Origin of the sequence: Prescottella equi, from assembly GCF_002094305.1 — a bacterium.
Classification (GTDB): Bacteria; Actinomycetota; Actinomycetes; order Mycobacteriales; family Mycobacteriaceae; genus Prescottella; species Prescottella equi.
On the sequence record NZ_LWTX01000012.1, the window covers coordinates 1 to 56,938 of the forward strand.

General features: G+C 68.4%; 54 protein-coding genes and 1 pseudogene. 25 read left to right on the plus strand and 30 right to left on the minus strand.

What is annotated here, in order from left to right; all coding sequences use genetic code 11:
* The 3 genes from A6I89_RS21895 to hutG form a co-directional block, all read left to right on the plus strand.
* Positions 1-450: cytosine permease (locus A6I89_RS21895; RefSeq protein WP_175278993.1), on the plus strand; the 450-nt coding region annotated here is incomplete at its 5' end.
* Positions 451-507: 57 nt separating this feature from the next.
* On the plus strand, positions 508-1,701 hold the full coding sequence (gene hutI / locus A6I89_RS21900; protein WP_022598098.1) for an imidazolonepropionase: 1,194 nt from the start codon (positions 508-510) through the stop codon (positions 1,699-1,701).
* Between the two features lie 21 nt (positions 1,702-1,722).
* Positions 1,723-2,688, plus strand: a complete 966-nt coding sequence (hutG, locus tag A6I89_RS21905) for a formimidoylglutamase (RefSeq protein ID WP_005517400.1) — start codon at positions 1,723-1,725, stop codon at positions 2,686-2,688.
* A gap of 109 nt (positions 2,689-2,797) precedes the next feature.
* On the opposite strand, the gene A6I89_RS21910 is transcribed toward hutG, so the two are convergent.
* From A6I89_RS21910 to A6I89_RS21925, 4 genes are all read right to left on the minus strand, one after another.
* The gene (locus A6I89_RS21910) at positions 2,798-4,099 is read right to left on the minus strand and encodes an HNH endonuclease signature motif containing protein (protein ID WP_022598099.1); all 1,302 of its coding nucleotides are present in this window, start codon (positions 4,097-4,099) and stop codon (positions 2,798-2,800) included.
* A gap of 89 nt (positions 4,100-4,188) precedes the next feature.
* Positions 4,189-4,905 (minus strand): maleylpyruvate isomerase family mycothiol-dependent enzyme, encoded by a 717-nt coding sequence (locus A6I89_RS21915; RefSeq protein ID WP_022598100.1) that lies wholly within the window; start codon positions 4,903-4,905, stop codon positions 4,189-4,191.
* Between the two features lie 8 nt (positions 4,906-4,913).
* On the minus strand, positions 4,914-5,735 hold the full coding sequence (locus A6I89_RS21920) for a fumarylacetoacetate hydrolase family protein (protein WP_022598101.1): 822 nt from the start codon (positions 5,733-5,735) through the stop codon (positions 4,914-4,916).
* 4 nt (positions 5,736-5,739) lie between these two features.
* Complete coding sequence (locus A6I89_RS21925) at positions 5,740-6,810, minus strand: cupin domain-containing protein (RefSeq protein WP_022598102.1); 1,071 nt, start codon at positions 6,808-6,810, stop codon at positions 5,740-5,742.
* 240 nt (positions 6,811-7,050) lie between these two features.
* On the opposite strand from A6I89_RS21925, the gene A6I89_RS21930 reads away from it, so the two are divergent.
* The 3 genes from A6I89_RS21930 to A6I89_RS21940 are packed head-to-tail and all read left to right on the plus strand — an operon-like array spanning position 7,051 to position 10,256.
* Positions 7,051-8,184 (plus strand): LLM class flavin-dependent oxidoreductase, encoded by a 1,134-nt coding sequence (locus A6I89_RS21930; RefSeq protein ID WP_022598103.1) that lies wholly within the window; start codon positions 7,051-7,053, stop codon positions 8,182-8,184.
* Between the two features lie 18 nt (positions 8,185-8,202).
* Positions 8,203-8,799 carry an NADPH-dependent FMN reductase gene (locus tag A6I89_RS21935; RefSeq protein WP_022598104.1) on the plus strand — a complete coding sequence of 199 codons (597 nt, stop codon included), beginning with the start codon at positions 8,203-8,205 and terminating at the stop codon, positions 8,797-8,799.
* On the plus strand, positions 8,796-10,256 hold the full coding sequence (locus tag A6I89_RS21940; protein WP_022598105.1) for an aldehyde dehydrogenase family protein: 1,461 nt from the start codon (positions 8,796-8,798) through the stop codon (positions 10,254-10,256). The genes A6I89_RS21935 and A6I89_RS21940 overlap by 4 nt, the downstream gene beginning before the upstream one ends.
* Before the next feature lie 78 nt (positions 10,257-10,334).
* Here the strand turns inward: A6I89_RS21940 and A6I89_RS21945 are convergent, their stop codons facing one another.
* The gene (locus A6I89_RS21945) at positions 10,335-11,336 is read right to left on the minus strand and encodes an AraC family transcriptional regulator (protein WP_084967893.1); all 1,002 of its coding nucleotides are present in this window, start codon (positions 11,334-11,336) and stop codon (positions 10,335-10,337) included.
* A 135-nt stretch (positions 11,337-11,471) separates the two neighbouring features.
* Complete coding sequence (locus A6I89_RS21950) at positions 11,472-12,305, minus strand: IclR family transcriptional regulator (protein WP_022598107.1); 834 nt, start codon at positions 12,303-12,305, stop codon at positions 11,472-11,474.
* An 89-nt stretch (positions 12,306-12,394) separates the two neighbouring features.
* On the opposite strand from A6I89_RS21950, the gene A6I89_RS21955 reads away from it, so the two are divergent.
* The gene (locus A6I89_RS21955) at positions 12,395-13,606 is read left to right on the plus strand and encodes an FAD-dependent monooxygenase (protein ID WP_022598108.1); all 1,212 of its coding nucleotides are present in this window, start codon (positions 12,395-12,397) and stop codon (positions 13,604-13,606) included.
* Here A6I89_RS21955 and A6I89_RS21960 read toward each other — a convergent pair.
* Positions 13,567-14,973: an FAD-dependent oxidoreductase gene (locus A6I89_RS21960; RefSeq protein ID WP_022598109.1), complete on the minus strand. Its 1,407-nt coding sequence runs from the start codon at positions 14,971-14,973 to the stop codon at positions 13,567-13,569. The genes A6I89_RS21955 and A6I89_RS21960 overlap by 40 nt on opposite strands.
* 101 nt (positions 14,974-15,074) lie before the next feature.
* Between A6I89_RS21960 and A6I89_RS21965 the strand changes: the two are divergent.
* Positions 15,075-16,474 (plus strand): annotated as a pseudogene (locus tag A6I89_RS21965) (FAD-binding oxidoreductase).
* A 169-nt stretch (positions 16,475-16,643) separates the two neighbouring features.
* On the opposite strand, the gene dmpG reads toward A6I89_RS21965, so the two are convergent.
* Genes dmpG through A6I89_RS21980 form a run of 3 tightly spaced genes read right to left on the minus strand, consistent with a single transcriptional unit; the run spans position 16,644 to position 19,437 of the window.
* The gene (dmpG, locus tag A6I89_RS21970; protein WP_005517397.1) at positions 16,644-17,675 is read right to left on the minus strand and encodes a 4-hydroxy-2-oxovalerate aldolase; all 1,032 of its coding nucleotides are present in this window, start codon (positions 17,673-17,675) and stop codon (positions 16,644-16,646) included.
* Positions 17,672-18,616, minus strand: a complete 945-nt coding sequence (locus A6I89_RS21975; protein WP_005517396.1) for an acetaldehyde dehydrogenase (acetylating) — start codon at positions 18,614-18,616, stop codon at positions 17,672-17,674. The genes dmpG and A6I89_RS21975 overlap by 4 nt, the downstream gene beginning before the upstream one ends.
* Entirely contained in the window at positions 18,613-19,437 is an 825-nt protein-coding gene (locus tag A6I89_RS21980; RefSeq protein WP_005517395.1) for a 2-keto-4-pentenoate hydratase, read from the minus strand. Before A6I89_RS21980 ends, A6I89_RS21975 begins: the two co-directional genes overlap by 4 nt.
* Before the next feature lie 69 nt (positions 19,438-19,506).
* Here A6I89_RS21980 and A6I89_RS21985 point away from each other — a divergent pair, with 69 nt between their 5' ends.
* The gene (locus tag A6I89_RS21985; RefSeq protein WP_022598114.1) at positions 19,507-20,268 is read left to right on the plus strand and encodes an IclR family transcriptional regulator; all 762 of its coding nucleotides are present in this window, start codon (positions 19,507-19,509) and stop codon (positions 20,266-20,268) included.
* On the opposite strand, the gene A6I89_RS21990 is transcribed toward A6I89_RS21985, so the two are convergent.
* Positions 20,269-21,315: an Lrp/AsnC family transcriptional regulator gene (locus tag A6I89_RS21990; RefSeq protein ID WP_022598116.1), complete on the minus strand. Its 1,047-nt coding sequence runs from the start codon at positions 21,313-21,315 to the stop codon at positions 20,269-20,271.
* A 95-nt stretch (positions 21,316-21,410) separates the two neighbouring features.
* Between A6I89_RS21990 and A6I89_RS21995 the strand changes: the two genes are divergently transcribed.
* A complete protein-coding gene (locus tag A6I89_RS21995) occupies positions 21,411-22,616 on the plus strand; it encodes a M20 metallopeptidase family protein (RefSeq protein ID WP_022598117.1) in 1,206 nt (401 codons plus the stop codon).
* 46 nt (positions 22,617-22,662) lie between these two features.
* Here the strand turns inward: A6I89_RS21995 and A6I89_RS22000 are convergent, their stop codons facing one another.
* Positions 22,663-23,907: an acyl-CoA dehydrogenase family protein gene (locus A6I89_RS22000; protein WP_013417311.1), complete on the minus strand. Its 1,245-nt coding sequence runs from the start codon at positions 23,905-23,907 to the stop codon at positions 22,663-22,665.
* A gap of 156 nt (positions 23,908-24,063) precedes the next feature.
* On the opposite strand from A6I89_RS22000, the gene A6I89_RS22005 reads away from it, so the two are divergent.
* Together A6I89_RS22005 and A6I89_RS22010 are read left to right on the plus strand one after the other, a co-directional pair.
* A complete protein-coding gene (locus tag A6I89_RS22005; RefSeq protein ID WP_013417312.1) occupies positions 24,064-24,549 on the plus strand; it encodes a MarR family winged helix-turn-helix transcriptional regulator in 486 nt (161 codons plus the stop codon).
* Between the two features lie 35 nt (positions 24,550-24,584).
* Positions 24,585-24,977 (plus strand): DUF5313 family protein, encoded by a 393-nt coding sequence (locus A6I89_RS22010; RefSeq protein ID WP_005517388.1) that lies wholly within the window; start codon positions 24,585-24,587, stop codon positions 24,975-24,977.
* Positions 24,978-24,984: 7 nt separating this feature from the next.
* On the opposite strand, the gene A6I89_RS22015 is transcribed toward A6I89_RS22010, so the two are convergent.
* From A6I89_RS22015 to A6I89_RS22040, 6 genes are all read right to left on the minus strand, one after another.
* On the minus strand, positions 24,985-26,025 hold the full coding sequence (locus A6I89_RS22015) for an MBL fold metallo-hydrolase (protein ID WP_232244803.1): 1,041 nt from the start codon (positions 26,023-26,025) through the stop codon (positions 24,985-24,987).
* 72 nt (positions 26,026-26,097) lie between these two features.
* A complete protein-coding gene (locus A6I89_RS22020) occupies positions 26,098-27,309 on the minus strand; it encodes a PucR family transcriptional regulator (RefSeq protein WP_022598121.1) in 1,212 nt (403 codons plus the stop codon).
* A gap of 165 nt (positions 27,310-27,474) precedes the next feature.
* Complete coding sequence (locus tag A6I89_RS22025) at positions 27,475-28,746, minus strand: RNA polymerase sigma factor (protein ID WP_022598123.1); 1,272 nt, start codon at positions 28,744-28,746, stop codon at positions 27,475-27,477.
* Positions 28,747-28,752: 6 nt separating this feature from the next.
* Positions 28,753-29,097 carry a YciI family protein gene (locus A6I89_RS22030; protein ID WP_005517383.1) on the minus strand — a complete coding sequence of 115 codons (345 nt, stop codon included), beginning with the start codon at positions 29,095-29,097 and terminating at the stop codon, positions 28,753-28,755.
* Between the two features lie 100 nt (positions 29,098-29,197).
* On the minus strand, positions 29,198-30,175 hold the full coding sequence (locus A6I89_RS22035) for an alpha/beta fold hydrolase (RefSeq protein WP_022598125.1): 978 nt from the start codon (positions 30,173-30,175) through the stop codon (positions 29,198-29,200).
* 14 nt (positions 30,176-30,189) lie between these two features.
* Complete coding sequence (locus tag A6I89_RS22040; protein WP_005517381.1) at positions 30,190-31,026, minus strand: alpha/beta hydrolase; 837 nt, start codon at positions 31,024-31,026, stop codon at positions 30,190-30,192.
* A gap of 105 nt (positions 31,027-31,131) precedes the next feature.
* Between A6I89_RS22040 and A6I89_RS22045 the strand changes: the two genes are divergently transcribed.
* Positions 31,132-31,752 carry an FHA domain-containing protein gene (locus A6I89_RS22045; protein ID WP_005517380.1) on the plus strand — a complete coding sequence of 207 codons (621 nt, stop codon included), beginning with the start codon at positions 31,132-31,134 and terminating at the stop codon, positions 31,750-31,752.
* 4 nt (positions 31,753-31,756) lie between these two features.
* Here the strand turns inward: A6I89_RS22045 and shbA are convergent, their stop codons facing one another.
* Complete coding sequence (gene shbA, locus A6I89_RS22050) at positions 31,757-32,374, minus strand: RNA polymerase sigma factor ShbA (RefSeq protein WP_022598127.1); 618 nt, start codon at positions 32,372-32,374, stop codon at positions 31,757-31,759.
* 143 nt (positions 32,375-32,517) lie between these two features.
* Here shbA and A6I89_RS22055 point away from each other — a divergent pair, with 143 nt between their 5' ends.
* The gene (locus A6I89_RS22055; protein WP_022598128.1) at positions 32,518-33,507 is read left to right on the plus strand and encodes a sigma-70 family RNA polymerase sigma factor; all 990 of its coding nucleotides are present in this window, start codon (positions 32,518-32,520) and stop codon (positions 33,505-33,507) included.
* A 21-nt stretch (positions 33,508-33,528) separates the two neighbouring features.
* Here the strand turns inward: A6I89_RS22055 and A6I89_RS22060 are convergent, their stop codons facing one another.
* Positions 33,529-33,933 carry a VOC family protein gene (locus A6I89_RS22060; RefSeq protein WP_005517376.1) on the minus strand — a complete coding sequence of 135 codons (405 nt, stop codon included), beginning with the start codon at positions 33,931-33,933 and terminating at the stop codon, positions 33,529-33,531.
* A gap of 173 nt (positions 33,934-34,106) precedes the next feature.
* Between A6I89_RS22060 and A6I89_RS22065 the strand changes: the two genes are divergently transcribed.
* Together A6I89_RS22065 and A6I89_RS22070 are read left to right on the plus strand one after the other, a co-directional pair.
* Complete coding sequence (locus A6I89_RS22065; protein WP_022598130.1) at positions 34,107-34,352, plus strand: hypothetical protein; 246 nt, start codon at positions 34,107-34,109, stop codon at positions 34,350-34,352.
* 213 nt (positions 34,353-34,565) lie between these two features.
* Positions 34,566-35,450: an alpha/beta fold hydrolase gene (locus A6I89_RS22070; protein WP_022598132.1), complete on the plus strand. Its 885-nt coding sequence runs from the start codon at positions 34,566-34,568 to the stop codon at positions 35,448-35,450.
* Here A6I89_RS22070 and A6I89_RS22075 read toward each other — a convergent pair.
* Positions 35,405-35,851 carry a hypothetical protein gene (locus tag A6I89_RS22075; RefSeq protein WP_022598134.1) on the minus strand — a complete coding sequence of 149 codons (447 nt, stop codon included), beginning with the start codon at positions 35,849-35,851 and terminating at the stop codon, positions 35,405-35,407. The genes A6I89_RS22070 and A6I89_RS22075 overlap by 46 nt on opposite strands.
* Positions 35,848-37,506, minus strand: coding sequence for a class I adenylate-forming enzyme family protein (locus tag A6I89_RS22080; RefSeq protein ID WP_022598135.1), 1,659 nt, complete (start codon positions 37,504-37,506; stop codon positions 35,848-35,850). Before A6I89_RS22080 ends, A6I89_RS22075 begins: the two co-directional genes overlap by 4 nt.
* Before the next feature lie 116 nt (positions 37,507-37,622).
* On the opposite strand from A6I89_RS22080, the gene A6I89_RS22085 reads away from it, so the two are divergent.
* The gene (locus A6I89_RS22085; RefSeq protein ID WP_022598137.1) at positions 37,623-38,441 is read left to right on the plus strand and encodes a FadR/GntR family transcriptional regulator; all 819 of its coding nucleotides are present in this window, start codon (positions 37,623-37,625) and stop codon (positions 38,439-38,441) included.
* Between the two features lie 10 nt (positions 38,442-38,451).
* Here A6I89_RS22085 and A6I89_RS22090 read toward each other — a convergent pair whose 3' ends face one another.
* The 5 genes from A6I89_RS22090 to A6I89_RS22110 form a co-directional block, all read right to left on the minus strand.
* Positions 38,452-39,702 carry an amidohydrolase family protein gene (locus A6I89_RS22090; protein ID WP_013417326.1) on the minus strand — a complete coding sequence of 417 codons (1,251 nt, stop codon included), beginning with the start codon at positions 39,700-39,702 and terminating at the stop codon, positions 38,452-38,454.
* 85 nt (positions 39,703-39,787) lie between these two features.
* A complete protein-coding gene (locus A6I89_RS22095; protein WP_013417327.1) occupies positions 39,788-40,531 on the minus strand; it encodes a class II aldolase/adducin family protein in 744 nt (247 codons plus the stop codon).
* 240 nt (positions 40,532-40,771) lie between these two features.
* Entirely contained in the window at positions 40,772-41,359 is a 588-nt protein-coding gene (locus A6I89_RS22100; protein WP_013417328.1) for an HD domain-containing protein, read from the minus strand.
* Positions 41,360-41,492: 133 nt separating this feature from the next.
* Positions 41,493-42,230, minus strand: coding sequence for a TetR/AcrR family transcriptional regulator (locus A6I89_RS22105; protein WP_044991432.1), 738 nt, complete (start codon positions 42,228-42,230; stop codon positions 41,493-41,495).
* A complete protein-coding gene (locus A6I89_RS22110) occupies positions 42,227-42,790 on the minus strand; it encodes an HD domain-containing protein (protein ID WP_005517364.1) in 564 nt (187 codons plus the stop codon). Before A6I89_RS22110 ends, A6I89_RS22105 begins: the two co-directional genes overlap by 4 nt.
* A gap of 275 nt (positions 42,791-43,065) precedes the next feature.
* On the opposite strand from A6I89_RS22110, the gene A6I89_RS22115 reads away from it, so the two are divergent.
* The 8 genes from A6I89_RS22115 (at position 43,066) to A6I89_RS22150 (ending at position 54,271) form a co-directional block, all read left to right on the plus strand.
* Positions 43,066-44,415, plus strand: coding sequence for an MFS transporter (locus A6I89_RS22115; RefSeq protein ID WP_044991433.1), 1,350 nt, complete (start codon positions 43,066-43,068; stop codon positions 44,413-44,415).
* A gap of 159 nt (positions 44,416-44,574) precedes the next feature.
* Positions 44,575-47,136 (plus strand): LuxR C-terminal-related transcriptional regulator, encoded by a 2,562-nt coding sequence (locus A6I89_RS22120; protein ID WP_022598143.1) that lies wholly within the window; start codon positions 44,575-44,577, stop codon positions 47,134-47,136.
* A 94-nt stretch (positions 47,137-47,230) separates the two neighbouring features.
* On the plus strand, positions 47,231-48,196 hold the full coding sequence (locus A6I89_RS22125; RefSeq protein WP_005517358.1) for a pirin family protein: 966 nt from the start codon (positions 47,231-47,233) through the stop codon (positions 48,194-48,196).
* A gap of 205 nt (positions 48,197-48,401) precedes the next feature.
* Positions 48,402-49,166 carry a pirin family protein gene (locus A6I89_RS22130; protein WP_022598145.1) on the plus strand — a complete coding sequence of 255 codons (765 nt, stop codon included), beginning with the start codon at positions 48,402-48,404 and terminating at the stop codon, positions 49,164-49,166.
* Between the two features lie 148 nt (positions 49,167-49,314).
* Positions 49,315-50,238, plus strand: coding sequence for a PaaI family thioesterase (locus tag A6I89_RS22135; RefSeq protein ID WP_013417334.1), 924 nt, complete (start codon positions 49,315-49,317; stop codon positions 50,236-50,238).
* An 11-nt stretch (positions 50,239-50,249) separates the two neighbouring features.
* Positions 50,250-51,107: an intradiol ring-cleavage dioxygenase gene (locus A6I89_RS22140; protein WP_022598147.1), complete on the plus strand. Its 858-nt coding sequence runs from the start codon at positions 50,250-50,252 to the stop codon at positions 51,105-51,107.
* A gap of 100 nt (positions 51,108-51,207) precedes the next feature.
* On the plus strand, positions 51,208-52,230 hold the full coding sequence (locus tag A6I89_RS22145; RefSeq protein WP_022598149.1) for a peptidase associated/transthyretin-like domain-containing protein: 1,023 nt from the start codon (positions 51,208-51,210) through the stop codon (positions 52,228-52,230).
* Between the two features lie 82 nt (positions 52,231-52,312).
* Positions 52,313-54,271 (plus strand): M13 family metallopeptidase, encoded by a 1,959-nt coding sequence (locus tag A6I89_RS22150; protein WP_044991434.1) that lies wholly within the window; start codon positions 52,313-52,315, stop codon positions 54,269-54,271.
* A gap of 36 nt (positions 54,272-54,307) precedes the next feature.
* On the opposite strand, the gene A6I89_RS22155 is transcribed toward A6I89_RS22150, so the two are convergent.
* The 3 genes from A6I89_RS22155 to A6I89_RS22165 all read right to left on the minus strand — a co-directional run bounded on the left by A6I89_RS22155 (position 54,308) and on the right by A6I89_RS22165 (position 56,856).
* A complete protein-coding gene (locus tag A6I89_RS22155) occupies positions 54,308-55,342 on the minus strand; it encodes a type IV toxin-antitoxin system AbiEi family antitoxin domain-containing protein (RefSeq protein ID WP_231849531.1) in 1,035 nt (344 codons plus the stop codon).
* A 120-nt stretch (positions 55,343-55,462) separates the two neighbouring features.
* Entirely contained in the window at positions 55,463-55,789 is a 327-nt protein-coding gene (locus A6I89_RS22160) for a YnfA family protein (RefSeq protein ID WP_022598152.1), read from the minus strand.
* A gap of 71 nt (positions 55,790-55,860) precedes the next feature.
* Complete coding sequence (locus A6I89_RS22165) at positions 55,861-56,856, minus strand: L,D-transpeptidase (RefSeq protein WP_005517339.1); 996 nt, start codon at positions 56,854-56,856, stop codon at positions 55,861-55,863.
* Positions 56,857-56,938: the final 82 nt, after the last annotated feature.

The window sequence follows — 56,938 nt, forward strand, 5'->3', positions numbered from 1 at the left end:
TACATCCTCGGCTTCACCGTCATCTCGATGTTCATCGCGATCGCCGCGAGCGCCGCGAGCGCCGACTTCCTGGACAACTTCAAGAACTTCGTCCTGGTGCTGCTGATGGTGTTCACCCCGTGGAGTGCGATCAACCTGATCGACTACTACCTGATCTCGAAGGAACGCATCGACATCCCGGCGCTGTACGACCCCAAGGGCCGCTACGGAGCCTGGAACGTCCCGGCCCTGATCGTCTACGCGATCGGCGTGCTCGCCCAGATCCCGTTCCTCGCGCAGAAGATGTACACGGGCCCGATCACCGACATGCTCGGCGGCGCGGACATCTCGTGGATCGTCGGCATCGTGCTCACCGGTGCGATCTACTACCCGGTCGCCAAGCGGACCAACAACCCGCCGGCCGAGATGATCTACCCCTCCCACACCTCGATGGTCGACAGCCGGGTCTGACCCCGGCCACCCGATCACCGATCCACCCCTCGAAGAAAAGTCACCTAGGAGCCTCACGTGACCACGACCGGTCCCCGGACCACCGCACTGACGAACATCGGCACCCTCGTCACCAACGACCCCTCGCTGGGCGACGGGCCGCTGGGTGTCCGAGAGAACGCAGCGGTGGTGTTCGAGGACGGCGTGGTCGCGTGGGTCGGTGACTCCGCGGACGCCCCGGCCGCCGACACCGGTTTCGATCTCGGTGGCCGGGCCGTGCTGCCCGGCTTCGTCGAGAGCCACTCGCACCTGGTGTTCGCCGGGGAGCGGGCCGAGGAGTTCGCGGCGCGCATGTCGGGCGAGAAGTACGCGGCCGGCGGCATCCGCACCACGATCGAGGCAACGCGGGCCGCGAGCGACGACCAACTCGCCGCGAACGTGCGACGCCTGCTCGACGAGTCGCTACGCTCGGGCAGCACGACCGTCGAGATCAAGAGCGGCTACGGCCAGAGCACCCGGGACGAGCTGCGCAGCGTGCAGGTCGCGGGCCGGTTCACCGACGAGGTCACGCTGCTGGCCGCGCACGTCCCGCCGCCGGAGTACGCGGGCCGCGGCGACGAGTACGTCACCATGGCCGTCGACGAGATGATTCCGGCATGCGCCCCGTACGCGAAGTGGATCGACGTGTTCTGTGAGCGCGGCGCGTTCACTCTCGAGCAGTCCCGCGCGGTCCTCGCCGCCGGTGTCGCGCACGGTCTGATCCCCCGCGTGCACGGCAACCAGCTGGGTGAGGGCCCCGGCGTGCAGCTGGCCGTCGAGATGGGTGCCGCCTCGGTGGACCACGTCACCTACGTGACCGACGCCGACATCGACTCCCTCGCCGGCAGCTCGACGGTGGCGACCCTGCTGCCGGGGGCCGACTTCTCCACCCGCAACCAGTACCCCGGGGCCCGCGCGCTGATCGACGCGGGCGTCACCGTCGCGCTGGGTGCGGACTGCAATCCCGGTACCTGCTACACCACCAGCCTGCCGTTCTGCATTGCCATCGCTGTCCGGGACATGCACATGACCCCGGCCGAGGCCGTGTGGGCGGCCACCGCGGGCGGCGCGAAGGCGCTGCGCCGCGACGACGTCGGCAGCCTGCGGATCGGCGCCCGCGCCGACGCCATCGCGCTCGATGCCCCGTCGTACCTGCATCTCGCCTACCGTCCCGGTGTGCCGCTGGTTCGTGAAGTGTTCAAGGACGGCGTCCTCGCGGCGACCACGAACTGATCGAGGGAGCAGGTAGCTGACATGACGAACAACATCGACGTCGACATCGCTCCCCGGCCGTGGTCGGGCCGCACCGACGGTCTCGGGCCCGAGCATCTTCGCTGGCATCAGGCCGTCACCCCCTACCGTCCCGGCGCGGGCCCCGGCACGGTCCTCATCGGCTTCGCCAGCGACGAGGGCGTGCGCCGCAACAAGGGACGCCAGGGCGCCGCTGCCGGACCCGATGCGCTCCGCAAGGCGCTGTCCTCGATGGCCTTGGAGAAGGAGACGGCGCTCTCGGACGCGGGCACCGTCGCCGTGACGGGCGACCGGCTCGAAGAAGGCCAGGACGCGCTGGGCCGCGCCGTGACGACGGCACTCGACTCCGGACGGCTCGCGGTGGTCCTCGGCGGCGGCCACGAGGTCGCGTACGGCACCTACCTGGGTGTCGCCGGATCTGCGCTGCGGCAGCAGCATCCGCGTCTGGGCATCCTCAACCTCGACGCCCACTTCGATCTGCGCAGCGACCCGATCCCGAGCTCCGGGACGCCGTTCCGCCAGATCGCCGAGGCCGAGGAGGCTGCGGGTACCAGCCACCGGTACGACGTCATCGGCATCAGCCAGCCCAGCAACACCAACGTGCTGTTCGACACTGCGCACCGCCTCGGGGTCCGGTACCTCCTGGACGATCACTGCGGTGTCGCCGATCGCGCCCGGGTCGACGAGTTCCTCACCGATTTCTTGGGCGACGTCGACATCGTCTACCTGACGATCGATCTCGATGTCCTGCCCGCCGGTGTCGCACCGGGTGTCAGCGCGCCCGCCGCTTACGGCGTTCCGCTCGAGATCATCCAGCACGTGTGTGATCGGGTGAGCGCGAGCGGCAAGCTCGCTGTCGTCGATGTCGCCGAACTCAACCCGTGCCTGGACGTCGACAACCGCACCGCCCGGACTGCGGCGCGGCTGATCCACCGCATCGTCACCGGGCACGTTCCGCCGACAGCCTGAAACGGGCCTGTCGCCGCTCAGCCGCTCTTCCCCCTCCCCTGTAGCCGGCACCCTCTTGCAGGGTGCCGGCTTCAGTGGTTTCGGGCGGCAGTGCGTGCCGTTGTCGCGGTCAGGCCGCGTGTGGTCCCGCGCGGTTGTGGGCGGGGACGGGTTTCTTGTAGGGGTCGACGGTGCTCGGTGGTGTGAACCACGGCTTTCTGTCGACGCCGATTTTCACGTCCCAGTGGGAGTGGTGCAGCAAGGTGTGGTGGTAGCGGCAGAGTAGGACGAGGTTGTCGAGGTCGGTGGGTCCACCGTCTGCCCAATGCTTTACGTGGTGGCCTTCGCAGTGGGCGGGTGCTGTGCCGCAGCCGGGGAAGGCGCAGCCGTGGTCACGGGCGATCAACGCCCGGCGCTGCTTCTTCGACACGGTGCGGCTCGTTCGCCCCAGATTCAAGGGGACGCCGTCGTCCATGACGATGGCGGTGAGGTGACAGTCGCAGGCGAGCCTGCGGGCGGTGGCGATGGACAGTGGCCCGGTGTGGGGCAGGCGTGCGATGTCTTTGTCGCCGAACAGGTCCGGATCGCCGTCCGAGCCAACCCATTCGTGATCCGCCTCGCTGCGTGCGAGATCGGCGGCGTCCACATGCAGGGACAGGTGGGGTCGTTCCCCGCCTTCGATGGGCGCCTCACCCGAGTCGAGGTAGCGGCGCAAGATTTCGGCGAACGCGTCCGCGCGCTGCCGTGCCGGCGTACGGGCACCGGCCGGGTCGTCCATCGGGTTGCGCGGCTTCGTCAACGCCGACAGCGCGGTCAGCAGCATCTCGCCGGTCACCGCATCGAGATCACCCTTGACCGCGACGCGTCCGTTCAAGGTTTTCGAGACGTGGAATTCGTTGCGTTCGGTGTCTTCGCTGGGTGGCAGTTCGTCGGATTCGAAGATCCGCTCCAACCGCGAGATGCAGGTGCGAACGGTCGTAGTGGTCGCGGCGGGACCGGACGCGGCGTCCAGCAACACCTTCCGGCACGAACCAAGCGCTTCGTTCGGCATGCCGCGCGGCGGGGTCTCGCAGAACTTCCCGATCAACGCCGCATGCTCGGCCGAAATATCGCCGGCATTGAACGCGTCGGCGATCTCGGACTGCCTGGCCAGCATCCGGCCCAACGCAAGGATCCGTGCCGCGGCCGGCACTTCCAGCAACGTGTTCGCGGCCAGCCACTGCCTGACACTGCGAAATCCGAGGGTGTCGAACGAGACTGCACGCTCATCGATTTCGGCAACCGCGACAGTCCTGAGAGCCTCCAGACGTTCGATCTCGCGAGACACCTCGATCACCGACCGCACGAGGTCGGGTTCGACGAGTCGACGCACCTCGGCAGGCTGCAGCGCGGTGGCCGCGATGCCCGAATTGTTGAGTCCCCCCGGATTCATGAGACGAGCCTAGTTCGAACTCATGTTCGAGTCAATGCCCACCCGGAAGTGTCGATCGAAGTCCTGGACAGCCTGCAGGCTCGGGCGCCTCAGAGCCAGCGCGGCGGCTGCAGTTCGCTGCCGGCGGTGAGGCCGCTCGCGCCGCGGCCCGACGCCCAGCGCACCACGGCGGCAAGCGGTCCCGCGACCATGTCGGTGACCGGCGGACCGTCCTCGACCACGACGAACCGCCGATCGTCCACCTCGAGCACCAACCCCGAACCCTCGCCCTTGCGTCGCCACATGCCGACGATGTCGTCGAGAAGCGAGCCGAGCACCACGTCCGGGAAGTCCTCGAACCGTCCACCGTTGCCGAGGTCGACCGCGTGGATCCACACCTCGCGGTTGCGCATCCACGCCGTCTCCGCCGCCGGCACCGTGCGCCCCTGCGCCGTCCGCACCTGGGCGTCCCAGGCGGCGTCCGGGAGCGCGCGCCACTTCTCGTCGAGTCGAGCTGCCTTCTCGACGAACAGGTTTCGCAACGACCCGGCGCTGAGCGTTGCGCCCTCGTCGATCTCGCGTCCCCGCTGCTCCACCGACTCGTACATCGGTGTCTCCACCCCGGTGGCCGCCCAGTCGAGGAGCCGGCACAACGCGGCGGCGTTGTAGCCGACGTGCCCGACAAGGTGCTTACGCGTCCACCCGTCGAGCAGGCTCGGACCGGGCATCTCCTCGTCCGACAGCTCCGCCAGCTTCTGCGCGAAGTACGCGGTGCCCTCTCGCGCGATATCCAGGCGCTCGGCCAGATCCAGATCGTTGAAGGTCACGAACGCTCCTACCTGACGATGGTCTTGTTGCGCACCGAGCCGAGTCCCTCGATGCTCACCTCGACCGTATCCCCGTCACCGATGTAGCGGGCGGGCTTGCGGGCATGACCCACACCGCCGGTGGTGCCGGTGATGATGACGTCACCAGGCTGCAGGGTGACGATGTGCGAGATGTAGTCGACGAGCTTCGTAGGGGTGAACACCAGGTCATCGGTGGTGGCCGACTGCATGACCTCACCCTCGAGCCGGGTCTCGATGCGCGTGCCGAGCTCGTAGTCGGTGTCGAGGACCGGGCCGAAGCCGCTGGTCTTCTCGAATGTCTTGCCTTGGTCCCACTGCAGCGTGCGGTACTGGAAGTCGCGCATCGTGTAGTCGTTGATCACCGAGTAGCCGGCAATGTAGGCGTCGGCGTCCGCCTCGGACACCTGGTACGCCGGCTTGCCGATGACGACGGCCAGCTCGGCCTCCCAGTCCAGCTGCGATGCCGCGTACGCGGGCACGATCACATCGTCGTACGCGCCGGTGAGCGCCTCTTTGAACTTCGAGAACAGCGTCGGGTATTCCGGCAGCTCCCGCCCCATCTCGGTGATGTGCGTGCCGTAGTTGAGGCCCACGCAGACGATCTTCCCGGGGTTCGGGACCACCGGTGCGTAGTCGGCGTCGGCGAGGTCGACGACAGCCCCCGCCGCCCGCTCCGCGACCGCCTTCCAGTCCGGGTCGCTCAGCAGAGCCGACAGATCCGTGTAACCGTCGACGACTGTCGCGGAGGTATCGGAATCGACGCGGACGGCCGCGGTACCGCCGTCGAGGCGGAGTGTGGCGAGACGCATGGGGTCAGGCTCCTTCGGAGATTTGGGTGCGATGAAAGTGCAGGCGCTCCACGATCGGAGCGTCCGAGAAGGCGAAGAGATCGATGCCGCCGCCGGTTTCGAGGCTCCACGGCACCCACGACGGAACGACGATCATGTCGCCTTTCGCGACATCGTGAGCCTGGTCCCCGAGCCGGAAACAGCCCTCTCCCTCGAACACCTGGAAGACCGTGCCGCCGACGTCCCGACGGGTGTGGGTCGCAGCACCCGGGCGCAGACGGTGGAATTCGGCCCGGATCGTCGGCATCACGTCGCTGCCCGTGGTCGGGTTGGTGAACCGCACGGCGGCGTGGCCGGGTTCGGTCGTGGCCGGGTAACCCTCGTCCTCGAGCGCAAGTTGCTCACGCAGCGCAGCATCGGTGTGCTCCCAGCGGTAGCACGCGATGGGCGAACTGACCCTCGTGTCGACGCCGACCAGCGGACGCAGGCCCGGATGCGCCCAGAGTCGTTCCGAGCGTGAGATGTCCGGCGTCGACATGTCGGTCACGCCGTCGGCCCCGAACTCGAAGAACCCGGTGTCGGTGTAGTTCACGAACGGAATGTCGAGACCGTCGATCCATGCCATCGGATGATCGGTCTCGTTGTGGTGGCCGTGGAAGGCCCAGCCCGGCGTCAGCAGGAAGTCGCCGCGGCGCATCGCGACCGGATCGCCGTCGACGACCGTCCATACCCCCTCGCCTTCGACGACGAAGCGGAAGGCGTTCTGCGAGTGGCGATGTTCTGGAGCGGTTTCCCTCGGACCCAGATACTGGATGGCCGCCCACAGCGTCGGCGTCACGTACGGGACGCCGCCAAGACCGGGATTGGCCAGCGCGATCGCTCGACGTTCACCACCACGCCCGACGGGGACCAGGTCCCCGGCCCGCTGCGCGAGCGGGTACAACGTGGACCACTTCCACACGAACGGAACAGCTTTCGATGCGGGGGCCACGGGCATCAGGTCACCGAGCTGAGTCCACAACGGATTGAGATTCTCGGTCGCGAAATCGGCGTACAGCTGATCCAGCGCGGGATCGTGGGTTTCTGGGGCAGTCATCGACTCTCCTCGTGAGCACTCGCGTGCGGCATCCGCCTCAACGTATGTAGGACGCCACACGGAAGCCCACCTAATTCTGCTGTGCGGAACTTCGACCGCTTTCTGCGCAAAGCGGCCTGTGGGGTTGCGCTTCTCGCATAGTTCCGCAGCGTTCGCCCTGCCTACCGTGCCTGCACACCCCCCCACCGACCCGCCGGCCCACCGATCGGCCGGTGCCCCGCCCCCACAGAGGAGAACGACATGCCCACCCCGACGACGAGCTACGAAGACCTGCTCGAGGCCCGCCGCGCCAGCGGCGTTGCGATGTTCAACGACAACCGGATGAAGCTCGGCATCTTCGGCTCCAACGTCAGCCACGGGCTCATGGCGACCCATGCCGAGACCACGTACGAATTGACGTGGGAACACGGCAAGAGGATCGCGCAGCTGGCCGACCGCCTCGGCTTCGAGGCGATGCTGCCGGTGGCCCGCTACCGCGGTATGGGCGGCGAGACGAACTTCAACGGCTCCAACTACGAGACCCACGCGTGGGCGGCCGGTATCGCCGAGGCCACCGAGAACATCATGGTGTTCACCACGATTCACGTTCCGACCAAGCACCCGATCGTCGCCGCGAAGGAGTCGGTCACGGTCGACCACATCTCCGGTGGTCGGCACGGACTCAACATGACGATGGGCTGGTACAAGGCCGAGATGGAGATGTTCGGCGGCACCCAACGCGAGCACGACATCCGGTACCGCTACGGCTCCGAGTGGATCGAGGTCGTCAAGCGCATGTGGACCGAGGGCGAGGGCGTGAACTTCACCGGCGAGTTCTTCGAGATCAAGGATGCGTTCTCCTCCCCCAAGCCGATCCAGCAGCCGTACCCCGTACTGGTCAACGCAGGAAACTCTCCGGCCGGGCTCGAATTCTGCGCCCGCGAATGCGATTTCAACTTCATCGCCTTCTCCGACCCCGCCGAGGCGAAGGACACCGCGGCCCGCGTGCGCGGCATCGCCCGAGACCAGGGCAGCGACCTCGGAATCCTCAGCTACGGCAACATCATCTGCCGGGACACCGAGAAGGAGACCAAGCAACTCCTCGACCACATCCTCGACCAGGGTGACTGGGACGTCGCACGCCAGGTGTCCGGCGGACTGGGATCCGAGAGCGGATCGTTCGACAAGATCAAGGCGATGCAGGAGCGCTTCATCCTCGGTTACGGCGGCTACCCGCTCATCGGCACGCCGGAGCAGATCGTCGATCAGCTCCTCGAGCTGGAGCAGGCCGGCGTCGGCGGGATGATGGTCGGATTCCTCGACTACGTCCAGGAACTCGAATACTTCGGTGAGCGGGTGCTGCCGCTCATGCGCGAAGCCGGCCTGCGGCAGTGACCCGGAAGCGACTGTGACATGAACCTTCTCACCGTCTACGGGAGCCCGACGCCGCCGGGCAAGCTTGCTCGCGCTCTCGGCCGCGTCGAGGACGACGTCCGGGCTCGACAACCCGGCTGGGCCGTCGACCGACTGGTCCCCGAACCCACCGCCGACCCCGTGGTCGCACTCTGGGGTGACGACGCCGTCGAACGCGTGCGCGCCGCGGACGCGGTGATCCTCGCGTCGCCGGTGTTCCGCGGGTCGTTCACCGGCACCCTGAAACTGCTCGTCGACGCCCTGCCCAACGACGCCCTGCGCAACAAACCCGTCGGGATCCTCACCGTCGCAGCGGCCCCGCACCACTTCCTCTCCGCGGAGCGGCATCTGCGTGACGTCCTCGCCTGGTTCGGCGCCCTCACCGCCCCCAACGGAGCGTTCTTCGTCGACCGCACGTTCGCATCCGACGACGTCGCTCCCGACGCCCTGGCCGAACTCCGCGAACTCGTCGAACAGGTGACCGTGCTGGCCGAGCGCCTGCCCGGGCACCACTTCGGCCCCGACCCCCTCCACGTCCGATTCACCCGGCCGAAGGCTTCCGACGCCTCGGCCCCGGCGACAAGGAAAGCCACATGACGACCATCGAGTCCACACTTCGCGCCGACACCGCCCGCAACTACATCGGAGGCCGCTGGGAGCCGTCGAGCACCATCGGCACGTCGCTCTCACCCTCGACCGGGGAACCGCTCGGCACTTTCTACGACGCCGACGTCGACCAGGTGCGGGACGCCGTCCGGATCGCCCGGAACACGTTCGTCACCCACCCGTGGCGGCGGGATCGTCACCTGCGAGCCAGGGTGCTCGAGGAGATGGCGGACCGGATCGAGGCGGCGTCCGGTGAACTCGCGATGCTGCTGGCCCGCGAGAACGGAAAGATCCTTCCGGAAGCCGACTTCGAGCTCGGACTGACACCGTCCAAGCTGCGGTACTACGCGGCGCAGGCCCTCACCGATTCCGGTCGCGGCGGCCGGGTCCGCGACGGCGTCTACTCGATGCTGCTGTCCGAGCCGATCGGTGTCGCGGGCGTCATCGTGCCGTGGAACTCGCCGGTGGTGCTGTCGGTGCGGTCCTTCGCACCGGCGCTCGCGGCCGGATGCACGGTGGTGATGAAGATGGCCGCGCAGACCGCACTCGTCAACGCGCGACTGGCCGAACTGCTGGCCGAATGCCCGTCCCTGCCCGCCGGCGTCCTCAACATCTTCACGGAGTCCGGCAGCGACGGTGCGAAACTGCTGGTGTCGTCGCCGGAGGTGAACGCCGTCAGCTACACCGGCAGCACCGCGGTAGGCCGGCAGATCATGGCGGCCGGCGGCGCCACCCTCAAGCGCTTGTCACTCGAACTCGGTGGCAAGACACCGATGATCGTGTTCGACGACGCCGACCTCGAGACAGCGGTAGGCACGATTGTCGCCGGAATCACCACGTTCACGGGACAGTTCTGCATGACCGGCAGCCGGATCCTCGTCCAGCGCTCGATCGCGGACCGGGTCCGCGAAGCGCTCGTCCACGCCCTCGTGAACGTGCACGTGGGGCCGGGTGACGCCGACACCTCGCACATGGGTCCGATGATCGACATCTCCTCCCGCGACCGGCTCGAGTCGCTGCTCGCCGAGCACGCCGACGACGCCGAGATCCTGGTCCGCGGCGGGCGGCCCGACGACCCCGCCCTCGACAACGGCGCCTACTTCCGGCCCGCGCTCCTCGCCGTCCACGACGTGAAGTCCCCACTCGTCCAACGCGAACTGTTCGGCCCGGTCGCCACGTTCGAAGTCTTCGACACCGAGGACGACGCCGTCCGGATGGCCAACGCCACCGAGTACGGGCTCGCCGCTTCCGTGTGGACACAGGACGGCGCGCGCGGACTACGCATGGCCGACGCACTCGACGCCGGCACCGTGTGGACCAACGGATGGGCCGTCGTCGTCGACCAGTTCGAAGAGGGCGGCTACAAGCAGAGCGGACTCGGGCGGCTCAACGGCCATCGAGCGCTCGAAGAGTTCCAGGAATACAAGCACGTGGTCCAGGTGATCTGAGCCGCGCACCGGTGGGGGCGTCGGCACACCGGACGATGCCCCCACCACCGCAGCATCACGAGCGGCACCGCCGCAGCATCACGGGCGGCACCGCCGCAGTGTCTCCGAGGGGGACTCCCCGTACACCTCCCGATACAGCGACGAGAACCGGCCCAGGTTGTAGAACCCCCACGAAGCGGCGACGTCGGTGACGGTCACATCCGGCGAGTCCGGATGCAGCAGGTCGTCACGCACCCCCCGTAATCGCACGTCTCGTATGTACTGGATCGGAGTGCGGTCGAAGTGCCGCAGGAACTGGTTCTGCAGCGTGCGAGCACTCGAGCCGGACACCGCCGTCAGGTCGGCGAGCGTCGGCAGCGACCGCGCGTGATCGTGCACGTAGTCGACGGCACGCTGCAGCGCATCGGGCACCTCCTGTCCGAGCGGCCGATCCAACAACTCACGGTGCGGCCCACCCGTTGCCATGACGAGATTGGTCAGCGTCAGCGATTCCAGATGCCGACGCGAATTGTCGTATCGCGTGAGAATTCCCCCGTCCTCCCATTCGGATCGAATGAATTCGACACAACGAAGCAATCCACGACCCGCCGTCGAATTCAGATCGACCACCAGATCGAAATCGACAGGGTCGGAAATACGTGTCCGGGTGAGATTCTCGAGATGGCTCTCCAGATCCACGCGCGGCACGCGCAGGGCGAACTGTGCGGTGTCCGAGTCCCATTCGATGGTCTGGAGATGGTGAGGGACCAGCATCGCCGCCCCCGCCATCGCCGCGGTCTCACCTCGCACCGAGTCACCCCGCGCCACCCGGCTTCCGCCGGACAGGGTGATGTTCACGTGGTACCACCGCTCACTGGGTGGCAGTGTAATTCCCGCTCCCACACCGTAAGTCAGATAGCCTAGCGTCAGCGAACCATTCTGCACGGCGTTCAGGCGTGCATCCAGACGCCCGCCGCCATGGGGCTCGAGCACGTGCGGTTCGTACACCGCGGACACCACCGACTGAGCCAGGTCGACATCGTCGGTACGTAATCGCCCGTGCTGGTGGAGCGGCTCGGGCGCCGAGGACGGCAGGGTCATTCCGACCTCCACGAAAGTCGTTCCTAACGGGGGGATTCCCGACAAACCCCGGCAATATCGTCGATGATAGCCAGCGGAACGATCCGAATCGACCCTCTGGGAGATCTTCGTGAAATCGATTCGCGAGCCGAAGGTTCAACCGATGTGGGCGATCTCCACCTGGACGTCGCGGACCGTGGATCGCAACTGTGCGACGAGTCGACCGGCGACGTGCTGCCCGTAGCGCGTGGTGGGCACCGCCACCGTGAGCGCGGCGACGGCCTGCCCGTTGCCGTTGCGCAGGGCGACACCGAGAGCGGCCACACCGGCCTCCGTCTGCTCGACGTTGACCGCGAAGCCGACCGCCCGGGCCGCCTCGAGTTCACCGCGGAAGGACTCGAACTCGTCGGGTGTGAGTCGGCGATCGATCTCGAGTTCGGACGAAGGGTCGGGACCGGGCTCCCCGGCGGGAAGCAGATAGAGCTGCTCGAGGGTCTGCCGAGGGAGTTCGGCCAGCAGGATCCGTCCACCCGCCGTCCGTTCCGCCGGAAGCACCTGGCCCTGCCGGTCACCGACCCGCAACATCGATTCCGACTCGGCCGAGCACAGGAACCGCACCTGCGATCCGACGCGAATCACCAGGTTGATCGTCTCGCCGATCGACGTCGACAGGGCGTCCATGTGGGGCCGGCAGACGTCGGTCAGTTCACGAGTCCATCCCTGCTGGGCGGGACCCACCCCCATCGCGGGCCCGGGGTGGTAGCGACGCTTCTCGTCCTGCACGGCGAACCCCCGATAGACCAGCATCGCCAGCAGTCGATGCGCGGTGGACGGAGCGGTGCCGAGTTCCTCGGCGGCGTCCTTGAGGCGGAGCGCACCGACGTCGCGCAACATCTGCAGCAGCCGCAGCGCGTTGTCGACCGAATCGAGCGCGTACGACGGCCGAGTGATCGTCTTCGCCGCCTTCTTCGCGGGCGGGTTCTTCCGCATGACAGAACTCTATTGTCTCCACGGTTCCGCGCGCACGAGGGTCTAGGGGCGGCTGCGTTCGCAGATCCGACCCGAACATAAGGAGTGACATGTCCGCGTTGAAGGACACGCACGTCATCGTCGCCGGTGGCGGCATCGGAGGCGCCGCGAACGCCCTCGCTCTCGCCCGCCGCGGCGCACAGGTCACGCTGTTCGAACGGGCCTCCGAATTCGGAGAGGTCGGTGCGGGGCTCCAGATCGGACCGCACGGTTCGCGAATCCTGAAGGAATGGGGCATCTTCGACGAGGTGGTCGCCAAGGGCGTGCTCCCGAAGAACATCGTGTTCCGGGATGCCGTGACCGCCGAAGTACTCACCAGGATCGATCTGGGCCGCGAGTACCAGGAACACTACGGTGGCGTGTACTTCGTGGTCCACCGCTCGGATCTGCACGCGGCAGTCGTCGCCGCCGCCCGGCGCGCCGGTGCGGAACTCGTCACCGACGCCGACGTCGTCGACGCCGTCACCGAGGGTGACCGCGTGCACGTGACGCTCGCCGACGGCAGCGTGCACGCCGCCGACGCGCTGCTCGCGTTGGACGGCCTGCATTCGACGCTGCGCCGGAAGATCCACGACGACAAGCCGGTCGGCTCCGGATACGTCGCTTTCCGCGGCACCGTGCCGATGGAGGAGGTTCGGTTCGCGGACGAGATCGAGGACGTCGTCGGCTACATCGGACCGCGCTGCCACTTCATCCAGTACCCGCTGCGGGGCGGCACCATGCTGAACCAGGTCGCCGTCTTCCAATCCCCCGCGTTCCTGCGCGGCGAGGAGATGTGGGGCAGCCCGGAGGAACTCGCGCACGCGTACGACCACTGCCACGAGTCCGTCCGGAAGGCGCTCGGATACCTCTGGACCGACAAGTGGTGGCCGATGTTCGACCGGGAGCCCGTCGAGAACTGGGTGGACGGGCGGATGATCCTCCTCGGCGACGCCGCGCACCCGCCGCTGCAGTACCTGGCGTCCGGCGCCGTCATGGCCCTCGAGGACGCCAAGTGCCTGTCCGACTACGCGACCCGGGACCTGCAGGGCGACAACGCCAACTGGCCGGCGATCCTGCGCGACGTCAATGCCGAGCGGGCACCGCGCTGCAACCGCATCCTCACTGTGGGACGCATGTGGGGCGACCTGTGGCACCTCGACGGAGCCGGACGCGAGGCCCGCAACGAACTGTTCCGTATCCGTGACACGTCGAGCTACAAGTACACCGACTGGCTGTGGGGTTACGACTCAGGCCGCGCCCGGACCGCCGCTGCGGTGTAGCGCCGGGCCGGCGTCCGAGTGGCGACGGCGATCAGTTCGTCGCGACCGACGATCCTGGCTCGTTCGCGGCCACGCGCGTCTCCGCACTCCCTTTCGGCGGAGTCCACTCGGAGCCAGCCGTCCCACCCGATCGGCCGAACGCCCCTTTTTCGCAGCAGTCGATCGATCACCTGGCCTCCGGCACGGGCGCGGGAGCCGGGGACGGCCGTTGCGAGCAGGGTCTCGACGGTCCGACGCGCGTCCGATTTCGTCGATTCGATCAGCCCCACGGGTCCGCGCTTGATCCACCCCGTGGTGTAGAGGCCGGGAACAGGAGTACCGGCGCCGTCGACGACGGCTCCCTCGATGTGCGGGACGGTGCGGGTGGAGTGATCGAACGGGACGCCTGGCAAGGGTGTGCACGCGTACCCGATCGCCCGGTAGACCGCCTGCACCTCGTGCTCGACGTGTACACCCGATCCCACAACGTGCCCGTAGCCATCGGGCGTCATGATCTCGGTACGCAAGCTGTCCACGGCATCACCACCGAGGATCGCTGAGGGGGCCTGGTGAAAATGCAGGTGCACCCGCCGCGACGCCGTCCGCCGGCTCGCGGGGATGCGGGCCCACTCCCGCATGGTCTCGACGACGTGGCGAACCGGGGTGAACTGGCGCGTCATCCGATCGAGGTGCGGATCGGGCTCGAGGTCAGCGGGATTCACGATGATGTCGACGTCGTACTGGTCGCCGAGTTCTCGTAGTTCGATGGGCGAGAAGCGGACGTCCACGGGCCCGCGTCGCGCGAACAAATGCACGTCGCGGATCGGGTTCGCCGCGAATCCCTCGTGCACGTCGTCGGAGACGTCGGTCTCCGCCAGCGTGTGCGCGCGCTTGACGAGCATGCGGGTGACATCCAGGGCGACGTTGCCCGCGCCGATCACTGCCACCGCCTCGGCATCCAGCGGCCATGCAGTCGACACGTCGGGGTGGCTGCGGTACCAGGAGACGAAGTCCGCGGCACCGAACGATCCCGGCAGGTCGATGCCGGGAAGCTCCAGCGGCGCGTCCCGCAGCGCACCGGTGGCGACGATGACGGCATCGTACGAGTCGCGGAGTTCACCCACCGTGATGTGGACACCGATCTCGACGTTGCACAGGAGTCGAACACCGCTGTCGGCGAGTACGACATGCAGCGCGTCGCTGATCTTCTCGATCCTCGGATGATCCGGGGAGACCCCGTACCGGACCAGCCCGAAGGGGACGGGCAGACGTTCGAACAGGTCGATCCGTGTTCCCGGTGCGAGCCGAGAAAGGGTGGCGGAAGCGTGAATTCCGGCCGGACCGGCTCCCACGACCGCGACCTGCAACGGCCGGTTCACATACGTCATGGGCCCGAGGGTAGAACCTCAACAGGGGTTGAGATCAAGCCGAGTGACATGGAACACAACCTCTCGAAAATCGCACCGCCCCTTGGGATATCGTGGCCCGCATGCTTGACAGCGAATCCTTGAATGCGCTCGCAGAACGACTCTCACCCGGCGCCGTTCTCACCGATCCCGATCTACTCGAGTCCTATCGGCAGGACTGGAGCTTCGATCCCGAGTCCGGAACACCCGCCGTGGTGGTACGTGCCGCCGACACGGCCGACGTCCAGGAGGTCCTCAGGTTCGCCGTCTATCACGGTGTTCCGGTCGTTCCCCGGGGTGCCGGCACCAGCGTGGTCGGAGGATCCACCGCCATCGACGGAGCCATCACTCTCAGTCTGGAACGGATGACCACGATCTCCGTAGACCGTGAGTCACGGACGGCCGTCGTCGAGCCGGGAGCAGCCACCGCCGACGTCAAGGAGGCTGCCGCCGACGCCGGCTTGTTCTACCCACCGGACCCGTCATCGTTCGAGATCTGTTCCATCGGAGGCAACGTCGCGACCAACGCGGGTGGCCCGTGCTGCGCGAAGTACGGCGTCACGAGTGACTACGTGCTGGGCCTGACGGTGGTTCTCGCCGACGGTTCGGCGGTGGAGCTCGGCGGGACCCGCGTGAAGGACTCACCCGGTCTGGCATTGACGAAGCTCTTCGTGGGGAGCGAAGGAACACTCGGCGTGATCACGAGCGTACCCTTCGTCTCGTTCCCCGACCGGCGTCCCCCCACACGCTGGTGGCGTACTTTCCGCACATGTCCGACGCTGCCGCCGCCGCACAGGACATCGCGGCCGCCCTCAGCCCGTCCCAACTCGAGATCATGGACAGTGCCGCGATCGGTCTCGCCGAGGACTTCCTCCGGATGGACCTCGATCGGACGGCCGGCGCTCTGCTGATCGCGCGCTCAGACGCCGGACTCGGGGCTCCGAGTGAGATCGACGCCATGCAGAAGGCGTGCAAAAGCCACGGTGCCGCAGATGTTTTCGCGACCGACGACGAGTTCGAAGGGGAAGTGTTCGATCGCCCGCGCCACGCGATCTACGAGGCACTGGAGCAGGTCGGCGCGTTGATCAGCGACGACGTGGCGGTGCCGCTTCGGCGTCTCGGCGAACTGACCGACGGGCTGGCCGCGATCGCGGAGCGCCACGGAACGACCATCGTCAGCTGCACGCACGCCGCGGACGAACTGACCCACCCGGTCCTGGGCTATCCGCACGGCGACGACGCGGCCGCTGTCGCAGCCGCTGCGGCGCGCAGTGAGATCCATGAACTCGTCGTCGCTCTCGGTGGCACCGTTCCCACCGAGTACGGCATCGGACGGCACAAGCGTGCGGCGTTGGCCGCGGCGCTGTCACCGGAGCTCCTCGCTCTGAATCGTCGCATCAAGCATGCTGTCGATCCCACCGGCATCCTCAACCCGAAGGTTCTGGTCTCCGCGCTCGGTGAGACCGGCGGGCGTGCCGGCTGAACCCGCCGCGGCGCCGCGCAGCCGACCGGATCGGATCGCTTCCATCGGCGAGGCGCGCGCCCGGCAGGTGCGCGATACGGAAGGCGCCCGGTAATCCGACTGTCGTACAAGACAACTCGGGCGCCGTGACCGATTCGGTCACGGCGCCCGAGTTGGGAGTTGCCTCGGATCAGGCGCTCTGGCCCTCGCGCTCGGCGACGAGGTTCAGCGCGATGTCGACGATCATGTCCTCCTGGCCACCGACCAGCTTGCGCTTGCCGGCCTCGAGCAGCAGGGTGCGAACGTCGATGCCGTAGCGAGCCGACGCGGCCTCCGCGTGGCGCAGGAAGCTCGAGTACACACCCGCGTAGCCGAGGGTGAGGGTCTCGCGGTCGACGCGGACCGGGCGGTCCTGCAGCGGGCGGACGATGTCGTCGGCCGCGTCCTGCAGCTTGAAGACGTCGCAGCCGTGCTTCCACTCGTGCAGGTCGGCGACGGCGATGAAGGGCTCGATGGGGCAGTTGCCGGCACCGGCACCGTGACCGGCGAGCGATGCATCGACGCGGTAGACGCCTTCCTCGACGGCGACGACGCTGTTCGCCACCGACAGCGAGAGGTTCTCGTGGGCGTGGATGCCGATCTCGGTACCCTCGTTCAGCACGTCCTTGTACGCGCGGACGCGGTCCCGGACGCCGTTCATCGTCAGGCGTCCGCCCGAGTCGGTGACGTACACGCAGTGTGCGCCGTAGGACTCCATCAGCTTGGCCTGCTTGGCCAGCTCCTCGGCGGGAGCCATGTGGCTCATCATCAGGAAGCCGGAGACGTCCATGCCGATCTCGCGGGCCGTTTCGATATGCTGCGCGGAGACGTCGGCCTCGGTGCAGTGCGTCGCGATGCGGACCGAGCGCACACCCAGCTTGTAGGCGTGCTTGAGCTCCTCGATGGTGCCGACACCCGGCAGCAGCAGGGTGGTCAGGCGGGCGTGCTCGAGTACCTCCGCCGCAGCCTCGATCCACTCCCAGTCGGTGTTGGAGCCCGGACCGTAGTTGACGGAGCCGCCGGCCAGACCGTCACCGTGCGCGACCTCGATCGCGTCGACGCCGGCCTCGTCGAGAGCCTTGACGATCCGCTTGACGTCCTCCGGCGAGATGCGGTGGCGCACTGCGTGCATGCCGTCGCGCAGCGTGACGTCCTGGACGAAGATGGTGGGGTTGGTGCTCATCGGGTGGCTTCCTTCTTCTGGGCGATGCGCTCAGCGATCTGCAGGCCGGCAGAGGTCATGATGTCGAGGTTGCCTGCGTAGGCGGGCAGGTAGTGTCCTGCGCCCTCGACCTCGAGGAAAATCGACACCTGGTGGGTCGGGCGGTTGCCGCCGTCGATGAGGGTCTCGACCGGCTGGTCCGCGGGGATCTCGGCGATCTGGACCTGCTGCTTGAGGCGGTAGCCCGGAACGTAGGCGGCGACGTCGCCGACCATCTTCGCGACCGACTCGCGGATCTGGTCGTGGGTGGCCGGGTCCGCAGCGTCGACCAGGCAGAAGACCGTGTCGCGCATGATCAGCGGCGGCTCGGCCGGGTTCAGGATGATGATCGCCTTGCCGCGCTTGGCGCCACCGACGGACACGATCGCGCTCGACGTGGTCTCGGTGAACTCGTCGATGTTGGCGCGGGTGCCGGGGCCGGCGGACTTCGACGCGATCGAGGCGACGATCTCGGCGTAGGCGACCGGGACGACCCGGGAGACGGCCGCGACCATCGGGATCGTGGCCTGGCCACCGCAGGTCACCATGTTCACGTTCGGAGCGTCGATGTGCTCGTCGCCGTTGACGGCCGGCACCACGAAGGGGCCGATCGCGGCGGGGGTGAGGTCGATCATGCGCTTGCCGAGCGGACGCAGACGCGCGTCGTTCACGACGTGGGCCTTGGCCGACGTCGCGTCGAAGACGATGTCGATCTCGTCGAAGTTGGGGAGGCCGACGAGGCCCTCGACACCCTCGGCGGTGATCGGCACGCCCATGGACGCGGCGCGCGCGAGACCGTCCGACGCCGGGTCGATACCGACCATCGCGCCCATCTCGAGGTGATCGGAGTGGTTGAGCACCTTGATCATCAGATCGGTGCCGATGTTGCCGGATCCGATGATCGCGACCTTGACCTTGCTCATGCCTCGGTTCCTTCCTTGAAACGTGTGGTCACGACACCGAGTCCGGACACGGAGACGGTGACGACGTTGCCGGCCTGGACCGGCGCCATGGGGCCGAGGGCACCGGACAGGATGACCTGACCGGCGCGCAGCGGCTGACCCAGCTCACGGGCCGTGCGGGCGAGCCACACGACGGCCTCGATCGGGTCGCCCAGGCAGGCCTCGCCGTTGCCGGAGGAGACTTCCCGACCGTCGACGGCCATCGACATGACGACGTCCTTGGGCTCGAACTCGTCGAGCGTGCGGCGCTGCGTGCCGAGGACGTAGACGCCGGACGACGCGTTGTCGGCGACGGTGTCGCCGAAGCGGATGTCCCAGTTCTCGATTCGGCTGTCGCAGATCTCGAGTGCGGCGACCGCGTACTCGATCGCGTCGCGCACCTGCGCGGCATCGAGCGGGCCGTCGACCAGGTCGGCGCCGAGTACGAAGCCGACCTCGCCCTCGATCTTCGGCTGGATCAGCACGCTCATCGGGACGTCGTCGCCGTCGGCGTACTGCATGTCGTCGAAGAGGACGCCGAGGTCGGGCTGGTTCACGCCGAGCTGCTGCTGGACGGCGACCGACGTCAGACCGATCTTGCGGCCGACGACGACGGCGCCCGCCTTCATCCGGAGGTCGTTGACGCGTTCCTGCACCTGGTACGCGGCAACGAGGTCGTCGGCGCCGATCAGGTCACGGATCGGCGCGCAGGGCACACCGGCCGCGGCGGCCGACGCGAGGCGCTCCGCGGCAGCGGCGATAGCGGACTCGCTCACCGCGGTGGAGTTCGTGGACTGGGTCATGACGCTAACTGTGCTGGGCGGAACCGCCCGAGGCCAACCTTCCGTCTCGCTCAGCGATACGCTTGTCGGGTGACCGGTGCGGCGAACCTCGACACGGTCCTCGGCAAGGCCGTCGCGATCCTGCGCAGTTACCGCCCCGAGGACAATGTCGTGTCACTCGCCGAGCTGGTGCGGCGCACCGGCCTGCACAAAGCGACGGTGCACCGGCTCGCCGGCGAGCTCGTGGCGAACCGGCTCCTCGACCGTGTCGACGGCGGTTACCGGCTCAGCGGTGGGCTGTTCGAACTCGGGATGCTCGCATCGCTCGAACGCAGTCTGCTCGAGATGGCGATGCCGTTCCTGCAGGACCTCTACGAGCGCAGCCACGAGACCGTGCACCTCGGAGTCCGCGACGAACACGACGTCGTCTACGTCGCGAAGATCGGCGGTCACCGCCAGGCGATCTCCCCGTCCCGGACGGGCGGCCGCATCCCGCTGCACTGTTCCGCGATCGGTAAGGCACTGCTTGCCCACTGCGAACCGGACCTGCGCCGCGCGGTGCTGTCGGCACCGCTGGTCCGGCGGACGCCGCACACGATCGTCGCGCCCGGCATCCTGCAGACCCAGCTCGACAAGGTGGTCGAGACCGGTGTCGCGTTCGAACGCGAGGAGTCGGCGCTGGGAATCGCGTGCGTGGCCGCGCCGGTGTTCGGGGCCGACGACCACATCGTCGCGGCCATCAGCGTCACCGGACCCACCAACCGGTACCGGCCCGAAAGTCAGGTCGCCGCAGTCCGGGCCGCCGCCGAGGGGCTGCGCAGCACGATGTCGCGTCGGGCGCGCCTGCGCTGATCACACGCCTTCGGCGTTCGCGACCGGATCCGACCAGATATCCATCGGGACGGCCTCGACGCTGCGTCCGGACTCGTCGAGGACGCGTCCCATCCGTTTGAAGAAGCGCAGCGTGACGGTGCGGTCGAGAATCTCGAGCGACGGCACCGTCCGCCGCAGGAGCTGTTCGAGTCGGTGGACGTCCTCGAGCGACCGCACCCACACCGAGTAGAAGAAGTTGGCCGGCGCCCCCGTCAGGACGAGGCACGCGCGGGTCTCCGGCAGTTCGATCAGGCGCTGCGCGACGGCGTCGCACTCGTCCACCGGCACGTGCGCCCACATCCACACCGACACCGGCCAACCCGACAGCGGCTGTGCCACGTCGCACCGCAGCAGCAGCGAGTGCCGCTCGAGCAGGACACGCACCCGGCGGCGCGCGGTGCTGACGCTGCAGCCGAGTTCCGCGGCCAGATCGGTGAGCGACGCCCGGCCGTCCCGGGACAGGCACGCGATGAGCGCCCGGTCCGCGTCGTCCAGTGGACGCAGTGTGCCCGTCGTGCGTGGGCCGCGGCCGTCGAGGTGTGCCCGCTGGTCGGAGTCGAGCGCCCGCAGCTGCCAGTCCCCACCCATCGCGTACGGGCGGATCACGAGGTGCGTTCGGGTGGAACGGATTCCGGGCAGCTTCTCGATTGCGCGCAGCAATAGGTCCGACAGTGCCGCTAGGCTTTCGACGCTCACCGTGAGGAGCAGGTCGCGGGCGCCGCTGGTGTGCTCGACGGTGAGGACGTGGGGCCACCGCACCAGGATCTCCGCGGTCTGCAGCACCTGACCGGCCACGCACTCGATCTCGATCAGCGCCGCCGTCTGCGGACCCGCCGGGTGGGCGGTGACCCACGCCGACCCGCTCTCCACCAGGCGGGACCAGCGGCGGGCGGCGGTCACCGGGTCGACCCCCAGCGCGGCACCGATCTGCGCCCACGGCGCTCGCGGCCCGAGTTGAAGGGTGTTGATCAGGCTCAGGTCCAGCTCGTCCAGAACGTCAGATTCCTGAACCGATTCGTTCCTCACGACAAAATCCTGCAGTTTCGATGATTGTGACGCACGTCATGGGCATCATGCCTCAGCCGCGCCGACGCGGCACACCGCGAGGAGAGGAGACGCCAGTGTCGTTGACCGAGGACGCCAAGCAGTTGCACGGGGATCTGGTCCGGCTGCGCCGCGAACTGCACGCTGCACCGGAGGTCGGTCTGCACCTGCCGCGCACACAGGAGCGCGTGCTCGCCGCACTGGACGGTCTGCCGCTCGAGGTCGGCACCGGCACCGCACTGACGTCGGTCACCGCGGTACTGCGCGGCGGCCGACCCGGACCGACGGTCCTGCTGCGCGGCGACATGGACGCGTTGCCGGTGGGCGAACGTGCCGACGTCGACTACGCCTCGACGGTTCCCGGCCACATGCACGCGTGCGGGCACGACCTGCACACCTCGATGCTCGTCGGCGCCGCCCACCTGCTGTCGGCGCGGCGCGAGCACCTCGCGGGCGACGTCGTGTTCATGTTCCAGCCCGGCGAGGAGGGCTACGACGGCGCCGGGCACATGCTGGCCGAGGGTGTGCTCGAGGCGTCGGGGTCGCGCCCGGTGGCCGCGTACGGCCTGCACGTCAGCGCGTCGGGAGCCCCAGGCGGCGTGTTCGTCACGCGCAAGGGCCCGTTGATGGCCGCGAGTGACGTTGCGACCGTGCGCGTCCTGGGCCGCGGTGGCCACGGGTCGTCACCTCACGCGGCCCTCGACCCGATTCCCGCGGCGTGCGAGATGGTGACCGCGCTGCAGACCTTCGCGACCCGCACATTCCCCCCGTTCGACCCGGTCGTGCTCACGGTCGGCTCGTTCCACTCCGGCACCGCGGCCAACGTCATCCCCGACGACGCCCGATTCGACATCACCGTGCGCACCTTCTCCCCCGAGAACCAGGCGAAGGTCCGGGACGGCATCAACCGGGTGTGCCGGGGAATCGCCGCCGCGCACGGGCTCGAGGTGGACGTCGACTACGACGAGCAGTACCCGGTGACCGTCAACGACGACACCGAGACGCAGTTCGTCGCCGACGTCGTCGCCGAGGTCCACGGCCCCGAGCGCTTCGCCTGGCAGCCGCAGCCGGCGGCCGCGTCCGAGGACTTCTCGCGCGTTCTGAACGAGATTCCGGGAGCGTTCGTGTTCCTCGGCGCCTGCCCCGCGGACCGCGATCCGAGGGCGGCCGCCTTCAATCATTCGCCGCTCGCGGAATTCGACGACGCCGTCCTGGGCGACGGCGCCGCGCTCTACAGCGAGCTCGCGCTCCGGCGGCTCGCCGCGGTCGACAGCGCAGCGTGAACGGCCCTCGGTCCGCACGTTCCCCTCGTGCGGACCGAGGCCGAGATCACTTGCCCAGCAGCCCCTTCGCGATGTGGGTCACCTGGATCTCGTTGGAACCGGCGTAGATCATGAGCGACTTGGCGTCGCGCGCGAGCTGCTCCACCTTGTACTCGGCCATGTAGCCGTTGCCGCCGAAGAGCTGGACGGCCTCCATCGCGACCTCGGTGGCGGCCCGCGACGAGTACAGCTTCATCGCCGACGCCTCGGCGAGGCTGAGCGGAGAGCCGGAGTTGCTGCGCTCGATGGCATTGAACAGCATGTTCTGTACGTTCAGGCGCGCGACTTCCATCTCGGCCAGCTTGAGCTGGATGAGCTGGAACTGGGCGATCTCCTTGCCCCACAGCTTGCGGTTCTTGGCGTAGTCGATGGACAGCCGCTGGCACTCGTTGATGATGCCCAGCGCGAGCGAGGCGATACCGATTCGCTCGGCCGCGAACGACTCCTTCGCGCTCTCCTTGCCGTCACCCTTGGCCGGGTTCTCGGTCTCGCCGAGGAGTCGATCCTTGGAGATCCGGACGTTGTCGAAGAACAGTTCGCCGGTGGGCGAGGAGTTCATGCCCATCTTCTTGAACGGCGGGCTCTGCGTGAAACCCTCCATGCCCTTCTCGAGCACGAAGCCGAGAACCTTGCGGTCGCGGCGGTCGACGGAGGCGTCGCCCTCGTCGAGCTTGGCGTACACGATGGTGACGTCGGCGTATGGGCCGTTGGTGATGAACGTCTTCTGCCCGTTGAGGATGTAGTCGTCACCGTCGCGGCGGACGTAGGACTTCATGCCACCGAACGCGTCGGAACCGGAGTCGGGCTCGGTGATGGCCCACGCGCCCACCTTCTCCATCGTGACCAGGCCCGGCAGCCAGCGCTTCTTCTGGGCCAGCGTGCCGCGGCTGCGGAGCGTGCCGGCGGTGAGGCCGATGCTGACACCCATCGACGCCACCAGACCGAGGCTCACGCCCGCGATCTCGCTGTTGAGGATGACGCCCATGCTGCCCGCGCCGCTGAATCCGCCGGACTTCTCGTCGGAGTCGGCGGGCGCTTCGCCGCGCTCCTTCGCCTCCTCCTTCGCGAACGACTTCTCGAGCGCCTCGCTGGCCATCTCGTCCATGCCGAAGGTGGCGTACATCTTGCGGATGATGTCGTACGGAGGTAGCTCACCGGTCTCGAGCTTGTCGACGTGCGGCTTGATCTCCTTGTCGATGAAGCCACGCAGTGCGTCGCGGAACATCAGGTCGGTGTCTGACCACTCGTACATGTGGGAACTCCAGTCGGTGCGCTCTCGGTGTGGCCTGCATGACAGACCGGGCCACCCCGTGGCGGCCGCCACATCCACACATATAGAACGCGTTCTCTTTTGTCCACCCCACGGTCATTTAGTTAGTGCACGACTTAATCGTGTATGCTTCATTCCATGACCACGACCCTCCCCGAGCAGGATGTCGACTGGGGCGACGTCGATCCCCTGGCCCTCGATCGGCAGGTGTGCTTCGCCCTCGCGGTTGCCAACCGCGCAGTGCTGTCGGTCTACCGCCCCCTTCTCGAGCCGATGGGCCTGACGCACCCGCAGTACCTCGTGATGCTCGCACTGTGGGGCCGCGCACCCATGTCGGTGAAGGAGATCGGGCAGGCGCTGCAACTCGATTCGCCCACGCTCTCCCCGTTGCTCAAGCGACTCGAGTCCGGCGGCCTCATCACGCGCACCCGCAGCGCCGCCGACGAGCGCCAACTGGTCGTCGAACTCACCGAAGCCGGGAAGGCCCTGCGCACCCAGGCCGAACGCATCCCCGGCGCCGTCGTGCAGCGACTCGGTGTGAGCCTCGCCGAACTCGAAGAACTCCACTCCGTTCTCACTCGAGTCAATGCGGCGGCCCTGCGCGCCGGCGCCCTGCACGAGTGAACCGCCCCCTCCAGACAGGTACAGGTATTCAGGACATGTCACCACGTTCGAAAGCCAAGCGCCCCAACCCGTTCCAGTGGATCGCCTACGCGTGCGGCCGCAAGCTTCCCGACTCGATGCAGGATTGGGTCCGCAACGACCTCATCGGCGATTGGGCAGTGCCGCGGCACATGATTCGCAGCATGGTGCCATTCCTGCCGATCTTCGCGGCGTTCTTCCTGTTCCCCGGCCCGGTGTGGCTGCGGGGATCGATGGTGCTCCTCGGCGTCTTCCTGGCGTTGTTCTTCTCCGCGGCCTACATGGAGCAGAACCGTCGTCGCCGGCTCGAGAGGCACGGCTTGAACCCCGACCTGGAGAACCCCAAGAAGGTCGCGCGCCACAACGCCGAGAAGGCCGCGTACGAGAAGGCGCACCCCCACGCGTTCTGAGGCGTCCTCATCTGCTGTACAGCGCGACGCCGTCGGACTCGGCCACCTGCACCGCACCGCGGTCGACCAGAACGTCCAGGTGCGCAACGGTTTCGATGACCGCATACGGCCGCAGCGGTGCGGGAAGGTCACCCAACCTCTGGTCACGTCGCGTCCAGCGCAACCGGTGCGCCACGTCGATCGCCGTGACCCCGTGCGACGACACGGCGTCGAGGGTGCGGTCCAGACGGCCGTGATGGTGATCGATGAGCTGCCGAGCACGCGTGGCCGCGCTCGGCATCGTCGGACCGTGTGCGGGCAGCAACTGAGCGTCGGGCATCGTCTGGACCAGTAGCAGCGAGGCGAGATAGTCGCCCAGCGGCAATCGGCCCGGCGCGGTCTCGAGCCCGATCCACGGAGTGATCCGGGGAAGGACGTGGTCGCCGGTGAAGAACAACCTGGCCCCCGGATCCCAGAACGAGTAGTGCCCGTTCGTGTGCCCCGGGGTGGGGATCGCAACGAGAGTTCGGTTCCGCAGCACGATCCGCGGGTTGCCCTCGAGCCAATGGTCCGGCAACTCCACCCTCACATCGGGGACACCGTGCATCATCGCGATCATGTCGTGTGCGCCCGCCCGCGCCAGGGTGGCGGCCGCGCCGGACGACACTCGCGCCGCCTCTGCGCCGGCCGCGTGCCACTCGACCGTCGCCCGCTCGCCGACGCCGAGACTGATGGGCGTGCCGTGCCGTCGGCGAACCTCGAGCGCCTGCGAGTAGTGGTCGGTGTGCCAGTGCGTGATGAGGAACCGGCTGATCCCGCTCGGCTCGAACCCGATGCGTTCGAGCCCCTGCACCAGGTGACGCTCCCCGTCCTCGGTGGCCCATCCCGAGTCGATCAGAACGACGTCGTCGCCGTCGGCGACCGCATACACGTTGATCGCCGGCGGCCCCTCCGGTAGAGGCAAGGGGATGCGGAACACGCCGGGCGAGATCTCGTACGAACCAGGAGCCGTCCAGTGCGGCACCGAGTCCGGCCCGGCTGCCGTCGGAGCACTACTACGCAAATCCACGTCTCGAACATGCCACGGGCGGATCCGTCTCGATCCGCCCGAACCGCTGAGCGAGACGGCCCGGAGACGGGTTCAGTACGCGGACGTCCCGCCGCCCGCACGACGCGCCTCGAGCGCAGATCCCAGCGTCATGATTCCCTCGTAGCAGTTGGGGTCGAGACCGACGAGATCGCGGATCCGACCCAGCCGGTTGTTGACCGTGTTCGGGTGGATGCCGAGAGCGCGCGCCGTCCGCCCACGGTCGAGGTCGTGATGGAGATAGACATCGAGCGTCTCCATCAGTTCGGGGAAAGGATCCAACGGCAGTAGACAGTCTCCCAGGTAGTGGTGTCCGGCGGTGGCCCGCGACAGCTGGAACGGCAACGCAAGGTCCTTCAGCTGATACACCGCCGGCTCCCGGCCCATCCGGCGTGCCAGTTCGACGAGTTCGCGTGCCAGCGCCCCCGCCCCCGCGAGTTCGCGGCGTTTGACCGGACCGGACACCGCCCCGGTCACGGCGGATCCGACCACCTCACCCACCGCCGAGGTCAGATCTACCGCCAGCCGGAACCAGTCGGTGTCCGCGCCGGGACGTCTCGGGACGAGCACGGTCGCCGAATCGGGCTCCACGATGGCAAGCGTCGGCGGTGTGCCGACCGCATCGAGCACCCGGACCGTGCGCGCCTCCCTGGTCCGCCACGCCTTCGCGTCCGTCTCCACGTCGCCGCCGGACAGAGCTAGTACCGAGTACTCGTCGGCCAGTTCGATGCCGCACCAGCGCGCCGTAGGGTCCGCGTCCTGGCCCGCCAGCAGCAGTCTGGCCAGCAACTCGCGCGACGGCTGCTCGTCGCCCTCGAGCGCCACCCGCTCGCACTCGTACGAATCCACGACCGTGCGCGTGACCACCTCCTGCAGCCGCAGGACGCCGTCCGCGATGTCGACCAACGCCGCGGCGCGCTCACCCGCGGCCGCGGCACGACACTCGTCCAGGAGGATTCGGCCGAACCGGTACCAACTGTGCAGCACAGCCGACAAGGACGCCCCGTCCACCGCTGCCTGAACGGCACCCTCACGGACCGGTAGCAGTTCGTCGGCGGTGAACGTCCGGTTCTCCCGGATCGCCCGCGAGGCAATTCGGAAGAACCGAAGGGTGCTGCGTTGCAACAACTCCGGATGGAACGAGTATCCCGGGTCCGCCGAGCACCGCCTACGCTCCAGTGCGTCGAACCGGACGTCGAGCCGGTCCAGGATCGCGAGCACCGCGGCGCTCGGTGCGCCGCGCCTGAGCTCGTCATCCGACGGCATGCCCGAACCATACGCCGCCGACCGCCGGCGAGTAGCGCATCCGGAGGGGCCGTCCCCACCGAAAATCGCCGAAACCGAACATATCTCGCGTCGCCGCACTGGGATTGTGGAGATCGGCGCCGGCCGCCACCCGCGGTTCACCCCACCGAGCACCCACGGGCCGCGCTAGGCCCGATCCGTCGTCGCCTGCAGCCTGTTTCGCAGGTGATCGCGCTCCGGGTCGGTCCCGACCAGGTCCAGTGCGCGCCGGTACTCCGCGGCCGCCTCCTCCCGCCTTCCGAGGCGCGCCAGCAACTCGGCCCGCGCTGCGACATACGGATGGTGCGCCCGCAATTGCGGTTCCTCGGAGAGTTCGTCCAGCAGGGCGAGCCCCGCCGCCGGACCGTCCCGCATCGCGACCGCAACTGCACGACTCATCGCCACCACCGGCGACGGCACCAACCGGAGCAGCACGTCGTACAGGGCGACGATCTGCGGCCAGTCGGTGCTCGCGACGTCGGGTGCCTCGTCGTGCAGTGCCGCAATGGCGGCCTGCACCCCGTATGCGCCGGGTGGGCCGCCCGTGAGCGACACCAGCACCAGCGCACTTCCTTCCTCGATCAGCGGCCGGTCCCACACCGCGCGGTCCTGATCCTCCAAGAGCACCATTTCGCCGCCCGGACCGGTGCGGGCGCCGCGGCGGGCGTGCACCAGCAGCATCAGTGCGAGGAGCCCGGCGATCTCGCGTTCGCCGGGCAGCAGGCGGTGCAGAACACGGGTCAACCGGATTGCCTCCTCGGCGACGTCGAGTCGCTGCAACCGTGGTCCGGTACTGGCGGCGTAGCCCTCGGTGAAGATCGCGTACAGCACCTGCAGGACACCGGGTAGCCGCTGCGGCAGCTCGTCGGCGTCCGGCACCCGGAACGGGATCCGCAGATCGTGGATCCGTTTCTTGGCCCGCGTGATCCGCTTCGCCATCGTCGCGGTCGGGACGAGGAAGGCCCGGGCCACCTCGGACGTCGTGAGCCCTGCCAGACAGCGCAGGGTCAGCGCCGTGCGGTCCTCGGCCGGCAGCGCGGGGTGCGCGCACGTGAAGAACAACTGGAGCCGCTCGTCGGGCAACTCGCCGCCCACGTCCGCAGCAGGGGCGGGATCGGCGCGATCCGCCTCCACCTGCAGCACCGCGATCCGCGCCGCGAGCACCTGATCACGCCGCAGACGGTCCACGGCCCGGCGCCGCGCCGTGGTCAGCAGCCAGGCCCCCGGCTTGGACGGCACGCCGTCCACCGGCCAACGCCGCAGCGCGGCCTCGATCGCCTCCGACGTGGCTTCCTCCGCCAGATCGAGGTCGCCGAACCTGCTCACCAGAGCGGCGAGCAGGCGGCCGCGCTCCTCCCGGAAGACCGCCTCGACGGACGTCTCCGCGTCGGTCGCGCGGCCACCGCTCCCGCTGACCATCGGACGTCAGTTGCCGAAGTCGGCGATGGGGCGCACCACTATCCGGCCGCCGCCGCGCGAGCCGGGACAGCGGGCCGCCCAGTCGAGCGCGACATCGAGGTCCGGCACGTCGATCACGTAGAAGCCGCCCAGCACCTCACGGGCCTCGGCGAACGGTCCGTCGGTGGTGACGGTGCGGGTGCCGTCGTCCCCCACCTGGATGCTGGTGGCTGTGACGAGGTCGGCCAGCGACTCACCCGAGACGAAGATCCCGGCGTCCTTGACCTCCTTGTCGTAGACCATCCAGTCCTCGGGCGTGCAGTCGCTCGTGGCGTCGGCGGACTCGGCGTTGATCAGCAGCAGGTACTTCATGATCGGTTCCTCCTCGAGAGGTGCTCATTGTTGCGGTACACCATGACGACGAACGAGGTGGCCCCGAAAGGACAGCGCGGGTGAACTTTCTTTCGCGCCGTCAGTCGAGCCCGCGGAGGAACTCGAGCATCGCGGTGTTGACCTGGTCGGCTGCCTCCATCTGCACGAAATGCCCGACGTCGGGGATCACGTGGGTCGAGCGCAGGCCGGGCACCATCGCGGCCATCGTCTCGAACGGATTCTCCCCCATCATCTCGAGCACCGGATCCTTCGCGCCGGCGATGAACGTGGTCGGGACGGTGACGGGACGGCCGTGCAGTTCCTCGTTCTGCTCCCACACGTAGTCGTCGGCCCGATACCAGTTGAGGCCGCCCGTGAAGCCGGTGCGCGTGAACTCGTCCACGTAGTAGCCGAATTCGTCCTCGCTGAGCCACGGCCACGGCAACGCCGGAGGTTCGGGCAGCACGTCGAGGTAGCCGTTGCCCTCGGACGGGAAGTCCCAGCAGTCGAGGTAACGGTTCGCTCCGCTGAGCGCGTGGAAGATCTTGGACAGGAACTCGCGCGGGTGGTCGCCGAGTTCGCGGTCGGCCGGTCCGTACTCCTGGAAGTAGTGCAGGTGCACGAAGTGCTGCGACGACATGTACCGGAAGCCGTCGGTGGGCCGGACCGGCGACCGTGGCATTCGCGGCACGCTCAACTGCATCAGGGCGCGGACGCGTCCCGGCGCCCAGTTCGGCAGGTCCCACACCAGTTGCGCGCCGAAGTCGTGGCCCGAGAACACCGCCTGCTCGATGCCGAGCGCGTCGAGCAGGCCGACCATGTCGTCGACGGTGTGCCGGCGGTCGTACTCGCGAGGATCGGAGGGCACGTCGGTGCGTCCGTAACCGCGCATGTCGGGGGCGATCACCCGGTAGCCGGCCGCGGACAGCGCCGACAGTTGGTGCCGCCAGCTGTACCAGAGTCCCGGGAAGCCGTGACACAGCACGATCGGGTCGCCCTCGCCCTGCTCGGCGATGTGCATGTCGAGGTCCCCGACGCGTACCGTCCGGTGCGTGAGTGTCGTTGCAGGATCGGTCATTCCGGAATATTAAGTCACTCCAGGCGCGGGCGGAGCCAATCGACCAGATCGTCGAGCACCTTCTCCTGCTCGGGTTCGTTGAAAACCTCGTGGAACAGGCCGTCGTACGTCTTCAACGTCAGATCTTTCGATCCGGCGTGGGCCGCGATCATCCGGCTACCGGAGACGTCGGCCAGGCGATCCTCGGTGCCGTGGAGCAGCAGGACCGGAATGGTCAGCGACGGCAACCGAGCCGGGAAGCTCTCGGCGGCCAGAATCATCCCCCGCGCGATGCCCGCCTTGACCTTTCCGTGATGGACGAGAGGGTCGGACTCGTACGCCGCGACCACCGCGGGATCGCGGGAGACCGACTTCGCGTCGAGGGTCTCGACGGGTATTCCGGGTGCGAACCGACCGAGGATCTTGCCGATCTCGATCACCACCCGCGGCTTGCCGCCCACGACGTCCACGGCCGGCGCCGACAGGATCAGACCCGACAATTCGTCCTGGTGGTCGAGCGCGTACGACAGCGCGATCGCGCCGCCCATGCTGTGTCCCAGCAGGAATCGTTGCAGGCCCGGATTCTCGGCGATCGCGACGGCCGACAACCGGTGCAGGTCGTCGAGGAACTCCGACCAGTCGTGCAACTCGATCCGCTTGCCACCGGAGCGACCGTGCCCGCGGTGGTCCGGCGCGTAGACGACGAGACCGAGCCCCACCAAGCGTTCGACGACATGGTCGTAGCGACGCGCGTGTTCGCCCAGACCGTGCGCGAGCAGGAGTATGCCCGTCGGCGGACCGTCCGGACGCCAGACGTCGTACACGATGCGGGTGCCGTGCACCCCGGCGAATTCCGACTCTGTGTGCTGCACGAAAGCGAGTCTAGGTGTGCGGACGGCGTCGTGGGGCGCTTGTCGCCGGGCGCTTGTCAGCCCGATCGCGCGGCGGGACGATGAAGGTGGCCGACAGGAGTCGCGATGAGTACCACCGATGCCCCGTTCCTGAGGTACACCGACGAGACCGGGCACGCCCGGGAGGTGACACTGTCCATCGACAGCCCGCGCGTGACGGTGGGCCGATCGTCGGACGCCGACGTCTCGCTGGCCGACGACCCCGAGGTCTCGCGCCTGCACGCGACACTCGAGTGGATCGGTACGGACTGGACCATCGTCGACGACGGCCTGTCCCGCAACGGCACGTTCGTCAACGGTGAGCGCATCTCGGGACGCCGGCGCCTACGGAACGGCGACAGCATCCGGATCGGCAACTCGGCCTTCGTGTTCCGCGACCTCGCGCGTCAGGGCGGCGAGCCCACCCGGGTGGCCGCGGACATCCCGACGGTACGGTCGCTCACCAGGACGCAGCGGGAGATCCTGATCGCGCTGTGCCGTCCGTACAAGCACAACGCGGCGTTCGCGAATCCCGCGTCCAATCAGCAGGTCGCCGACGAGGTGTTCCTCAGCGTCGACGCCGTCAAGACGCACCTGCGTGCGCTGTTCGCGAAGTTCGGTGTCGAGAACCTGCCGCAGAACCAGAAGCGGTTGCGCCTGGTCGAGAAGGCGCTGCACAGCGGGGTCATCACCGAACACGATCTGTGACCGGTCAGGCCGCGGCCCGCACGTCCGGCCGCACCTGCGCGCGCAACCGGGTGAGCGCACGATGCTGTGCGATGCGCACCGCCCCGGGGGTGGTGCCGAGGGCGGCGGCGGTCTCGGTGGCCGACATACCGCACACCAGGCGCATGACGAGGATGTCCCGGTGCCGCGGCGGCAGGGTCTCGACGAGGCTGCGTGCCCACGTCCCCCGCTCACCGGCGATCGCACGTTCCTCCGGCCCGGCCTCGGGGCACACCACCTCGCCCGCGTCCTCGATGGGCGCGCATGCCCTTCCGGCGGCGCGTCGGGCGTCGATCACCTTGTGACCCGCGATCGCGTAGACGTACGTCAGGAACGACGCTCCGCGGTCGCAGTAGCGCGGCAGGGCTGTCATCAGGGCGACGCACGCCTCGTGGGAGACGTCCTCGGCGACGGACTGCAGGGCCCCGCGGCCGAGCCGGGCGAAACAGTACCGGCGCACCAGTGGGTAGACGATCGCGAGCACTCGCTCGCGTGCCCGGGGGTCGCCGGCCACGGCGTCCGGTACCCACTCCTGCAGTACCTCGCGGGCACGTTCGGCGGTCATCTCGTTCTTCGACGTCGCGGTCGGAGCGTGTGCACGCATCTCGAATCTCCCAACGCGGACGGCGCGGTCGGCCGTCCCACGTCTTCGATCCTCTGCGGGGAGCGCTGCCCCCGACAGGCACCCTCGGGTGGCGGTCGCGCACCCTGTTCCGCTTGTCGGACTCCGCAACTAGGGTTCCGGACATGACCGTAGAGCAGAGTCTCGACGACCAGTTCCTCACTGCCGCTGATCCTTATCGGCGCGAACTACTTGCGCACTGCTACCGCATGATGGGCTCGATCCACGACGCGGAGGACCTGCTGCAGGAGACGATGGTGCGTGCGTGGCGCGGCTACGGCAAGTTCGACGGCCGCTCGTCCGTGCGCACGTGGCTACACCGGATCGCCACCAACACGTGCCTGACGGCCCTCGAGGGCCGCGAGCGCCGACCCCTGCCCACCGGCCTGGGGGCACCCAGTTCGGACCCCTCGGACGAACTGATCGAGCGCCGCGAGGTGCCATGGCTGGAGCCGATCCCGGATTCGATGGTGTGGGGCGATTCCGGGTGGGGTGCGGACGATCCCGCGACGGTGGTGGCCGCCCGCGAGTCGGTGCGGTTGGCGTTCGTCGCCGCCCTGCAGCACCTGTCGGCCCGGCAGCGAGCGGTACTGGTCCTGCGGGACGTTCTGCAGTGGAAGGCCGCCGAGGTGGCCGAGGCGCTGGGCACGTCCACCGCGGCGGTCAACAGCCTGCTGCAGCGCGCACGGGCACAGCTCTCCGAGGCCACACCCAACCCGGACGCACTGGTGGAACCGGAGTCCGACGACGCCCGCGAGTTGCTGCGCCGGTACGTCGACGGATTCGAACGCTACGACATCGACGGTCTGGTGGACCTGTTCACGCAGGACGCGGTGTGGGAGATGCCCCCGTTCGTCGGCTGGTACGTCGGCGGCGCCGACATCGCCCGGCTCATCAAGGAGAAGTGCCCGTCGGAGGGCCCGGGCGACATGCGACTGCTGCCGGCGTCGGGCAACGGCCAGCCCGCGCTCGGCCTCTATATGCGGGAACCGGACGGCGGGCACCGCCCGTTCCAACTGCACGTCCTCGACATCACCGAGCGCGGGGTCGCCCACGTCACGTGTTTCTTCGACGTCGACCTGTTCGAGAGGTTCGGGCTGCCACCGCAACTCTGACGACCCCCGCGGTCGTCGGCATCACTGACCGGCGGCTGCCGGATCCATCCACATGACCTCCCACACGTGGTTGTCGAGATCGCGGAACGACCGGCCGTACATGAAGCCGTGATCCTGCGGGTCCATCCACTTGCTGCCACCGGCCGCGATGGCGGCATCCACGAGCGCGTCCACGCCGTCGCGGCTGTCCGCGGAGATGCAGGTGAGCACCTCGCGGCTCTTCGACGTGTCGCAGATGTCGTCGGCGATGAAGTCGCGGAAGCGGTCCTTCTGCAGCATCATGATCCACGCCGAGTCGTTGATCGCCATGCAGGCGGTGCTTCCGTCGCAGAACTGCTCGTTGAACTCGAAGCCGAGGCCACCGAAGAAGGACCGGCTCGCGGCGACGTCCTCGACCGGCAGGTTGACGAAGATCAGACGGGACATGGGGCTCTCCTTATGTTCGCGGTTGGTCTGTTCGCAGTGGGGGTCGAGGCCGGGCCCGTTCGGGGCCCGCACAGATGACAGACCACCGCCGCACCGAAAACTCATCGCGGCCGTCCGTCATCGAGATCGCGGAGGGACTAGGCACGCGCGCGGCGCGGTGGTGTCATGGATTCATGAGTGAGGACAAGCGACACTTCGTGGCGAGTCGACTCGACGGACTCATCCACGCGCTGGAACTGCAGGCGCCCACCGAGAAGGAGCCGTCACCGGTACCCACCGCCAATGGCTTCACGGGATCTCTCGCCGAGGCGCAGCGGCATCGGGCCGAGTTGGAATCCGCGACGCCCGCACGCGTGGACGAGATCGCGGCCGGGTATCCCGAGATCGCGAAGGACTGGGGCGAGCAACAGTCGGCCTGATCCGCGGGGCCCGATCCCGTACGGGAAGGCCCCACCCGCCGTGTCGAGCCGCCCGACCCGGCGATGTTCCGCGCGACCACGACCCGAGCCCGACCCCAGGGGGTGGGAACACCACCCCTCGGTGGCCCGACGACCACCTCGGAGAGCCTGTCGACGGCACCCCCGGACGACGAGATTGGAAGGAGCAGGAAGACACCACACCGGGAGGACGCCATGAAGTCCGCTACTCACGACCGCAGCCGTCGTCACGTCGTGCAGTCCGAGGACGGCGTATCGCTCGCCGTGCGCGAGTACGGGCCCGTGGATGCCCCGGTCACCGCGGTGTTCGTGCACGGCCACTGCCTGCACACCCACTCGTGGGCCCGACTGCGCTCGCGCCTGACGCGGGAGTGGGGTGCGGCGGTCCGGATGGTCTTCTACGACCATCGCGGTCACGGCGAATCGGGCAGCGCCCCCGCACACACGTACACGATCGACCAACTCGGACGCGACCTCGACGCGGTGATCCGGGAAGTCGTCCCGACGGGCCCCATCGTCCTGATCGGTCATTCGATGGGTGGGATGACGGCTCTCGCCTACGCGCGCCAGAACCCGGGGGCCGTGGGCACCCGGGTCGTCGGGGTGGGTCTGCTGTCGACCGCAGCCGGTGACATCACCCGCTCGGGCCTGGGCCGGTTCCTGCGGCACCCGCTCGTCTCCGCGTTCCAGTTCGGGGTCGAGCGCCTGCCGCGACTGAGTCAGCGCCTGCTCAGTCTCGTCCTCGACAACCCCACGTCGGTGGTGACGATGTACGGCTTCCTGCGGTCGCTCGTCGGATTCGACGAGTCTCGATCCCTGGCGGGGCTGGCCGAGATTCCGTCACTGGTCCTCGGCGGGTCCTCCGACATGGTCACGCCGTTCGAGCACTCCGTCGCGATCGCCGCGAATCTCCCGTCCGCCGAGCTGGTTCGGCTCGGCGGCGCGGGACATTCGGTGATCCTCGACCAGGCGTACGAGGTCGCGCACGCGCTGGTGCGGCTCGTCGACCGCGCGGCGGCGCACCACGCGGCCCGTCAGCCCGCGGCGTACGCGCTCGCGGCGGCGTCCAGTGCGGCGTGATCGGACACCGACGCGTCGGCGACCGCACGCGCGGCCTCCGCCTCGGCGCCGCGACCGATCTCGCCGGTGAACGTCGTGTGCCACCGGACGAGCCGGTCGGGGTCCCAGCCGAGCAGCGCCCGGTCCAGGAGCAGGCGTTCACCCACCCGGCGGGACGATCGGATCCGGTTCCTGGCGACGGCACCGACCCGCTCGAGGATGTCTCCCGGCAACAACGTCCTCGACGTGGTCCGGTAGTGCGCCCACGTGGCCTCGAGAACGTCGGATTCGGAACAGTCCCTGAGCAACTCGGACCAGTAGTACTCGGCCCGTTCGTCCGGGACCGGCGCCTGCTCGACGCCCGCGCGGATCCGGAGCACCTCTCGGCACGTGAACACGTCGACGGTCTTGACCGGGTTCACTGCGCACTCGCACGAACGGTGGCCTCGACGACCGACTCGAGTGCCAGCGCCCGGATCTCCCCCTTGGCGAGCTTGCCGCCGGACGAGCGCGGCAACGCGTCGGCGACGACGAGGTGCTCAGGAAACAGCTCCTTCGACACTCCCCGGGCGCTCAGGTGCTCGACGAGGTCGGCAAGGGTCAGTGCCCGGCCGGGTCGCAGGCTCACGACCGCGCACACCCGCTCTCCGAACACCGGATCGGGGACGGCGACGACACCGGCCAGGTCGACCGCGGGATGGGTCTCGACCTCCTGTTCCACCTGCGGCGCCGAGATGTTCTTGCCGCCGCGGATGATGATGTCGGACGTCCGCCCCACGGGCGTGAGGTAGTCGTCGGCGTCGACGGTCACCAGGTCGCCCATCAACATCCAGCCGTCCTTCGTGAACAGCTCGGCGTTGGCGTCGGCGTCGTCGTAGTAGCCCGCGCACGTCAACGGTCCGCGACCGGCGGGCCGGCCGGGACCGCCGGTGGCGGTCACATCGCGGCCGTCCTCGTCGAACAGGCGCACCTGCATCTCCGGGATCAGCCGTCCGGCGGTACCGATGCGGCGTTCGAAGGAATCCTCGACGCGGGTGACGCTGAACGCCCCGCTCTCGTTCGACCCGAAGAACTGCAGCACGGACGCCCCGGTCCGGTCCTCGAACTCGGCAGCCCGATCCGCCGGCACCGCCTCGCCGCCGGTGAACATCACCCGCAGCGACGACAGGTCCGCCTGCACGGCGAGCGGCGAGTTCAACAGCATCCGGAACTGGGTGCTGACGCAGCACAGTACGGTCACCCGCTCCCGCTCGATCATCCGGATCATGGTCTCCACGTCGAACTTCGGCAGCACCACCGTGGGGACGCCCGACATCGCCGGGGCGTAGTGCGACGTCCACAGCCCGAACCCGAACGGGGCCGGAACCGCACCGAAGAACACGTCGTCGCCGTCCAGGTGTCCGGCCTCGATCGCCAGACGGCTGAACGCCATCCACCGATTGTCGAACTGCGTCACACACTTCGGCAGACCCGTGGTCCCCGATGTGGAGTTGAGCAGGTTCAGGTCGTCGGGACCGAGGCTGCGGCCGTCCACGTCGGCCGGTGCGGCCCGGCCCGGCACGATCGGCACCGCGGTGGGACCGGAGACGTCGAAGACGTCGTGCACACCCCGGTCCGACAGCACGACGTGGAAGGCCAGTGGCAGCCCGAGGTCGCGCAGCTCGCGCACCAGCACCGACGACGAGCGGCCCGCGAGGGCGTCGAGGGTGACGAGCGCCCGGGCACCGGTCTTGCGGACGAGATGCGCGATCTCGCGGTCGCCGGCGCGGGCGCCGATCCCGACCGCCACCACGCCGGCGCGTGCCGTCGCGACCAATGCCGCGTGCACGAGAAACGTGTCCGGCAACTGCACCGCGACCCGATCCCCGACCGGGATGCCCAATGCCACGAGTGTGGCCGCGAGGTCGTCGGCGACGGAATCGTAAGTCGCCCAGCTGGTCCGGGCAGAAGGCGTGATGTAGGCATCCGCGTCCGGCGTCCGCGCCGCCTGTTCGCGCACCAACCGGTGCAGCGGGTCGGTCCCCCACCATCCGGACTCCACGTACCGGCCGACCGTCTCGGGGTCGATGAGGCTCATCTCGATCTCCTTGTCCGGGGACGACGACGTCCCTGCGGGTGCTGACTTCGCTAACATTCAGAACTCAGGCGACGGTTCCGGGGAGGAACCGTCGGCAACCGGAAGGAAGTGACGCGGTGCCCCAGCAGGGACCGGACAGCAAGCCCCGCGCAGTCGATCCGAGCAACCTCCGCTGGCGCAGGCTGGCCGAGATGGTCGCCGACCAGATCCGCGAGCGCATCCTGCGCGGCGATCTCGCCGAGGGCGACGTCCTGCCCAAGGAGGCCGAGCTGCGCGAGCAGTACCCGGTCAACGTCCAATCGCTGCGTGAGGCGCTGCGGATCCTCGAGGCGGAGGGGCTGGTGAGGGTCCGCCGCGGCAACCGGGGCGGGGCCGTGGTCCACCGCCCCACCCCCGGCAACGTCGCCTACAGCCTCTCGATGGTCCTCGCGATGTCCGGCACCGATATCGACGACGTCGGCCGCGCCCTGCACGAGATCGAACCCATGTGCGCCGCGCTGTGCGCCGAACGCGAGGATCGCGCCACCGAGGTGGTGCCGATCCTGCGCGCCCTGCACGAGGAGTCGCTCGCCAACGTCGACGATCTCGTCGCCGCCACGACGCTGTCTCGACGGTTCCACGAGGCCGTCGTACAGCTCTGCGGCAATCGGTCGCTGATCGTGCTTGCCGGCGCCCTCGAGTCGCTGTGGTCGAGCCACGTCACCGACTGGGCCAACCTGCGGGCCGATCCCGAGACCATTCCCCGGACCGAGCGAGCACAGGCCCTCGCCGTCCACGGCCAGATCCTGCAGTGCATCGAGGACGGCGACGCCGCGTCGGCGCGGGTGATCGCCGCCCGCCACCTGCGCGACGTCGGGTCCTACCCGCACGACCCGGACCGCCCACTGGTACCGCTCGATCCGGCCGTGGCCCGCGACCGCCTCTTCTTCGGCTGACGGGATCCGGTCAGAAGCTGTTCGGATCGTCGATCACGCTCTGCGGCACCGGATGTCGGTACAGCTTGGAGGCGTTCTCCCAGGTGACCTTGCGCAGCTCGTCGGCGGAGAGACCCTTCATGGACTCGTTGACGACGTCCATCGTGCGCGGCCACAGGCTGTCACTGTGCGGGTAGTCCTCCTCGAGGAGGATGTGGTCGACGCCGATGCGGTCGCGGAGCACCATCGTCGACGGATCCTCGACGGCGCAGAACCAGAAGTTCCGCTTGAGTACGTCGGCCGGCGAGATGTCGATGCCGTCCCACGTGCCGTACATCGACGAGTAGGTCGTCATGTGGTCGAGTCGGTCGAGAAGCGCCGGAACCCAACCGATCCCACCCTCGGACATCACGATCTTGATGTTCGGGAAGCGGACCGGGATCTTCGAGAACAGCCAGTCGACGGTCGCGAACATCGCGTAGCCGAAGAACAACGTGCCGGCGACGTCCGGCGGCGCGTCCTCGGACGTGCTCGGTGACGTGCTCGACGAGCCGATGTGCAGGTTGATGACGGTCTCGGTCTCCTCACACGCCCGCATGATCGGATCCCAGTGGCCCGAGTGCACCGACGGCAGGCCCAGCGCGTGCGGGCCCTCGGAGAACGTCACGGCCTTGAAACCGCGTTCGGCGTTGCGGTAGATCTCCTGCGCGCCGATCTCCGGGTCGAGGAAGTACGGGATCTGGCACGGGATGATGCGGTCCGGGTACGGCCCCGCCCACTCCTCGAGGTGCCAGTCGTTGTAGGCCCGGGTGGCCGCGAGCGCGAGTTCCCGATCACTCGTGCTCAACTGCAGGCGCTGGCCGGCGAACCCCGGAAGGAACGACGGAAAATTTAGGGACGCATACACCCCCGAGAGGTTCATGTCCTTGACGCGGTGATGGATGTCCCACGATCCGCGGCGCATGTCCTCGAACCGCTGCGGGTCGAATCCCCACTCGTCGACCGGACGTCCGACGACGGCGTTGAAGCCGACGTTCGGGATCTCCTTGCCGTCGTACACCCAGATGTCTGCACCGTCGCGGTGGATGACCTTGGGTGCCCGGTCGGCGAACTTGGCCGGCAGGCGACCCTCGAAGGTGTCCTTCGGTTCGACGATGTGGTCGTCGACCGAGATGAACGGGAAGGGTCGATGCGCCTTGTCGGGCTCGGGCAGGAACGTGACCTTGCCCTTGACGTTGGTGGTGAAATCGGTGTTCTGCATCAGGTCGTCGAGACTGGCCATCGTGCACACTCCTCGAATGCTTGGGGGTCGATGAATTCGGCTGCGCTACATACGCAACCGCTGATGAGTCGGGATCTTGGGTCCGTCAGTCGAGAACGTCGGGGTGGGTGCGGATCAGCTTGCGGACCGCACCGGCCCAGTAGACGCCCGCGGCGCGCTCGACGAGCGCCTTCTGCATCGCGACACGGATGCGCTTCTCGATCGGCAGCGGATCCTTGCCGAGCAGCAGGATGTCGTAGGCGAGACGGCAGAAGCGGTCGATCGACGCCGCGCGGTACACCGCGAGCTCGATCGTGTCCGCGGTCGTGATGATGCCGTGGCTGGCGAGGATCACATTGTTGCGGTCGCCGATCTTGTCGGCGAGGTCGCGGCCCAGCGCCGCGTCGTCGACCTCGCCGGTGTACTCGCTGACCAGCGACAAGTCGTCGTCGTACAGACTGCCCGTCTGGTGCGCGATCATCGGCAGCACGCCGACGGCGGCCAGCAGCGTCACGTAGTACGGATGGTTGTGGATGACTACGCGGGCATCCGGCCGGCGACGGTGCAGCTCGGTGTGGATGTGGTACGCGGGCGTGACGTCCCACTTCCCTTCGACCACAGCACCGTTCGCATCGACACGGCAGACGTCCGAGGCGGAGACCTCCTCCCACCACAGTCCCCACGGGTTGATGAGGAGGCTGTCGTCGTCGCGGTCCGCCCACGTGATGTGGCCGGCCATGTTCTCGCTGAAGCCGTCGTGCGCCAGGATGCGGAAGGCGCATGCGAGCTTCTGTTCGTCGGTGAGTTCCACCCCGATCGGCGGCGTGGCGCTCGGCTGCCAGCCGTCCATCGAGTTCTTCTCCTGCCCTGCAGAATTCGTCGACTCGCCGAGTGCGGTCACGGCACCTCCTTGCATCGAGAGTAAGTCGCTTCGGGAACTACCGAGACTCTAACTTACAAAAGTTAGCAATGTAAGCCCCATCTCATTCCGGTTCGAGAACAGAACTCAATCCCCCGGAGACGACGAAGCGCCCACCCTCGGTGAGGGTGAGCGCTTGCAGCCCAAAATGTTTCGCGGAAAGTCGACCTCCTAGTCGGAGCCGAAGCCTGAGGCGGGTCGGGTGAACACCTCGCGTAGCAGGGGGACGAAGGTGTCGATCGGCAGCGTGTCGTAGTCGGGGTCGAACGACACCTGATCCCATTCGGCACAGAAGTGCGCGCACGTGTCGAAGTACGGGCTGTCCCGGTAGCGTTCACGCGTGTTCGGGTCCAGCCCCAGCCGATCCCAGTAGTGATAGCCCTGGAACACGCCGTGGTGCTTGACGACCCAGGTGGCCTCCGCATCGAGGTAGGGCGCCACGATGGCGGCGGCGAGCTCGGAGTGATTCGCCGGCGCGATGGCGTCGCCGATGTCGTGCATCAGGGCCGCGACCACGAGATCCGTTCGCGCACCCTCTCGTAGCGCACGGGTCGCGGTCTGCAACGAATGCTCGTAGCGATCCACCTGATAGCCGAGCGTGGGACCACGCAACGCCTCGAGCATCTCGATCATCGTGTCCGGCAAGCGATCATTCAGGAAGACCTTCGACTCGGCGACGATGAGAGCGATGTCCTCCGGTGTCGATTCGTCCATCCGCGTGAAGCTCACCTGCCGGCCACCCGACGCGTCGATCGCCATGACGTGACTTCCTTCCGCTCGTCGCGGTCATCGACCGCTGATTCTCGTATCTTTACATAGAAAGGGCGAGTACGCGTACGAGATTCCCACTGGACGAAATCTCTCGCCGTCGGCCTACATCCAGTTCCACCGTTCAGGCCGATGACAGGCGCAGTTCCTCGACCACACCGCGCAGGGCCTGCACTTCACGCCGCAGCTGCCCGATTTCGTCACCCGCCCCGCGCTCCCGGAACGGATCGGCGCGCACCGCCGCCGCTGCCGGAGCCGGCGACCCGGGCGCCCGGGCCGTGATGCCGTCCACGAACAGGTCCACCAGGGTCGTCGACAGCATGACGTGGTCGGCGTCGAGCGAGTCCCGGTGCCATCGCGTCGCGGTCCACACGATCTCCCGGAGCAGGCGCTGCAGCTGCGCCGACTCGAAATCCCGCCGAAAGCTGTTCTCGGCGATCCCGTTCGCGAGGATCCGCGACCACACGTCCTGAGCCTCGAGCACGCGTGCATCGATGTGCCGATAGCCCGGCAGCGTCGGCAGAACGCCGAATTCCTTGTCGTAGATCTCCGACGCATGCGGATGGCGCACAGCAACCCGCAGCGAGACGTGGATCAGATCGCGCAGCTGTTCGGGGGCGGCCACCGACCAACGGATCTCGCTCGCATAACTGCAGGTCAAGTCGTCGAGGAAGGCGATCAGGATCTCCGAGACCAACTCGTCCTTGGACCCGAAGTAGTGGTACAGACTGCCCGAGTGCAGCCCCACCTCGTCGGCGATGTCGCGCACCGTGGTCGCGGCGACACCGCGCGACGAGAACATCCGGGCGGCACACTCCACGATCTCCGGGCGCCTACTGGGGGTCGCGCGCGGGCGGCTCATCGCGCCTGCCCGGCCAGGTCCTGGTCGCCCCACACCTTGGGCGGCCGGGAGAAGACCTCCTCGAGCATCGGCATGAAGAATTCGAGCGGCTCCGAATCGTATTCGGGATCGAAGGACTCCTGGTCCCACGCGGCGCAGAAGTGGGCGCAGGTGTCGAAGTACGGCGAATCCCGGTACCGGTCGCGGCTGTTCGCGGGTACGCCCAGCTTCTCGCCGTAGTGATAGGTCTGGAACACCCCGTGGTGCCGGACGACCCACACCGCCTCGTCGTCGAGGACCGGGCGCAGGATGGCCGCGGCGACCTCGCTGTGGTTGTCCGGGCACAGGTCGTCGCCGATGTCGTGGAGCAGTGCCGCGACGACCAGGTCCACCCGCGCGCCCTCCCGATGGGCCCGCGTCGCCGACTGCAGGGAGTGCTCGTATCGGTCGACGCGATAGCCGAACGTATAGCCCTTCATCGACTCCAACAGCCGCACAACGGTTCCGAGCCAGTGATCGCGTCGATGCACGGCGGCCTCGTCCCGAATCAGCTCCATCTCGGCGACGGTGGCGTCGTCCATCCTGGTGAATCCGACAGTTCGCGGCTGGTGCACGTCTCGTCTCCCGTCCTGACGCCATGTGGCCTGGGTAACACTACGCAGCGGAACATTACCCGATCAATCAGTTGATGGAGTCCCAATCGGGTGATTGACAATCGGCGCGTCCTGCCTCAACATGACTTCGCAATTCCGGATCGCTTCGAACGGAATCCGCTGTGGCCGAACAGTGCCCGCCATCTCCACCGTTTCGAGACCAAGCTCCCCACCCTCACGGGCAGTCTCCGAAGGAGAACGTCATGACCTCTTCCACCTCGACACCGCGTACGGGCACCACCGTTCGAGGCAGAGCCCGGATGATCCTCGCGGTCAACATGGGCAACGCGCTCGAATGGTTCGACTGGACCGTCTTCGCGATCTTCGCGGTCTACTTCTCGAACCAGTTCTTCCACTCCGACAACGAGGTGTCGAACCTCCTGTCCACGATGGCGGTCTTCGCCGTCGGCTTCGTGATGCGACCGCTGGGCGGTCTGTTCTTCGGTCTCGTCGCCGACCGCCGCGGCCGCAAGTTCGTCATGGTGCTGACGATGTCGCTCGTCGCAGCGTCCAGCGTCCTCATCGCCGTCGCCCCCACGTACGGCCAGGTCGGCGCCTTCGCGTCGCTGTGGCTCCTGGTGGTGCGCTGCATCCAGGGCCTCGCACACGGCGGCGAACAGGGCGGTTCCTACACCTACATCGCCGAGGTGGCCCGCCCGGACAACCGCGCCCTGTGGGGTAGCACCGTCATCATGTCGACGGTGGGCGGCACCGTGCTCGCCACCCTCCTCGGTGCCGTCATGCGCACCGGCGTCGACGCGTCCACCATGTCCGACTGGGGCTGGCGCATCCCGTTCCTGATCGGCGGGCTCCTCGGGTTCTTCGCGCTCTACCTGCGCCGCGGCCTCGCCGAGTCCGAGACGTTCGAGGACGCGGCCGAAGCCGCCCCCGTGCCCGAGTCCCCGGTCAAGACGGCGCTGCGCGACGTGTGGGCGCAGCGCGGATCGATCCTGCGGGTCGTCATCCTCGTCGGCGGCACCTCGGTGTTCTCGTACACCTGGTCGGTGAACGCGCCGGCGTACGCGATCAGCTTCCACGGCGTCGACGACCGCCTCGCGATGTGGTCCGGTGTGGTGGCGAACCTCGTGTTCATCGCCGCGCTGCCACTGGCAGCGATGCTCGCGGACCGGGTCGGACGTCGGGTCAACAACATGGTGTGGGGTATCGGCGTCGCGCTGCTGGCCTTCCCACTCTCCGGGCTGCTCGACGACTCCGCGATCAGCCTCGTGACGGCGATGTCGCTGGCACTGGTCCTGCAGTCGTTCGCGGCGAGCACGCAGGTCGCGTGGTTCGCCGAACTGTTCGCCACCAAGTCGCGCGCCACGGGCACCGGCATCGCGGTCTCGCTCGCGGCAGCGGTGTTCGGCGGCACCGCGCCCTACCTGAACACGTGGCTGACCTCGCGGGATTCGGCGGACCTCTTCACGTGGTACGTCGTGGCGCTGGCCCTGTGCGTGGCGGTCGCCGCCTACTTCACCCGGGAGACCAAGGGGACGGCGCTCACCTCCACCCACGTTCCGAACCCCGCGACGGCGGAGTCGACGGTCGCCTGACCCCGGTGCGCATTCCCCTCCGCGCACCGCGCTGCTGTGACAATATGTGCTGTCCGTGCACCTGGTCACGATTCGTGACCGGGTGCACGAGCAAGGTTTCGCAGCGGGGGCGAACCAATCGCACCGACGGGGGTCGGTGGACATGGGGAGTGTGTTGCTGTGGCAGCTGACCGATCGGCGATCGAGACCGGTGGGAGATCACCGCGGGCAGAGCGCTTCCTGCTGAACCGTCCACGCCTGTTCGAGCTGCTGTCGAAACCGACGGCGTTGACCGTCGTCCGCGGCCCGCGTGCAGCGGGGAAGACAGCACTCCTGCGAACGTGGGCGCGCAGCCGGTCCGACTTCGGCGAAACGGTGATCGAGCAGGACACGCCCCCAGCCGACATCATGCCGAATGGTTACTGGGACAGGGTGTCCCGCGAAATCGGGGCCGCAGCACAGAGCCAGGACGATTCTCCGATCGTCGTCGTGCTCGACGATCTCGACCGACTCGGCGACCCGGACGCTCAGGCCCGCGCCCTCACGCTCCTCGAGAGCGACGAGCGCCTGCACCTCGTCGTCACCACCCGGTCCACGGCCATCTTCGACGACGCCACGATGCTCGACGTGGACGGGCTCACGATCTCCCCCACGGATCTGCTGTTCACTCCCGCCGAATCGCAGGCCGTCCTGCAGGCCCGCGGAATCGACCTCGCGCCACACCTTCTGGAAACCGTGCAGACCGTGACAGGCGGCTTTCCGCCCCTCGTCCAGGCCGCCGTCTCGGTGGCCCGTCCGTTCGGGACCGACTACGAGGAGAGCCGAGCACTCGCCCGCCGCGCGCTCGAGCGCTCCATCGACCGGTACGTCGAGCGCACGATCCTCGGCGACCCCGATCTGGCCGACCTGCGTCAGTTCACGCTCACGATCTCCGCGGCGCGGATCGTCACCGACGAAGTGGCCGCCGTCCTCGCCGCCGACGGCGACGCGCCGCAGCGGGTACGCGCCCTCGAGGCCGCCGGCCTACTGGTTCGGTCGACGTGGCCGCGCGACGACGAGTGGCGTTTCCCGCAGCCGATCCGCGAATCCCTCATGCGCGATCTGCGATTGGAGGCGCCGCAGGGGCCGCTGCGCGCGTCGGGCGACCTGGCCCGCTGGTTCCTGGGGCGCGGCGAACTCGACCCCGCGCTGGCGCACGCCGTCGAGGGCCACGACTGGGAACTGACGGTGTCGATCCTCAAGTCCAACTGGGTCGAACTCGTCTCGCGCCACTTCCGGCTGGTCCGCGAGTCGCTGCTGGCCCTTCCCGCCGAGGTGGCCGCCGACGACCTCACGATCAAGGCCGGGCGGGAGCTCTTCCTACGATTCGGCGCCGATTCGGCGGGGTTCGCGGCGCCGATGGTCCCGTCGTACGACATCGACGTCGCGGAGGCCGATACGTCCGTCGTCACCGAGACGCTCGCCGTGGGAACCGTGCAGTCGCTCATCCTGCGCGTGGCGGGTGATTTCGAACGCGCCGCCGAGATGACGGCGCAACTGTCCGCGCTGGCGGACCGGGCGATCGAGGTCCAGCACGGCGAGGTCACCGAGTTCCTGCCGCTGCTGCGCCTGCAGTGGGGCATCACGCACCAACTGCGGGGCGATCTGACACGGGCGTCGAGCGAGTTGCGTCGCGCGCACCACGGCAACCGCCCCGACGGGACCGACTTCATCGCCCGGAACGCGGCGGGCAATCTCGCTCTCGGCTACGCCCTGACCGGGGAACTGACGTACGCCGACACGTGGCTCGAGCGTGAACGGCGCTACGACGACACCGGGTCGGGGATGTCGGCGGTGGTCCGCGTGAGCGGCCTGGTCGCGTCGGCGCTGGTCGCGCTGGATCGGATGGATGTCACGCTCACCGCGAAGGCCCTCGCCGAGCTCGGCGACCTGCCCGACGACGAGGAACTGTGGGCGTTCGCGCTGTACGCGCACTGCCAGCTGGCCCTCGTGACCGGCAACGCGGAACAGGGGCTCGATCGCTTGCACCGCGCGACCGCGATCTACGACAGATGGTTCACGTCGGGATCGGTCGCGGCGCCGCTTCTGGCCTCGACCGAGGCGGACCTGTTCTCCGCGCTCGGCCGTGGCAACGACATGTGGACCGCGCTCGAACAGGCCCGCGGTCGCGGCCCGTGGACGGCTGTCTCCCGGGCCCGGATGGACCTGTCGAGCGGCTACCCCGCGTCCACGCTCGCCGGTTGCGCCCGGCCGGTCGTCGCGGGCTGTCCGCAGCCCCGCATCCGGATGGAGTCCGCGCTTCTGCAGTCCGTCGCGCACCTCGACATGGGGAACACGGAACCGGCGGTGACGCTGCTGCAGCGCGCGGTCTCCCTGTTCGAGCAGACCGGGATGGTCCGGCCGTTCGCGTCGCTGTCCGAGAACGCCGTCGAACGTCTCGCCGGCCTGGGTGTGCCGTTGCCCGAGGCGTGGTCGGCGGCGGCGCCCCCGGTCGGCCGGGAGGTCTTTCCCGAGCGGATCCGCATGGTCGGCATCAGCGATCGCGAGTCCGCGGTCCTCGAGGCGCTGGCGTCGACGCCGTCGGTCGCGGAGATCGCCGCACAGTTGTACGTCTCCCAGAACACCGTCAAGACGCAGCTTCGCAGCCTGTACCGCAAGCTGGGCGTCCATTCCCGGGCCGACGCCCTGACCACGGCGACGCGGTTGGGCCTGCTCGCGAGCCGGCACGACACCGACGGCTGACGCGCCCGGAGAGGGCGGGAATAGATCGGGTTCGAGGTTGTTGAGCTACGGTGAACTAGTTGAATCCTCAACTAACCGCCCGGAGGAGAACCCCATGCCCGCCGTGACCGTCGACAACATCCTCGCGCTGCCGCGCATCGAAGCCGTGGATCCGACCGCCGTGGACCGCCCCGTCCGGGGCATCGTCACCGCGCCCGTCGGCTACGAGGGCGAGGGTTTCCCCGTCCGCCGCGCCTTCGCCGGCATCGACCTCGCACAGCTCGACCCGTTCATCCACATGGATCAGATGGGTGAGGTGAACTACGCCCCCGGCGAACCGAAGGGCACCCCGTGGCATCCGCACCGCGGCTTCGAGACCGTCACCTACATGATCGACGGGATCATGGAGCACCAGGACTCCAACGGCGGCGGCGGCATCATCGGCGGCGGCGACACCCAGTGGATGACGGCCGGTGGCGGCATCCTCCACATCGAGGCTCCGCCCGAGCACCTCGTGATGAGCGGCGGCCTGTTCCACGGCGTCCAGCTGTGGGTCAACCTGCCCAAGAGCAACAAGATGGCGGCGCCCCGCTACCAGGACATCACCGGCAGCAAGGTCGCCCTCGCCTCGAGCGCCGACGGCGGGGCCCTGGTCCGCGTCATCGCCGGTGAGATCGCGGGACACCAGGGTCCCGGATCCACGTACACCCCCATCGCGCTGTCGCACACGACCGTCGCACCGGGAGCCAGCGTGACGCTGCCGTGGAACCCCGACTTCAACGCGCTGGTCTACGTGCTGGCCGGGGACGGCTTCGTCGGCGCCGAGAAGCGACCGATCTCGTCGGGCCAGACCGCCGTGCTGGGTCGCGGTGACACCGTCACGATCGCGGCCGCCGACGTCCAGGACTCGCGCACCGAGTCGCTCGAGGTGTTCGTCCTCGGTGGCCGGCCGATCCGCGAGCCCGTCGCGATGGCAGGGCCGTTCGTCATGAACACCAAGGCCGAGGTCATCCAGGCGTTCGAGGACTACCAGGCCGGCCGACTCGGGTCCGTCCCGGCAGCGCACGAAACCCTCAACTGAATGTCTTTGCCGGACAGTCGATCACATCGGTCGAACGACCGACCGATTGTGGTCGACTCCCGGCCCGACACTCGTCCGTGAACAGTCCGAGACCGAACCGACACCACTGATTCGGCGCCGGCGGGTCCCACTTCGTACCCTGGTGACTCGACAGCGCGAACGCCGTGGAGCAACTCTGACCGCGTCTGTCAGCGAGGAGGACCGCATGCCAGCTCTCACCACCCCCCACGTCGACGTCCACCGTTCGGGTGACCGTCTCAAGACCCGGATCCCGTGGCTGGACTCCAAGCACTCCTTCTCGTTCGGGCAGCACTACGACCCCGACAACACCCATCACGGACTGCTGCTCGTGAACAACGACGACATCGTCCAGCCGGGCCAGGGCTTCGACACCCACCCTCACAAGGACATGGAGATCGTCACCTGGGTGCTGCGGGGGTCGCTGGTGCATCAGGACTCGATCGGCCACTCGGGTGTCATCTATCCGGGTCTCGCGCAGCGGATGAGCGCGGGCACCGGCATCCTGCACTCCGAGAAGAACGACTCGTGGCGGCTGAAGGGCGACGAGCACGAGGAGCCCGTCCACTTCGTCCAGATGTGGGTCGTGCCCGACGAGCCGGGCATCATGCCAGGCTACGAACAGCTCGAGATCGACGCCGAACTCCTCGCCGGTGGGCTGGTGCCGGTCGCGTCGGGCATGCCGCAGCACCGCGACAACGCGGCCATCCGGATCAAGAACAAGTACGCGTCGCTGCACGCGGCCCGGCTGCAGCCGGGTAAGGCGGTCCGCATCCCCGAAGCGCCGTTCGTGCACGTGTTCGTCGCGCAGGGCACCGCGGAGATGGAGGGCGTCGGAACGCTGTACGAGGGCGACGCCGTCCGGCTCAGTGCGTCCGGCGGGCAGCAGGTCACGAGCGAGACCGGGGCCGAGATCCTCGTCTGGGAGATGCACGCACGTCTCGGCGGGTGAGCATCGCCGGTTGCCGGGTCGGGCGCCGACTCGCGCCGATCCGTCCACGGCCGATCGGGGCGGACGGCACGCTGCCTACGTCCGCCCGGACGCGCGCGCAACCGGGACGGCGGTTCGGCGCCCGCGGCTCGGGTGGTACACAAGTGCAATGACCCAGACTGCCGCCGATCCGAGCACCGCACCCGAACGGGTCGACCGCCTCAACCTGTTCATGGGTGTGGAGGCGCGGGAGGTCCGGCCCGGACACCTCGTGCTCGCGCAGCCGGTCGGGGCCCGCTTCCACGACCACCGCGGACAGACGATCCTCGGCTCGGTCGGCGTGCTCGCCGACGCGTGCCCGGGCGGCTCGCTCGGCAACTCGGTCCCCGCGGACGCGGGCATGGTGCTGTCGCAGATCTCCGCGACGCTCGCCGCACCGATGCCGACGCACGGCACCGTCGTCGCGACCGGCGACGTCGTCGACCTCGACCTCGAGAGCGGCATCGGACTCGCGGCCGGCGCGATGCACGACGGCGACGGCACCACGGTCGCGGTCGTGCAGTCGCGTGGTGTGTTCGTCACGCGGCCCCGCGCGAACGCCGCGGCGGTGCTCAGCGGGCAGCGCCTCCCCGTGCCCGCCGCCGAACCGTGCGCGGCCCCCGACGAGCTGGCCGGCCGCGCCGGACTCGACGTCGTCGACGGCATCGCGTCGGAGCGGATCGCGCGCGGCCCGCTCGCCGGGCTGCTCGACCTGCGTCTGACCGACGTCGAACGCGGTTCGCTGACAGCGACGTTCGCGCCGCAGGACTGGATGAGCAACTACCTGGGCTCGATTCAGGGCGGCATCCTGATCACCGCGGCCGACCTCGTGAACGGCCTTGTCGCGCAGACGCTCACCGCCGCCGATCAGCGGTACCGGATCCTGGATCTGCGGATCGACTTCGTCCGTTCCCCCGCCACCGACGGCCCCGCGATCCGCGCGGAGGCCGAGGTCGTCCGCGCCGGGCGCCGCCTCGCACTCATCGAGTCACGTCTGCTCGACAGCTCCGGGCAGGTCCTGATCCGGGCCGCGGCGAGCGCGCAACTGCTCTGACGGACACCCGCATGCACCGGGACGTGGAGCTGAGCCGGCTACGGATCAGCCGGCGCCGCGCGCTGACCCTGGGCGGCGCCCTGACACTCAGCGGCGTCCTGGCGGCGTGCGGCGGCCCGGGCACCGATCCCGCCCCGGCCGTCCCCATCACCGCGGTCCCCAGCGACATCGAACCGCGGCTGCTCGCGCTGCTCGACGACGCCCCGCGCTGCGTCATGGCGGTCGAGGAGACGCAGGGCCCGTACTGGTTCGACGTCGACTCGATCCGCCGCGACATCCGCGAGGACCGTCCCGGACTCGAACTGCACCTCGCACTGCGCGTGCAGGACGCACGCAACTGCGACCCCGACGGCGGCGCACCCGGAGTCGCGAACGCCGTCGTCGAGATCTGGCACTGCGACGCGGGCGGCGTCTACTCGGGCTACGAGGCCGCGTCCGTCGCGGCGAACGGCGGCACGCCGACTGCCGGTGACGCGTCGTCGATCGTCACGATGTCCGACGGGTCGTACAGCCTCGACGACGGCCAGATCCCCACCACCGACGACGGCACGTACCTCCGGGGCGCGCAGGTCACCGACGGCAACGGCATCGCGCAGTTCACGACGATCTTCCCCGGCTGGTACACCGGCCGCACCGTGCACATCCACCTCAAGGTGCACATCGACCGCAGAACGGTCCTGACCACGCAGCTGTACCTCGACGACGCGCTGACCGACGACGTCTTCGCCGGCGTCGCGCCGTACACCGCTCACCCCGGACGCGACACCCGCAACGACACGGACGTCATCTTCCACGACACCGGGCTGGTGAACACCGCCCGTGAACCCGACCGGATCCTGGCGGCGATCAATCTGGGCATCGACATCTGACCTTCCGGTTCCCAGCAAGCTCACAGCCGACGTCCAGCCTCACGCCAGACCGCCCGCCGACGATGGTTCTCGACTCATTCGTTGCGAGGAAGGATGTCGAATGAACAAGGACGTGGAACTGAGCCGGCTGCGGATCAGCCGGCGCCGGGCGCTCGCGCTGGGCGGAACCGTCAGCCTGACCGGGCTGCTCGCGGCGTGCAGCGGGGGCGGTAGCTCCACGACCGCCGCTACGGCGTCGAGCGTCTCCGGGCCTTCGGGGGCTTCCGGGGTTTCGGGGGCTTCCGGTTCGCTCGCCACCGGCACCGTCGACGAGCAACTTCTCGCGCTCCTCGACCAGGCGCCGCGGTGCGGCCTGGCCGTCGAGGAGACGCAGGGCCCGTACTGGTTCGACGTCGACTCGATCCGCAGCGACATCCGCGAGGACCGTCCCGGACTCGAACTGAACCTCGCGATGCGTGTCCAGGATCTGACCAACTGCAGCGCCGACGGCAGTGCGGGCGCGGTTGCCAACGCCGTCGTCGAAATCTGGCACTGCGACGCGGGCGGGGTGTACTCCGGCTTCGAGTCCGGTTCCGTCGCCGCGAACCAGGGCGGGGGCATGGGCGGGGGTATGGGCGGGCCGCCGCCCGGTGGTACGCCGCCGGAAGGAATGCCGGAAGGCGGCCCCGGTGGGCCGGGTGGCCAGCCGCCCCAGGGCGGTATGGGCGGACCCGGTGGCCCCGGCGGCATAGGCGGCTCGGGCGAGACGTCGGACGGCTCGTACAGCGTCGGCGACCAGGAGGCCACCACCACCGACGACGGCACCTACCTGCGGGGCGCGCAGACCACCGACGCGAACGGCATCGCGCGGTTCACGACGATCTTTCCCGGCTGGTACACCGGCCGCACCGTACACATCCACCTCAAGGTGCACATCGACAAGAAGACCGTGCTCACCACGCAGCTGTACTTCGACGACGCGCTGAACGACGACGTGTTCTCCACCGTCCCGCCGTACACCGACCACACCGGCCGCGACACCCGCAACGACACCGACGGCATCTACGACGCGGCCGGGCTCATGGCGACGTCCCGGCAACCGGACCGCATGCTCGCCGCCATCAACCTCGGCATCGACGTTTGACACCATCGATCCTGAAGGATTTCCATCGCCCGGCGAGAGGATTCCTTTCAGGGTCGGCCGACACCGGCGGCGCGGTGTAAAGATGGAGTGCATGACTCGTTCCGGCATCGACCTGACCCACATCGACGCGGGCACGCGCCCGCAGGACGACCTGTTCGTGCACGTCAACGGCAAATGGCTGGACGAGTACGAGATCCCGGCCGACCGTGCGGTGGACGGCGCGTTCCGCACCCTGTACGACAAGGCCGAGGAGGACGTGAAGACGCTCATCCAGGAGGCGTCCGAGTCCGGCGCGGCGCACGGTACCGACGCCCAGAAGATCGGCGACCTGTACTCGAGCTTCATGGACGCCGACGCCGTCGAGTCTGCCGGGCTGTCTCCGATCGCCGAGGAACTCGCGGCCGTCGCGGACGCCGCGGACCTGAGCGAACTCGCCGGCATCGTGGGACGCCTGCAGCGCACCGGCGTCGGCGGCGGCATCGGGCAGTACGTCGACACCGACGCCAAGGATTCGTCCCGCTACCTGGTGCACTTCACGCAGTCCGGTATCGGATTGCCCGACGAGTCGTACTACCGCGAGGACAACTATGCCCCGATCCGCGACGCGTACGTCGAGCACATCCGGAAGATGTTCGAACTGGCCGGAATCGAGTACGACGCGCAGCGCGTGTTCGACCTCGAGACGGCGATCGCGGGCGGCCACTGGGACGTCGTCAAGCGTCGTGACGCGGAACTGGGCTACAACCTGGTGACACTCGACGACCTGCACTCGCAGTACGGCGGGTTCGACTGGGATGCCTGGATTTCCGGTCTGCAGGCGACGCCGGAGCAGCTCGCCGAGATCGTGGTACGCCAGCCCGGGTTCGTCGAGTCGTTCACCGAACTGTGGACCTCGCGCCCACTCGAGGACTGGAAGGCGTGGGCCACGTGGCGCGTCCTGCACTCGCGTGCCGCGTTCCTCACGGAGGCGATCGTCGCGGAGGACTTCGCGTTCTTCGGCACGACTCTCAGTGGCACCCAGGAGAATCGCGAACGCTGGAAGCGTGGCGTCTCGCTGGTGCAGGACCTGCTCGGGGAGGCCGTGGGCAAGCTGTACGTCGAGCGGCACTTCCCGCCGGAATCCAAGGCGCGCATGCAGGAACTCGTCGCGAATCTGCAGGAAGCGTACCGCCGCAACATCTCCGACCTCGAGTGGATGTCCCCGGCTACCCGGCAGGCCGCGCTCGCGAAGCTCGAGAAGTTCACCCCGAAGATCGGCTATCCGGACAAGTGGCGGGACTACTCGGCCGTCGAGATCGACCCCGCCGATCTGGTGGGCAACTACCGCAGCGGCTTTGCTGCCGAACACGACCGCGACATCGCCAAGCTCGGCGGTCCGGTGGACCGTGACGAGTGGTTCATGACCCCGCAGACCGTCAACGCCTACTACAACCCGGGCATGAACGAGATCGTCTTCCCCGCAGCGATTCTGCAGCCTCCGTTCTTCGATCCGGAGGCCGACGACGCCGCCAACTACGGGGGTATCGGCGCGGTGATCGGCCACGAGATCGGCCACGGCTTCGACGACCAGGGCGCCAAGTACGACGGCGACGGCAACATGGTCGACTGGTGGACCGACGACGACCGCACCGAGTTCGGTAAGCGGACCAAGGCGCTCATCGAGCAGTACAACGACTTCGAGCCCAAGGACCTGCCGGGCCACCACGTCAACGGCGAGTTCACGATCGGCGAGAACATCGGCGACCTGGGCGGCCTGTCGATCGCACTCGAGGCGTACCGGATCGCCACCGAGGGCACCGAGGCTCCGGTCCTCGACGAGTTGGACGGCCTGCAGCGCGTGTTCTTCGGCTGGGCGCAGGTGTGGCGTACGAAGGCGCGCAAGGAAGAGGCACTGCGGCGACTGGCGGTCGACCCGCACTCGCCGCCGGAGTTCCGCTGCAACGGCGTCATCCGCAATCTCGACAGCTTCCACGACGCGTTCGACGTCCAACCGGGGGACGCCCTGTATCTGGAGCCCGAGAAGCGGGTCAAGATCTGGTAGGCGCTCCGCACCCGTGCGCCTTTTCGGTAGCGACTCCTACCGAAAAGGCGCACAGGCGCGACACCGCGAAGCACCGGCGCGCCTCCAACCCTCCCGGGTGAGGACGGCCTCGACCTCCCGGGCCACGACACACGGCATGCCGCCGACCTCGTCCATCCCGTACACCAGCCGCGGCCGGTCGGCGAGTTCGGCGGCGTTGTCGCGCCTACGATCGCGAAACTGGACCTCACGCATCGAATGAGCCCACCGGCCGTCGAGCCGCACGATCAGAGGGACGCCGTGCTCGGAGTAGTCGACGTCTTCGAAGAGCGTGCGCCCGTCCACGATCACCGGACCCTGACGGTGCGCCGTCGGGAGGCCATGCGCCTGTTCGACGTCCACCGCATAGTGATACTCGAGTACCGACTGCACGCCGTTCGCAAGGAGTCCGACCGCGTCCTCGAGCGCGCGTCGGTATCGACGCGGTCGCCGCTCGACCATGCGCTGCCGGACGTCGTTCAGTCGTATTCGCGCGTTGGTGACCGTGGTGACGAGTGAGACGTAGGCCAAGCGGGCGGACGGCTCCGCCACCGCGACGTCGAGAGCAGTGTCGGCCTTCGACGTCCGCGGATTCGCCGTGTCCACTCCGATGTGCCGGTGCGCGCGAGAGCGGTGCACCACGACACCCGGATGCAGGAGCGACCCGGGCCGAATGACGGGGTGCCCGGACGCCCGTGCCGGCAGCATCGCGGTTGCCGTCTGCGGCCTCGAGGACTTTCCGTACGGCACCGTCACATGCACCGGCGCGCCGTCGTCGACCCGGAACATTCCCCATTCCTCGGCAGCCGTCCGATGGCTGAGCATCGCGTGGTCGCCGCCGTACAGCAACGCCGCCGCCAGTGTCATCTCGCGAGTCAGCGGGCCGTTCGTCACGGCGTAGACGCCGTGCAGGACGCGACGCCACCGCCCGGTGTCGAGGAGGTGTCTGACACGTCCGCGGCCATAGCCGAGCAGCGCGATCTGGCCCTGGGTGACCATTCCCCACTGGTCGTCCACAAGTCGTCGAAGGTCGGGAGACTCGATTTCGGTCATGCCGCGATCGTTCGTTCCGGCCATGACAAGTTCCGGTGGAGCCCGGGCAGTTATCCACAGCCCCTGTGCGCCTTTCTGGTAGTCCCGGCCGCCGAAAAGGCGCACGGGCGGCGCAGCCGCCTATCGCGCATACATGATCACGCCGACGCCGCACAGACAGATCAGTGCGCCGATGATGTCGTAGCGGTCCGGGCGGAAGCCGTCCATCACCACGGCCCACAGCAGTGAACCCGCCACGAACACACCGCCGTACGCAGCCAGAATGCGCCCGAAGTTGGCGTCGGGTTGAAGGGTCGCAACCAGACCGTAGATGCCGAGGGCGACCATTCCGGCGCCGACCCACAGCCAGCCCCGCTGCTCACGCACGCCCTGCCACACCAGCCAGGCCCCACCGATCTCGAACAGCGCAGCCAGGACGAAAAGCAGGATCGAGCGCGTCACCGTCATGGCATCAATATCTCAGCCGTGCGCCTTTCCGGTAGCGCCAGCTACCAAAAAGGCGCACAGGTGCGAAGCGCCTATCGGTTCCAGTCACCCAGCCCGTCGGCGCCGCTGAGGATTCCGCCGGCGGTGTTCTGCACGATCACCGGGTCGCCCTTCTTGGCGTTCTCGAAGAACCACCGGCCGTCCTCGGTGCTGACGTTGAGGCAGCCGTGACTGACGTTGCTGTGGCCCTGCTGCTGCACGGACCACGGCGCGGCGTGGACGAAGATACCGCTGTAGGAGATTCGCGTCGCGTATTCGACGTACGTGCGGTAGCCCTCGGGGGCGTCGATCGGCACGCCGTACGTGGACGAGTCCATGTACATGTCGCGGAACTTCTCGCCGACGATGTAGGTGCCGTTCGGGGTCTCGTATCCGGGTTTGCCGAGCGACGTCGGCATCGTCTTGACGACCTCGCCGTTGCGGGTGACGGTGATCTGCTTGGTGTTGTCGTCGGCGACGGTCACGAGGGCGTCGCCGATCGAGAAGGTGGAATGCGAATCGCCGGCCTGGACGGTGACCTGGATGTTGGCGGGCCAGAACTGATTCGGCTTCCACCGGACCTGCTTGTCGCCTACCCAGTAGAAGTGCCCCTCGACGGGCGGGTTCGTGGTCACCCGGATCGCCCGCTCGGCGACGGCGCGGTCGGCGATCGCCTCGTTGAAGCGAATGATGACCGGCTGGGCGATGCCCACCACCTCGCCGGGCGCCGGATTCAGCGACGGAGCCGAGAAGTTCGCGGGCCCGAGCGGCGGCGGGGCCGTGACGACCAGCCCGGCCGGCAGCAACGCCTGGACCTCGCGGGGCAGTTCGAACCCCGGCGGAAGCACCAGCGGCGGGGTGGGGATCTGCGGCAACTCGAAGGCAGGAAGTTGGACGCCCGGGATCTCCGCGCTTCCGGGGAACAGCGGCGCCGCCTGCGCGGGGGCGACGAGGGCGCCGCCCGCTGCGGTGGCGCCGACGAGCACGGCCGCCGCACGGGCGAACCACTTCCGACGCCTCGCGCCGCGTCCTGCGATCTGCCCGGTCATGTGCGCACCCCTCGCTCGACGACACCGTGCCACGGTCGCGCCGCCACGACGGGCGTCCGGTAGGTCTTATTCAGCCATACCG

Coding starts and splice junctions, on each gene's coding strand:
- hutG (WP_005517400.1), top strand. CDS start 1,723: ATGACGAACAACATCGACGTCGACATCGCTCCCCGGCCGTGGTCGGGC.
- A6I89_RS21910 (WP_022598099.1), bottom strand. CDS start 4,099: ATGAATCCGGGGGGACTCAACAATTCGGGCATCGCGGCCACCGCGCTG.
- A6I89_RS21920 (WP_022598101.1), bottom strand. CDS start 5,735: ATGCGTCTCGCCACACTCCGCCTCGACGGCGGTACCGCGGCCGTCCGC.
- A6I89_RS21925 (WP_022598102.1), bottom strand. CDS start 6,810: ATGACTGCCCCAGAAACCCACGATCCCGCGCTGGATCAGCTGTACGCC.
- A6I89_RS21930 (WP_022598103.1), top strand. CDS start 7,051: ATGCCCACCCCGACGACGAGCTACGAAGACCTGCTCGAGGCCCGCCGC.
- A6I89_RS21935 (WP_022598104.1), top strand. CDS start 8,203: ATGAACCTTCTCACCGTCTACGGGAGCCCGACGCCGCCGGGCAAGCTT.
- A6I89_RS21940 (WP_022598105.1), top strand. CDS start 8,796: ATGACGACCATCGAGTCCACACTTCGCGCCGACACCGCCCGCAACTAC.
- A6I89_RS21945 (WP_084967893.1), bottom strand. CDS start 11,336: ATGACCCTGCCGTCCTCGGCGCCCGAGCCGCTCCACCAGCACGGGCGA.
- A6I89_RS21950 (WP_022598107.1), bottom strand. CDS start 12,305: ATGCGGAAGAACCCGCCCGCGAAGAAGGCGGCGAAGACGATCACTCGG.
- A6I89_RS21955 (WP_022598108.1), top strand. CDS start 12,395: ATGTCCGCGTTGAAGGACACGCACGTCATCGTCGCCGGTGGCGGCATC.
- A6I89_RS21960 (WP_022598109.1), bottom strand. CDS start 14,973: ATGACGTATGTGAACCGGCCGTTGCAGGTCGCGGTCGTGGGAGCCGGT.
- dmpG (WP_005517397.1), bottom strand. CDS start 17,675: ATGAGCACCAACCCCACCATCTTCGTCCAGGACGTCACGCTGCGCGAC.
- A6I89_RS21975 (WP_005517396.1), bottom strand. CDS start 18,616: ATGAGCAAGGTCAAGGTCGCGATCATCGGATCCGGCAACATCGGCACC.
- A6I89_RS21980 (WP_005517395.1), bottom strand. CDS start 19,437: ATGACCCAGTCCACGAACTCCACCGCGGTGAGCGAGTCCGCTATCGCC.
- A6I89_RS22000 (WP_013417311.1), bottom strand. CDS start 23,907: ATGTACGAGTGGTCAGACACCGACCTGATGTTCCGCGACGCACTGCGT.
- A6I89_RS22005 (WP_013417312.1), top strand. CDS start 24,064: ATGACCACGACCCTCCCCGAGCAGGATGTCGACTGGGGCGACGTCGAT.
- A6I89_RS22010 (WP_005517388.1), top strand. CDS start 24,585: ATGTCACCACGTTCGAAAGCCAAGCGCCCCAACCCGTTCCAGTGGATC.
- A6I89_RS22020 (WP_022598121.1), bottom strand. CDS start 27,309: ATGCCGTCGGATGACGAGCTCAGGCGCGGCGCACCGAGCGCCGCGGTG.
- A6I89_RS22025 (WP_022598123.1), bottom strand. CDS start 28,746: ATGGTCAGCGGGAGCGGTGGCCGCGCGACCGACGCGGAGACGTCCGTC.
- A6I89_RS22030 (WP_005517383.1), bottom strand. CDS start 29,097: ATGAAGTACCTGCTGCTGATCAACGCCGAGTCCGCCGACGCCACGAGC.
- A6I89_RS22035 (WP_022598125.1), bottom strand. CDS start 30,175: ATGACCGATCCTGCAACGACACTCACGCACCGGACGGTACGCGTCGGG.
- A6I89_RS22045 (WP_005517380.1), top strand. CDS start 31,132: ATGAGTACCACCGATGCCCCGTTCCTGAGGTACACCGACGAGACCGGG.
- shbA (WP_022598127.1), bottom strand. CDS start 32,374: ATGCGTGCACACGCTCCGACCGCGACGTCGAAGAACGAGATGACCGCC.
- A6I89_RS22055 (WP_022598128.1), top strand. CDS start 32,518: ATGACCGTAGAGCAGAGTCTCGACGACCAGTTCCTCACTGCCGCTGAT.
- A6I89_RS22060 (WP_005517376.1), bottom strand. CDS start 33,933: ATGTCCCGTCTGATCTTCGTCAACCTGCCGGTCGAGGACGTCGCCGCG.
- A6I89_RS22065 (WP_022598130.1), top strand. CDS start 34,107: ATGAGTGAGGACAAGCGACACTTCGTGGCGAGTCGACTCGACGGACTC.
- A6I89_RS22070 (WP_022598132.1), top strand. CDS start 34,566: ATGAAGTCCGCTACTCACGACCGCAGCCGTCGTCACGTCGTGCAGTCC.
- A6I89_RS22080 (WP_022598135.1), bottom strand. CDS start 37,506: ATGAGCCTCATCGACCCCGAGACGGTCGGCCGGTACGTGGAGTCCGGA.
- A6I89_RS22090 (WP_013417326.1), bottom strand. CDS start 39,702: ATGGCCAGTCTCGACGACCTGATGCAGAACACCGATTTCACCACCAAC.
- A6I89_RS22095 (WP_013417327.1), bottom strand. CDS start 40,531: ATGGACGGCTGGCAGCCGAGCGCCACGCCGCCGATCGGGGTGGAACTC.
- A6I89_RS22100 (WP_013417328.1), bottom strand. CDS start 41,359: ATGGCGATCGACGCGTCGGGTGGCCGGCAGGTGAGCTTCACGCGGATG.
- A6I89_RS22105 (WP_044991432.1), bottom strand. CDS start 42,230: ATGAGCCGCCCGCGCGCGACCCCCAGTAGGCGCCCGGAGATCGTGGAG.
- A6I89_RS22110 (WP_005517364.1), bottom strand. CDS start 42,790: ATGGACGACGCCACCGTCGCCGAGATGGAGCTGATTCGGGACGAGGCC.
- A6I89_RS22115 (WP_044991433.1), top strand. CDS start 43,066: ATGACCTCTTCCACCTCGACACCGCGTACGGGCACCACCGTTCGAGGC.
- A6I89_RS22125 (WP_005517358.1), top strand. CDS start 47,231: ATGCCCGCCGTGACCGTCGACAACATCCTCGCGCTGCCGCGCATCGAA.
- A6I89_RS22130 (WP_022598145.1), top strand. CDS start 48,402: ATGCCAGCTCTCACCACCCCCCACGTCGACGTCCACCGTTCGGGTGAC.
- A6I89_RS22135 (WP_013417334.1), top strand. CDS start 49,315: ATGACCCAGACTGCCGCCGATCCGAGCACCGCACCCGAACGGGTCGAC.
- A6I89_RS22140 (WP_022598147.1), top strand. CDS start 50,250: ATGCACCGGGACGTGGAGCTGAGCCGGCTACGGATCAGCCGGCGCCGC.
- A6I89_RS22145 (WP_022598149.1), top strand. CDS start 51,208: ATGAACAAGGACGTGGAACTGAGCCGGCTGCGGATCAGCCGGCGCCGG.
- A6I89_RS22150 (WP_044991434.1), top strand. CDS start 52,313: ATGGAGTGCATGACTCGTTCCGGCATCGACCTGACCCACATCGACGCG.
- A6I89_RS22155 (WP_231849531.1), bottom strand. CDS start 55,342: ATGACCGAAATCGAGTCTCCCGACCTTCGACGACTTGTGGACGACCAG.
- A6I89_RS22160 (WP_022598152.1), bottom strand. CDS start 55,789: ATGACGGTGACGCGCTCGATCCTGCTTTTCGTCCTGGCTGCGCTGTTC.
- A6I89_RS22165 (WP_005517339.1), bottom strand. CDS start 56,856: ATGACCGGGCAGATCGCAGGACGCGGCGCGAGGCGTCGGAAGTGGTTC.